At 62.5% G+C, this 54,955-nt stretch carries 60 protein-coding genes, 1 pseudogene and 1 riboswitch (2 of these 62 running past the window's edge); of the genes and pseudogenes, 17 read left to right on the top strand and 44 right to left on the bottom strand.

Annotated features, from left to right (window positions below; translation table 11 throughout):
• The 15 genes from THIX_RS16385 to THIX_RS16305 form a co-directional block, all read right to left on the bottom strand.
• A protein-coding gene (locus tag THIX_RS16385) for a relaxase/mobilization nuclease domain-containing protein (protein ID WP_112487029.1) crosses the window boundary here: on the bottom strand, positions 1–442 show its 5' end (the start). 593 nt of this gene lie to the left of the window's left edge; only the first 442 of its 1,035 coding nucleotides appear in the window; it begins with the start codon at positions 440–442; its stop codon lies beyond the left edge, outside the window.
• On the bottom strand, positions 432–737 hold the full coding sequence (locus tag THIX_RS16380) for a hypothetical protein (RefSeq protein WP_146748596.1): 306 nt from the start codon (positions 735–737) through the stop codon (positions 432–434). The genes THIX_RS16385 and THIX_RS16380 overlap by 11 nt, the downstream gene beginning before the upstream one ends.
• A 2-nt stretch (positions 738–739) precedes the next feature.
• Positions 740–1,375: a hypothetical protein gene (locus THIX_RS23155; RefSeq protein ID WP_146748595.1), complete on the bottom strand. Its 636-nt coding sequence runs from the start codon at positions 1,373–1,375 to the stop codon at positions 740–742.
• Between the two features lie 229 nt (positions 1,376–1,604).
• Positions 1,605–2,108, bottom strand: coding sequence for a hypothetical protein (locus THIX_RS16360; protein ID WP_146748594.1), 504 nt, complete (start codon positions 2,106–2,108; stop codon positions 1,605–1,607).
• 175 nt (positions 2,109–2,283) lie between these two features.
• Complete coding sequence (locus tag THIX_RS16355) at positions 2,284–3,756, bottom strand: DUF3987 domain-containing protein (protein WP_112487023.1); 1,473 nt, start codon at positions 3,754–3,756, stop codon at positions 2,284–2,286.
• Positions 3,753–4,163, bottom strand: coding sequence for a DNA primase (locus tag THIX_RS16350; RefSeq protein ID WP_112487022.1), 411 nt, complete (start codon positions 4,161–4,163; stop codon positions 3,753–3,755). The genes THIX_RS16355 and THIX_RS16350 overlap by 4 nt, the downstream gene beginning before the upstream one ends.
• Complete coding sequence (locus THIX_RS16345; RefSeq protein ID WP_146748593.1) at positions 4,160–4,510, bottom strand: hypothetical protein; 351 nt, start codon at positions 4,508–4,510, stop codon at positions 4,160–4,162. Before THIX_RS16345 ends, THIX_RS16350 begins: the two co-directional genes overlap by 4 nt.
• Before the next feature lie 96 nt (positions 4,511–4,606).
• Positions 4,607–5,071 (bottom strand): hypothetical protein, encoded by a 465-nt coding sequence (locus tag THIX_RS16340; RefSeq protein ID WP_112487020.1) that lies wholly within the window; start codon positions 5,069–5,071, stop codon positions 4,607–4,609.
• Positions 5,072–5,372: 301 nt separating this feature from the next.
• A complete protein-coding gene (locus THIX_RS16335; protein ID WP_199195322.1) occupies positions 5,373–5,717 on the bottom strand; it encodes a diacylglycerol kinase in 345 nt (114 codons plus the stop codon).
• 87 nt (positions 5,718–5,804) lie between these two features.
• Positions 5,805–6,836 (bottom strand): glycosyltransferase family 1 protein, encoded by a 1,032-nt coding sequence (locus THIX_RS16330; protein ID WP_112487018.1) that lies wholly within the window; start codon positions 6,834–6,836, stop codon positions 5,805–5,807.
• On the bottom strand, positions 6,824–7,765 hold the full coding sequence (locus THIX_RS16325) for a UDP-2,3-diacylglucosamine diphosphatase (RefSeq protein ID WP_112487017.1): 942 nt from the start codon (positions 7,763–7,765) through the stop codon (positions 6,824–6,826). Before THIX_RS16325 ends, THIX_RS16330 begins: the two co-directional genes overlap by 13 nt.
• 132 nt (positions 7,766–7,897) lie before the next feature.
• Positions 7,898–8,389 carry an RDD family protein gene (locus THIX_RS16320; protein WP_112487016.1) on the bottom strand — a complete coding sequence of 164 codons (492 nt, stop codon included), beginning with the start codon at positions 8,387–8,389 and terminating at the stop codon, positions 7,898–7,900.
• Between the two features lie 105 nt (positions 8,390–8,494).
• Positions 8,495–9,160: a DUF3106 domain-containing protein gene (locus THIX_RS16315; RefSeq protein WP_158540928.1), complete on the bottom strand. Its 666-nt coding sequence runs from the start codon at positions 9,158–9,160 to the stop codon at positions 8,495–8,497.
• Positions 9,161–9,171: 11 nt separating this feature from the next.
• Entirely contained in the window at positions 9,172–9,579 is a 408-nt protein-coding gene (locus tag THIX_RS16310) for a DUF3619 family protein (protein WP_158540927.1), read from the bottom strand.
• 13 nt (positions 9,580–9,592) lie between these two features.
• The gene (locus THIX_RS16305) at positions 9,593–10,168 is read right to left on the bottom strand and encodes an RNA polymerase sigma factor (RefSeq protein ID WP_112487013.1); all 576 of its coding nucleotides are present in this window, start codon (positions 10,166–10,168) and stop codon (positions 9,593–9,595) included.
• A 404-nt stretch (positions 10,169–10,572) separates the two neighbouring features.
• Between THIX_RS16305 and ctaD the strand changes: the two genes are divergently transcribed.
• Together ctaD and THIX_RS16295 are read left to right on the top strand one after the other, a co-directional pair.
• On the top strand, positions 10,573–12,204 hold the full coding sequence (gene ctaD / locus THIX_RS16300) for a cytochrome c oxidase subunit I (protein ID WP_112487012.1): 1,632 nt from the start codon (positions 10,573–10,575) through the stop codon (positions 12,202–12,204).
• Positions 12,205–12,434: 230 nt separating this feature from the next.
• Positions 12,435–13,169, top strand: a complete 735-nt coding sequence (locus THIX_RS16295; RefSeq protein ID WP_146748591.1) for a Crp/Fnr family transcriptional regulator — start codon at positions 12,435–12,437, stop codon at positions 13,167–13,169.
• Positions 13,170–13,241: 72 nt separating this feature from the next.
• On the opposite strand, the gene THIX_RS16290 is transcribed toward THIX_RS16295, so the two are convergent.
• The 5 genes from THIX_RS16290 to THIX_RS16270 form a co-directional block, all read right to left on the bottom strand.
• Positions 13,242–13,661, bottom strand: coding sequence for a metalloregulator ArsR/SmtB family transcription factor (locus THIX_RS16290; RefSeq protein WP_112487010.1), 420 nt, complete (start codon positions 13,659–13,661; stop codon positions 13,242–13,244).
• Positions 13,662–13,824: 163 nt separating this feature from the next.
• Complete coding sequence (locus tag THIX_RS16285; protein WP_112487009.1) at positions 13,825–14,625, bottom strand: helix-turn-helix domain-containing protein; 801 nt, start codon at positions 14,623–14,625, stop codon at positions 13,825–13,827.
• Positions 14,626–15,112: 487 nt separating this feature from the next.
• Positions 15,113–16,207 (bottom strand): 6-carboxytetrahydropterin synthase, encoded by a 1,095-nt coding sequence (locus tag THIX_RS16280; protein ID WP_112487008.1) that lies wholly within the window; start codon positions 16,205–16,207, stop codon positions 15,113–15,115.
• Between the two features lie 109 nt (positions 16,208–16,316).
• The gene (locus THIX_RS16275; RefSeq protein ID WP_112487007.1) at positions 16,317–17,462 is read right to left on the bottom strand and encodes an alpha-hydroxy acid oxidase; all 1,146 of its coding nucleotides are present in this window, start codon (positions 17,460–17,462) and stop codon (positions 16,317–16,319) included.
• 51 nt (positions 17,463–17,513) lie between these two features.
• Complete coding sequence (locus THIX_RS16270; RefSeq protein WP_112487006.1) at positions 17,514–19,163, bottom strand: L-lactate permease; 1,650 nt, start codon at positions 19,161–19,163, stop codon at positions 17,514–17,516.
• Positions 19,164–19,451: 288 nt separating this feature from the next.
• Here THIX_RS16270 and THIX_RS16265 point away from each other — a divergent pair, with 288 nt between their 5' ends.
• From THIX_RS16265 to THIX_RS16255, 3 genes are all read left to right on the top strand, one after another.
• Positions 19,452–20,228, top strand: coding sequence for an FCD domain-containing protein (locus THIX_RS16265; protein WP_112487005.1), 777 nt, complete (start codon positions 19,452–19,454; stop codon positions 20,226–20,228).
• 99 nt (positions 20,229–20,327) lie between these two features.
• Positions 20,328–21,587 (top strand): D-amino acid dehydrogenase, encoded by a 1,260-nt coding sequence (locus THIX_RS16260; protein ID WP_112487004.1) that lies wholly within the window; start codon positions 20,328–20,330, stop codon positions 21,585–21,587.
• A 114-nt stretch (positions 21,588–21,701) separates the two neighbouring features.
• Positions 21,702–21,804, top strand: a riboswitch (TPP riboswitch).
• A 356-nt stretch (positions 21,805–22,160) separates the two neighbouring features.
• Positions 22,161–22,988, top strand: coding sequence for a thiazole synthase (locus tag THIX_RS16255; RefSeq protein ID WP_112487003.1), 828 nt, complete (start codon positions 22,161–22,163; stop codon positions 22,986–22,988).
• A gap of 115 nt (positions 22,989–23,103) precedes the next feature.
• Here THIX_RS16255 and ipdC read toward each other — a convergent pair whose 3' ends face one another.
• From ipdC to THIX_RS16180, 13 genes are all read right to left on the bottom strand, one after another.
• Positions 23,104–24,741 (bottom strand): indolepyruvate/phenylpyruvate decarboxylase, encoded by a 1,638-nt coding sequence (gene ipdC / locus THIX_RS16250; RefSeq protein ID WP_112487002.1) that lies wholly within the window; start codon positions 24,739–24,741, stop codon positions 23,104–23,106.
• 115 nt (positions 24,742–24,856) lie between these two features.
• Positions 24,857–25,264, bottom strand: coding sequence for an SCP2 domain-containing protein (locus tag THIX_RS16245; protein WP_233224601.1), 408 nt, complete (start codon positions 25,262–25,264; stop codon positions 24,857–24,859).
• A gap of 138 nt (positions 25,265–25,402) precedes the next feature.
• Positions 25,403–26,371 carry a U32 family peptidase gene (locus tag THIX_RS16240; protein ID WP_112487001.1) on the bottom strand — a complete coding sequence of 323 codons (969 nt, stop codon included), beginning with the start codon at positions 26,369–26,371 and terminating at the stop codon, positions 25,403–25,405.
• A gap of 34 nt (positions 26,372–26,405) precedes the next feature.
• Positions 26,406–27,431 carry a peptidase U32 family protein gene (locus THIX_RS16235; RefSeq protein WP_233224600.1) on the bottom strand — a complete coding sequence of 342 codons (1,026 nt, stop codon included), beginning with the start codon at positions 27,429–27,431 and terminating at the stop codon, positions 26,406–26,408.
• Between the two features lie 8 nt (positions 27,432–27,439).
• A complete protein-coding gene (locus tag THIX_RS16230) occupies positions 27,440–28,171 on the bottom strand; it encodes an anaerobic ribonucleoside-triphosphate reductase activating protein (RefSeq protein WP_112487000.1) in 732 nt (243 codons plus the stop codon).
• Between the two features lie 13 nt (positions 28,172–28,184).
• Entirely contained in the window at positions 28,185–28,346 is a 162-nt protein-coding gene (gene nrdD / locus THIX_RS16225; protein WP_112486999.1) for an anaerobic ribonucleoside-triphosphate reductase, read from the bottom strand.
• A 71-nt stretch (positions 28,347–28,417) separates the two neighbouring features.
• On the bottom strand, positions 28,418–30,448 hold the full coding sequence (locus tag THIX_RS16220; RefSeq protein WP_112486998.1) for a ribonucleoside triphosphate reductase: 2,031 nt from the start codon (positions 30,446–30,448) through the stop codon (positions 28,418–28,420).
• A 410-nt stretch (positions 30,449–30,858) separates the two neighbouring features.
• Complete coding sequence (locus THIX_RS16210; protein WP_112486996.1) at positions 30,859–31,104, bottom strand: DUF3079 domain-containing protein; 246 nt, start codon at positions 31,102–31,104, stop codon at positions 30,859–30,861.
• Positions 31,105–31,186: 82 nt separating this feature from the next.
• Positions 31,187–31,345: a DUF2249 domain-containing protein gene (locus THIX_RS16205; RefSeq protein ID WP_256360012.1), complete on the bottom strand. Its 159-nt coding sequence runs from the start codon at positions 31,343–31,345 to the stop codon at positions 31,187–31,189.
• A gap of 81 nt (positions 31,346–31,426) precedes the next feature.
• Entirely contained in the window at positions 31,427–31,831 is a 405-nt protein-coding gene (locus THIX_RS16200) for a hemerythrin domain-containing protein (protein WP_112488422.1), read from the bottom strand.
• 1,073 nt (positions 31,832–32,904) lie between these two features.
• Positions 32,905–33,246 (bottom strand): EAL domain-containing protein, encoded by a 342-nt coding sequence (locus THIX_RS24960; RefSeq protein ID WP_112486993.1) that lies wholly within the window; start codon positions 33,244–33,246, stop codon positions 32,905–32,907.
• A gap of 613 nt (positions 33,247–33,859) precedes the next feature.
• Positions 33,860–34,306, bottom strand: coding sequence for a hypothetical protein (locus THIX_RS16185; RefSeq protein WP_146748590.1), 447 nt, complete (start codon positions 34,304–34,306; stop codon positions 33,860–33,862).
• 340 nt (positions 34,307–34,646) lie between these two features.
• On the bottom strand, positions 34,647–35,516 hold the full coding sequence (locus THIX_RS16180; protein ID WP_199195319.1) for a hypothetical protein: 870 nt from the start codon (positions 35,514–35,516) through the stop codon (positions 34,647–34,649).
• A 292-nt stretch (positions 35,517–35,808) separates the two neighbouring features.
• Here THIX_RS16180 and THIX_RS16175 point away from each other — a divergent pair, with 292 nt between their 5' ends.
• The gene (locus THIX_RS16175; protein ID WP_146748589.1) at positions 35,809–36,174 is read left to right on the top strand and encodes an AlpA family transcriptional regulator; all 366 of its coding nucleotides are present in this window, start codon (positions 35,809–35,811) and stop codon (positions 36,172–36,174) included.
• 121 nt (positions 36,175–36,295) lie between these two features.
• Here THIX_RS16175 and xerC read toward each other — a convergent pair whose 3' ends face one another.
• On the bottom strand, positions 36,296–37,666 hold the full coding sequence (gene xerC / locus THIX_RS16170) for a tyrosine recombinase XerC (protein WP_112486990.1): 1,371 nt from the start codon (positions 37,664–37,666) through the stop codon (positions 36,296–36,298).
• Positions 37,667–38,422: 756 nt separating this feature from the next.
• Between xerC and THIX_RS23150 the strand changes: the two genes are divergently transcribed.
• Together THIX_RS23150 and THIX_RS23145 are read left to right on the top strand one after the other, a co-directional pair.
• Positions 38,423–39,061, top strand: coding sequence for a hypothetical protein (locus THIX_RS23150; RefSeq protein ID WP_146748588.1), 639 nt, complete (start codon positions 38,423–38,425; stop codon positions 39,059–39,061).
• 88 nt (positions 39,062–39,149) lie between these two features.
• Complete coding sequence (locus tag THIX_RS23145) at positions 39,150–39,605, top strand: hypothetical protein (RefSeq protein WP_146748587.1); 456 nt, start codon at positions 39,150–39,152, stop codon at positions 39,603–39,605.
• 225 nt (positions 39,606–39,830) lie between these two features.
• Here the strand turns inward: THIX_RS23145 and THIX_RS23140 are convergent, their stop codons facing one another.
• On the bottom strand, positions 39,831–40,124 hold the full coding sequence (locus THIX_RS23140) for a hypothetical protein (RefSeq protein WP_146748586.1): 294 nt from the start codon (positions 40,122–40,124) through the stop codon (positions 39,831–39,833).
• Between the two features lie 60 nt (positions 40,125–40,184).
• Between THIX_RS23140 and THIX_RS16165 the strand changes: the two genes are divergently transcribed.
• From THIX_RS16165 to THIX_RS23135, 5 genes are all read left to right on the top strand, one after another.
• On the top strand, positions 40,185–42,239 hold the full coding sequence (locus THIX_RS16165) for a hypothetical protein (RefSeq protein ID WP_146748585.1): 2,055 nt from the start codon (positions 40,185–40,187) through the stop codon (positions 42,237–42,239).
• The gene (locus tag THIX_RS16160; protein ID WP_112486988.1) at positions 42,236–43,174 is read left to right on the top strand and encodes a hypothetical protein; all 939 of its coding nucleotides are present in this window, start codon (positions 42,236–42,238) and stop codon (positions 43,172–43,174) included. The genes THIX_RS16165 and THIX_RS16160 overlap by 4 nt, the downstream gene beginning before the upstream one ends.
• Before the next feature lie 56 nt (positions 43,175–43,230).
• On the top strand, positions 43,231–43,458 hold the full coding sequence (locus THIX_RS16155; protein ID WP_112488421.1) for a hypothetical protein: 228 nt from the start codon (positions 43,231–43,233) through the stop codon (positions 43,456–43,458).
• Between the two features lie 190 nt (positions 43,459–43,648).
• Entirely contained in the window at positions 43,649–44,269 is a 621-nt protein-coding gene (locus tag THIX_RS16150) for a Panacea domain-containing protein (RefSeq protein ID WP_112486987.1), read from the top strand.
• Complete coding sequence (locus THIX_RS23135; protein WP_146748584.1) at positions 44,266–44,673, top strand: hypothetical protein; 408 nt, start codon at positions 44,266–44,268, stop codon at positions 44,671–44,673. Before THIX_RS16150 ends, THIX_RS23135 begins: the two co-directional genes overlap by 4 nt.
• A 96-nt stretch (positions 44,674–44,769) precedes the next feature.
• Here THIX_RS23135 and THIX_RS16145 read toward each other — a convergent pair whose 3' ends face one another.
• Positions 44,770–46,056 (bottom strand): hypothetical protein, encoded by a 1,287-nt coding sequence (locus THIX_RS16145; protein ID WP_158540926.1) that lies wholly within the window; start codon positions 46,054–46,056, stop codon positions 44,770–44,772.
• A gap of 103 nt (positions 46,057–46,159) precedes the next feature.
• On the opposite strand from THIX_RS16145, the gene THIX_RS16140 reads away from it, so the two are divergent.
• From THIX_RS16140 to THIX_RS16130, 4 genes and pseudogenes are all read left to right on the top strand, one after another.
• Complete coding sequence (locus THIX_RS16140; RefSeq protein ID WP_112486985.1) at positions 46,160–46,414, top strand: type II toxin-antitoxin system HicA family toxin; 255 nt, start codon at positions 46,160–46,162, stop codon at positions 46,412–46,414.
• A complete protein-coding gene (locus THIX_RS16135) occupies positions 46,411–46,749 on the top strand; it encodes a type II toxin-antitoxin system HicB family antitoxin (RefSeq protein ID WP_112486984.1) in 339 nt (112 codons plus the stop codon). The genes THIX_RS16140 and THIX_RS16135 overlap by 4 nt, the downstream gene beginning before the upstream one ends.
• 42 nt (positions 46,750–46,791) lie before the next feature.
• Positions 46,792–46,938: pseudogene (locus THIX_RS23845) on the top strand (transcriptional regulator); the annotation flags it as partial.
• Between the two features lie 46 nt (positions 46,939–46,984).
• The gene (locus tag THIX_RS16130) at positions 46,985–47,314 is read left to right on the top strand and encodes a hypothetical protein (protein WP_112486983.1); all 330 of its coding nucleotides are present in this window, start codon (positions 46,985–46,987) and stop codon (positions 47,312–47,314) included.
• A gap of 11 nt (positions 47,315–47,325) precedes the next feature.
• Here THIX_RS16130 and THIX_RS16125 read toward each other — a convergent pair whose 3' ends face one another.
• From THIX_RS16125 to THIX_RS16080, 8 genes are all read right to left on the bottom strand, one after another.
• The gene (locus THIX_RS16125; protein ID WP_112486982.1) at positions 47,326–47,943 is read right to left on the bottom strand and encodes a hypothetical protein; all 618 of its coding nucleotides are present in this window, start codon (positions 47,941–47,943) and stop codon (positions 47,326–47,328) included.
• The gene (locus THIX_RS16120; protein ID WP_112486981.1) at positions 47,940–48,782 is read right to left on the bottom strand and encodes a hypothetical protein; all 843 of its coding nucleotides are present in this window, start codon (positions 48,780–48,782) and stop codon (positions 47,940–47,942) included. Before THIX_RS16120 ends, THIX_RS16125 begins: the two co-directional genes overlap by 4 nt.
• Before the next feature lie 44 nt (positions 48,783–48,826).
• Complete coding sequence (locus THIX_RS16115) at positions 48,827–49,834, bottom strand: hypothetical protein (RefSeq protein ID WP_146748582.1); 1,008 nt, start codon at positions 49,832–49,834, stop codon at positions 48,827–48,829.
• A gap of 774 nt (positions 49,835–50,608) precedes the next feature.
• A complete protein-coding gene (locus THIX_RS23130; protein ID WP_146748523.1) occupies positions 50,609–51,334 on the bottom strand; it encodes a hypothetical protein in 726 nt (241 codons plus the stop codon).
• Positions 51,335–51,803: 469 nt separating this feature from the next.
• Positions 51,804–52,016: an ATP-dependent Clp protease adaptor ClpS gene (locus THIX_RS16095; RefSeq protein WP_112486320.1), complete on the bottom strand. Its 213-nt coding sequence runs from the start codon at positions 52,014–52,016 to the stop codon at positions 51,804–51,806.
• Between the two features lie 160 nt (positions 52,017–52,176).
• Positions 52,177–53,373: a DUF4352 domain-containing protein gene (locus tag THIX_RS23525; protein ID WP_158540865.1), complete on the bottom strand. Its 1,197-nt coding sequence runs from the start codon at positions 53,371–53,373 to the stop codon at positions 52,177–52,179.
• A gap of 305 nt (positions 53,374–53,678) precedes the next feature.
• The gene (locus THIX_RS16085) at positions 53,679–54,689 is read right to left on the bottom strand and encodes a YafY family protein (protein WP_112486319.1); all 1,011 of its coding nucleotides are present in this window, start codon (positions 54,687–54,689) and stop codon (positions 53,679–53,681) included.
• Between the two features lie 86 nt (positions 54,690–54,775).
• Positions 54,776–54,955, bottom strand: partial view of an SNF2-related protein gene (locus THIX_RS16080; protein ID WP_112486318.1) — the 3' end only. 1,911 nt of this gene lie beyond the right edge of the window; the window shows 180 of its 2,091 coding nt (coding positions 1,912–2,091); its start codon lies beyond the right edge, outside the window; it ends in the stop codon at positions 54,776–54,778.

Below are 54,955 nucleotides of genomic sequence, written 5' to 3'. Positions count from 1 at the left end.
TCTTCTGCATCCTGAGGGTGTCGGGATGCACGCGGTTGATGACCAGGTGCACATGGTCGTTGTCGGTGTCCTTGTGAATGGCCCACAGCGCCTGATGACCCTGCATGCCCACCGCCGTCATCAGATGGTCGGTGGCCTGCTCCACTTGCTGGCGGCTTGGATGCTCCCCGTCTTTCCAGGAGAACTCGATGTGATAGGCCGGGTGCCCGGTCTTCCTACTGGAGCGGACAGCCTCAGCGGTCAGATCGAGGATGGCGATGGCCTCGCGTCGATCCTCCAGGGTGTCCAGCGAACAGTCGAGGTGGAACGCGCCCATCTCGGGGGTGCCGAACTGCCCGCGCAGCTCGGCCTGGTCGTCGCGGTCGCGGGCAATGTAGCGCACCACGTCCGCGAAGCCTTTGCTTCCACCTTCAGCCTTTTTGGGGATGACCTTACCGAGCATGGACCGCCTCCTGCACGAGCTTGGCCGTGTCGATCAGCGTCTGGCGCACGCAATCGAACTGTCGCCGCTGCTCCGGCGTCCAGTCGTGCAGCGTGGCGAGGTGTTTTTGCAGGCCACCCAGCTTGCGCAGCTCGGCCTGCAGCGCGGTCATGCGCCGCAGGCGAACATCCTCACTCAGCGCCACGCTGCGCAGATAGCCGCTGGTGGTGGTCATGGCGGCGTCGGCCAAGTGGCGGATCCGCGCAAGCTCCTGCTCCGTCACCTTGCAGTTCACGATGCGGGTGCGCTTGGCCATGGCTAGCGCATGATCGCGTGAACCGACGACGGATAGGCCGGCACCTCGGGGCCATTGAAGGCCCGCCATTGTTGGAACAGGGCTTCGGTTTTGGCGACGCCGTGCTTTTCGACCCAGCCCCGCACCCGGGCCCGATCACTCGGGGTCGGCGGGGCGCCGGGCTGGCCAAAGTCCAGCAAGGCGAGAATCGGGCGCAAGTCGGCATCCGTGATGGGCTGGGGTTGGGCCGGCTGGGTTGAAGACGGCAGGCCGGACGGCGCGGCCGACTGGGGCGCCGGTTGCGCCGGGGGCGGGGTCTTCGGTGCCGATTTGTTTGCCGCTTGCGAGGCGCCAGGGGCTTTGGCTTGTAGCGACACGAACCCGGCCTTGGTCAAGGCGGCCTGCAGGGTCGAGGGTTTCATGTCCAGCTTGGGGGCCAGCAAGGCGGCGTAGCGGGCCACGGACAAGCCGCCGTCGAGCAGCTTCTGAATGTCCTGCCGACGGGCCTCGATAAAGCATTCGGCGATGGAGGTTTTCTTCTTGCCGAGCAGGGCGTCGGTGACGGCGTCGGCGCCGTCCAGTTTGCGCAGGGCCTCGTCGGCCGATGGGCGGGATGTCTTGGGGGAATGGGTGGCGGATGCTGGGATGGATGCAGACATGGTTGAACTCCGGAAGAGGATCAAAGACGGCACGCAAAGGGTGCGACAAACCAACGGTGCGGAGAAGCGAAATCGGTGTGCTGTACGTGCCGAAGGGGGTGAGCATGCGGGTGTCGGGCGGAGCCTGACCAGGTGCCTCGGGGCTTGCTTCGGCGTGCCGAAGTAAACCCGTGGCCTACCCTGTACCGATCCAACAGCCTCACCTTCCTGCATTGGGTTCGACGTTGCATCAGGGATCCTTGTCGGGACATGCACGCATGTCGAATCGGGTGGGCGCTGTGCGCACGCCTCCCGGGCCGATACGCCGCCACACGAGCGGGTGGCCACGCTTGCACTGCGGCAGTTTGTTGCCCGGCTCGTCGTTGAGGGTGCGCAGGTGTTGGCAGTCCCAGCAGTCGCGCTGGGCGGCCTTGGTGATGACCTCGGTTGCCGTGTGTTGCGCACGCAGTGCGGCGAGTAGTTCTGCATGGCGCGCGGCCAGCGAGACGGCACAGGCATCCTGCGTCACGGGGTCGCCCTGTTCCAGCCCTCGCGCCACAATCTGTCCATGCTCCAGCGCCAGTACCACACCATGTGTGCGCAGATGGCTCAGACACGCAAGGAGGGTGTCGGCAGGGTCATGCGCATGACAGGTCTGGCGGGCTGTGCAACACGGTGGATGGACCGACGCGTGCGCGTTTCCCCCACAGGCTGGCTGCGGAACCTGCGGATGCTGCGGATCGCCAGCATCCATGCGGGTTTCGGAGCTTGCGGAGGGTTGCGGAACCTTGCGGACAGATCCATCATTTGTGAGATATCCGCAGCCATCCGCAGGGTTCCGCAAACCCATCGAGCGAGTCTGCATGCGGGTGTCCGCAGCATCCGCAACATCCGCAGGAGTCACGGGGCGGAATGCGGATTTGACGATGTCAGTTGCGCGCATGGTCCACCCCCAAAGCACCGATGTCGCCTTCATCCATGGCCACCAACCCGCAAGCCTTCAGGCGGTCGATGGCCGCATCCCTGCGGCTGCGCGGGCGCACGCTGGCGGGGGCTAATTTGGTCAGATCCCGGATCGCGACCGGATCGCCACGGGTGGCCAGCCAGCGATACAAGGTCGAAGCCCAGCCTGGTACGGGGTCGGCCTTGCCCGCGAGTGCGGCTTGCCAGTTGTCCAGCGCATGCGCAGCCAGCACGGCGCCACATTCGGCCAGGCCCACGTCGATGGTTTGAATCCCGGCGAATGCAGCCAGTACGCCCGCAATCCGACAGGCCAGTTCCGTGGCACGCAAGGTGAACGGGCGCACGTCGCGCAGATCACCCTTGCGGCCTTCATACTCCATGCCCTCGAAAAACCGGGCCATGTGCCGCGTCGCGCCGCTGTCCAGTTCGATCACCGGCAAGGCGTCACAATCCACCGGCATGGGGCGCGCCAGCAGGCGCTCACAGTCGCCCCAGTACCGGCGCAAGGCCTCGCTGCTTTCAGGCTTCCAAGGCTTGTACTTGCGCGGCTCCAGGGGTGCAGGCCAGGCGAGCAAGAATCGCGGCCAGAATCCGACGCCTGCCAGGCTTTCATCGTTCAGCACGTCTCCCAGTGCTGCGGGCTGGATCAGCAGGTGCGCGCTCAGGCGCACGCCGTAACGCTCGGTCCGGCCCGCGCCACCGCGAATCGCGCTCAGATGTCCACGATCCCAAATTCCGCAAAGATTGGCAGCGGTATTTGTGCGGTGCTCCGCTTGCATGGCATGCCCGGCCAGCACGATGGCGGCTTCTGTGCTGAAAATGCCCTGCGCGGCGACACCCTCGACAAAACTGCGTCGCAGCCCTTCGATGGTCAGATCAGCAGCCAACCGGTACGGTGCGGGTCCCATCGGCTCAGGCGTTGCGTCGCCCCTGTTGCGGCTTGCCTTCGCGTCCTCATACGCGGCTCGATCCGCTTCCCACTGCGGGCCTGCTTGGCGCTGAAATGCGTGAACAGGGCGCAGGGCTGGGCGGTCTGCCGTGTCCTTGCCATCGCCTGAGTTGGCGATGGTCAGGCAATACAGGCTCAGGGGCTTGGTCGATCCATCCAGGGTCTGCACGTTCGCGGTGGACTGCACGAGCAGCGCCGCAGCAGCGAGTAAGGATTGCCCGGCCATTGCAGGTGCAAGCTGTGCGCCGGCGGCCAGATCGCGGGCGGCCTCGGCCAGCGGCCCCAGGGCCTCCAGTGGATAGTCGCCACTGCCTCCATTTGTCGGCGGTGCGAGCAGACCTTGCGCGCGCTCCAGGGCTTGCGCCAAGGGCAGCGGTGGTAGCGCTGACACTGCTGGACGCCGAGCGCTTGCGGCAGCGACATCGTCCAGGATGGATGCGCCGCGCCGCGCGGCTTCGAGTGCGTGGTCGGCTTCAGCGATCGCGCTCATCGTCCACCCCCTGCCAGACACAGCCCGGCCAGAATGCGTGCATGAGCAAGGCTCACGCGCTGACGGTCGTCCTCGCTGGGGGCGGAGCCCATGCCAACGGTGGCGGCGACGCTGGCCACGATCAGGGCTTCCTGTTCCAACGCGCGCAGCACGTCCAGCGCATGAAACGTGCGGTGCGCAGTAGGCTCCGCTGGCAGCACATCGGGCCATGAGAGGCCTGCGCCCTGCAGCACGGCTTCGGCTTCGCAGCCGGCGAAGCAATGGAACAGGACAAGGCCGTCCTCCAGCTCCCGGATGCTCAGGGATGCGTTGCGATCCTCGTGTGCCGGGCAGCGGGCGATCCAGCGCCTGTTGCCTGTGCGTCGTGTGCCCTGGAGTCGGGATAGCAGCACGTTGATCGCGCTCATTTGAGGCCCCCAAGGCCCAGGGTGGCCGACAGTCGCGGACGACCAGGCCGCCGCCGGGCAGGGGCCTCCGTGAGCGCCGGGGCCAAAGGTGAAACTGGCGTCGATGCCCGTCCTGGTGCCGTGGAGCTGTCATCACCGCCGTCGAGCCAGAGGGCCAGATCACGCAGGGTGACGATGTAGCGTCGGCCCACGCGGCGATAGCGCAGGCCGAACTGCCCCCGAGCAATTTGGGCACGCGCTGCACCCGCAGTGGGTAAGCCGACGGCTTGAAGCAAACGGTCGTCGTCGAGGTGCAGGGAAAGCGGATAGCCCTGCTCGAGGAGCAAGGTGTAGGTGTCGATTGCCATGTGGCGCTCCAGGTGGAGCGGCCCAACCCCCATAACGGATGGGATGCGCGACGCGGACAGCCGGGGAACGGCCGCGAAGGAATGGGGAGCCCGCGATTACGCGCGGGCGATGGCAGGGATGGGGAGGATGCGGGGGGTGATGCAGACGTGCGCAACGACGCGCTGCCTGATGTGCACTGGCCGGGTTTCCACCTGGCTGCGGAGGGTGGTGATGAACCACGCGTGCGCCGCACGGGCCGCCCTCAAAAGGCGAGTGATGACACGTTCCAGGACCGCTATTTGCCGTGCGGCGCCAATGGCGCGCTGCGCTTTGGACCGAAAGTGCGCGGACAGGCTGCGCAGGATTGGGACGGCCGAAACGAGGATCCCGGCTACGAGCAGCGCCATGATGAGCGAGGCGACTGCGGCATCAAGATGCAAAACGAGGAGTAGGCCAATTCCGGCGCCGAAGACGCCACGCTCCATGTGGCGCTTGTGGGCACGCGAGACACCGCCCAGCACCTTGTCCGAGGGGTGTATGGCGTATTGCAGCAGTCTCAGTATCGTTGTGCTGGCGCTCATGGAGAGGATCGGTCGTTGCTGGAGGAATCCAGAATGATCTTGGCGACTATTGTGACGCAATGGATGTTGTTGTGTTGTCGGTGACGGGCTGATCGACGTTCATATGTGGCATGGCGGCAACGCAGTCGCTGCGATCCGAGGGCCGGTCGCGGCGTCGTCCGATGGGGGAAATCTGGGGGAAGCGCGACGTCGCGCAGCGTCACATGGCGTCGTGCGTGGGGGAATTGTGGGGGAATCGTTCCCCCAAAAAGCCCCCAAAAAGACCACTATATTATTATGGTTAATATTTATAAGCTATTGATTAAAAATGACTTAATAGAATTGTGCACCACACAACAAACGCGAGCACTAAGGTTAGCAACACCGCCGCACTGCCCATGTCCTTGGCGGTCTTGCTCAGTTCGTGGCGCTCCAGCGAAACCCGGTCCACGGTGTATTCCACGGCCGTGTTGAGCAACTCCACCACGGGAATCAACAGCACAGTTCCTGCCAGCAACGCACGTTCGACGCCGCCGTGGCCGAGCCAGAAGGCCAGTGGCAGCATGACGAGGGTGAGCATGCCTTCCTGGCGGAAGGCCGATTCGGTGCGCCATGCGGTGCGCAGGCCACTGGCCGAATTGTGCAAGGCATGCACGATGCGGGCCACGCCCGTCCTGCTTTTGTAGGGATGGGGGGACAAGGTGCGTACGCTGGCTTGGCAGAAGTTCGACAGGATCTGAAGCTCTGCCCAAGCTTAGCTGGCCTCTGCGGGGTGTCGGGGTGGCTGCTCGGCGGCTTCGCGCAGGTGCTGCAGGAACTGGCTGGTGGCGCGTTGCCAGGTGAACTGGCGGGCATGGGCCACGGCGTTTTGCCGCGGAATGCGCAAGGCGGCGAGGCAGGCGGCGCGCAGGTCTTCGTCCAGCACGCCGGCGGGAGCATCGCCGATCACGTCCACCGGGCCGGTGACGGGATAGGCCGCCACCGGACAGCCGCAGGCCAGGGCCTCGATCAGCACCAGGCCGAAGGTGTCGGTGCGGCTGGGGAAGACGAACACGTCGGCGCCGGAATACACCTCGGCGAGACGGTCTTGTGTGAGCACGCCGAGAAAGCGCACGCCGGGATGTTCGCGCTGGATGCGGTGGAGTTCGGGGCCTTCGCCGACGACCCATTTGGTGCCGGGAAGGTCGAGATTGAGGAAGGCGTCGATGTTCTTCTCCACTGCGACCCGGCCGACATAGAGGAAGATGGGCGGAACGCCGTCCAGCCGTTGAACATGGCGTGGGAAGAACATGCGCCCGTCTACCCCGCGCGACCACAGCGCCAGACGGGTCAGGCCCCGCGCCGTGAGGTCGCTGCGCACCACCTGGGTCGGCACCAGGGTGATGCGTGCGGCGTTGTGAAACCAGCGCAGGTAGGCGTAGGTCCAGGCCAAGGGAATGCCGAAGCGGGCTTTGACATACTCGGGAAAGCGGGTGTGGTAGGCCGTTGTCAAGGGAATGTGAAGTTGCAGCGCGGCGCGCCTCGCGGCCAGGCCCAGCGGCCCTTCGGTGGCGATGTGCACCACGTCCGGGCTGAAGGCGGCGATGCGCTGCATCACCAATGTTTTGGGCCGCCAGCTCAAGCGGATTTCGGGGTAGCTCGGGCAGGGGAGCGTGCGGAACTGGCCCGGCTCGATGACTTCGATCACCTCGCCCTGGGCGCGCAAATGCTCGATGGTGGTCTTCAAGGTGCGAACCACCCCATTGACCTGGGGACTCCAGGCGTCGCTCACGATCAGGATGCGCATGGGACGTGGCTCGCTTGGGGTTGGGTCGGGGCTTCGGCCTGTCCGGTGCTTGCGCTGCCCGGCGGTAACTCGGCCAGGACGACAGGTGCCGAGGCGGAAGGCTTCCACATCAGCAATTGCAGGGTGCCGTCCTGCAGCTCGACCAGGGCGGTGAGGCTTTCGACCCAGTCGCCGCAGTTGGCGTAGATGCTGCCATCGATCTTGCGCAATTCGGCGCGGTGGATGTGGCCGCACACCACCCCCTCGCATTGCCGCCGAGCGGCCTCTTCGGCCAGCAACTGCTCGAAGCTGGAGATATAGCTCACGGCGTTTTTGACCTTGCCTTTGAGGTATTGGGACAGCGACCAATACGAAAACCCCAGGCGGTGGCGCGCCTGATTGAGCCAGCGGTTGAGCGTGAGGGTGAAGATGTAGAGCGCGTCGCCGAGATGGGCGAGCCACTTGGCGTGCATCACCACGCCGTCGAACCAGTCGCCATGCACGATCCAGAGCCGCGCGCCGTCGGCGGTCACATGCACCGCGTCGGACAGCACCTCGATGCCGCCGAAGTGCAGGCCGTGAAAGTCGCGTGCGAATTCATCGTGATTGCCGGGGATGAACACCACGCGGCAGCCCTTGCGGGCCTTGCGCAGCATCTTCTGCGCCACGTCGTTGTGCGCCTGCGGCCAATACCAGCCCTTGCGCAACTGCCAGCCGTCGATGATGTCGCCCACCAGATAGATGGTGCCGGCATGGCAGTGGCGCAACAGGTCGAGCAGGGCTTCGGCCTTGCAGTCGCGCGTGCCGAGGTGAATGTCGGACAGCCAGAGCGTGCGGAACTGGTAAGTGGCCTGTGCGTCTTCGGTGCCGTCAGGCGCAGCGCCAACAGCCAAGGCCTGTGTGAAGCGGTGCGCGTCGGTGGATGTCGGACTGAAATGGCTGGGCTGCATGGCCGTATTGCAGCCAGGTCTTGTGACAGGCGGATGACAAGGGTGACATGTCATCCATCACGCGGGGCAAACACCGCTGCGCAGCGGAAGTCTTGCGCGCATCGTGTGGACGCGCGGAATATGACAACCCACTCAGCGCGGAATGTCGATCAGTCTCGTACCGGCCCAGGCGTCATGCCAGAACTGGCGGTCAGCCCGCAAGTAGCTTGCCAGCGCCCACAAGGCCATCCATCCGAACAGCATGCCCAGCCCGGCCACATGGTCCAGCCCGGTCAACCAAGCCAAGGCCAGTGCAGGCAACACCCACAGCCAGCCCAAAACGAAACGCAAGCCGGCGCGGCCAAGACGCAGCGGACGGCCGTTCGCATCCACCACGCGCAAACGCCAGGCGCGCATCGCCACAGTCTGCCCGGGGCCGAGCCAGAAGCCGATGAAGTAAATCGCCAGTGTCAAGAAGACCACCGCCTGCAAGCCATGCCTGTCCATCACGCCGCTGCGCTGGCCCACCGCCAGACCGTAGAGCAGTGCGGCAAGCCAGGCCACGCCAAACAGCACGATGGATTCATACAGCAGCGCAGCAAGCCGGCGATACAGCGAGGGTGCTTGCAAAGGCTTGGGTGGCATGCGGGAGGCTGTGCGTGTGTTCAGGTGGAGATCGGGTGGCGCCGGACCTGCATCGACTTCGGCGCTTGAACCGCACTCCAACCCGATGCGAGTCCCAATCCGTACTCAGGGCTTGGGGCTGGGCGGCGGTGGTTGAGGCGCCATGGGCTTGGATGCCGTCGTGGGGGCAGGCGTCGGCGGCGCCACTGAAACGGCCGCTGGCGTGCTGGCGGGACGGGGAGGATTGCCCACCGTTCGGCTCACGGTTTTGGTCTTCTTGAGGCGCTGCTCGGCTTCGTAGCGTCCGACATGGCCGGGCGTGTGCGGAGGGCGTTTGGCTTCCCGGGCCAATGCGCGTTTTTCAGCTTCGGGCAGCTTCTTGTAGCGCTCCCAGGCCTGTTTGCGGCTGTCCAGCGGCGCCTTACCCGTGGCGAGGAAGTTTTCGCGGGCTTGCCGGCGCTGCTGGGGGCTCATGTGCACCCACTCGACCATGCGCTGGTGCAGCGTGGTGCGCTGCTCGGGGCTCATGGCCGAATAGCGCGCAGCAATATTCAGCCATTTGCGTTTGCGATCAGCATCGAAATGCGGCCACTCGGCCTGCAATGGCCCCAGAGCAGCCTGTTGCATGGGCGTGAGTTGTTGCCAGGTCGGCTGCCCGATTGTTGCCGTGTTTGCCGCCTGTGCAGCAAGCCAGCAGCCACTCGCCAGCAGCAGTGCCAGGCCCAACAGGAGCAAGCGTTGGATGGCCATGAGGCGCAGGGCGAGTAATCCAGCCCATAGACGGCGGCGCATCAACAGCCCGCTCATCCGTCGTTCTGCCGCAGATAGCTGGTGAAGCCCGGATCAACGTAGGCCTGCGGCGGCAGGTTATCGAGCAGCAAAGCCGTATCGATATCGGCAATTTTGCGAACGAAACGCTCCTGCTGGTAATGCTGCAGCGCATACAGGCCAAACAGCAAGGTGGGAATCGCCAGCAACAGGCCCAGCCGCAGGCGCCAGGATGAAGATTCTCCCGGCCCGCCCAGGGTTGCCGTGGCATTGTGGGCCGACACCATGACATGGGCATGCCGCGCTCGCTGCAGGCGGTGCTGATCAACCACCATATGGCGTATGCCTTTGAGCCGTTCTGCGATGTCCGCAGGCAGTTGCTCGTTGCCTTCTGTCAGACGCGCCGCGACCTGATAGCCTAAACGCGCCTCCGCCGCCGTCAAACTCAGTTTTTTGTTATGTGTGTCCATGATCGAAACCTTGCGCTTTGAGTGCCTTGGCCAAGGTATGTGTGGCCCTGGAACAGTGCGTTTTGACGCTGCCCTCGGAACAACCCATGGCCGCCGCCGTTTCAGCGACATCCAACCCTTCCCAATAACGCAGCAGGAAAGACTCCCGTTGACGGTCCGGCAGTTTTTGAATTTCGCCATCCAAAATCGCCAGAGTTTGGCTCCGTTCGAGCTGACGGTCGGCTCCCTCGAGTTGCTCTGAGCAGGCTTCAATCTCCAAAGTTTCCAGCAAGTCGAATTCTTCGCCGTCGCCAGCGCCTTGGAAATCGGACAAATTGCTCATCCAGGCCGATCGCACCTTCTGCCGCCGGTGCCAGTCGAGTATGGCATTGGTCAGGATACGCTGGAACAGCATCGGCCATTCAGCGGGATCATGGTCGCCATACTTGTCGGCCAGGCGGATCATCGAGTCCTGCACCACGTCCAGGGCGGCGTCAGGGTTTTGCGTGGCAAACTGCGCGCGCTTGAAGGCACGCTTGTCGACGCTGCGAAGAAATGCGGAAAGTTCTTGTTCTGTGGGCATGGCCCAGGGGGCGCTTGGCTGGCGGAGTCGGCGAAGCGCTGATTATGCAGGCCGCAGCCATGGAAAAGCCCGTATGGAAGCGGGCTTCAAACGTGGCTCCCCGACGCGAACGATGCTGCCTGCGGCGAAGTTGTGGCGTTTTTGCCTCAAGCTTGCGCTGCGGACCAAGCCGCCATGGCTCACCGTCCATGGATGCGTGTCAACGCACCCTGGGAATTTTGCAACTCCTTGATCTGGATCACCCGAATGCGGCCTAACCCTGAAGGGCAGGTCTGCAAACGCCACTACAAAATCAGAAAACAGCGCATGAGCCCTGTTGGGCGCCAGCAGGCGAGCAATGGCACGTTTCCGCCATGCCGTGCGAATCCATTGCATACAACCACGTTTCCTGAAAGGAGTACCCCATGAGCGCCGTGCTCGATCCCGTCCACGCGCCCGCACACGGCGCCGACCATGCCCATGACCATCCACACGGCTGGCGGCGCTGGGTGTTTTCCACCAACCACAAGGACATCGGCACGATGTACCTGGTGTTCGCCCTCACGATGCTGTTCGTCGGGGGAGTGCTGGCGCTAGGCATGCGCGCCGAGCTGTTCGAGCCGGGGATCCAGTTTCTCAATCCTCAGGTTTATCTCGCGTTTTCCACCATGCACGGCATCATCATGATTTTTCTTGCCGTGATGCCAGCCCTCACCGGGCTGGCCAATTGGATGATCCCGCTGCAGATCGGGGCGCCCGACATGGCCTTCCCGCGCATGAACAACCTCAGTTTTTGGCTGCTCATCCCTGCCGCACTCCTCGGGGTGGTGGCCTTTTTCGTTCCTGGCGGCGCCCCTGATGTGGGCTGGACGCTGTATGCGCCCCTGACCATTCAGCAGGGAATGGGCATGGACCTGGTGATCTTTGCGGTCCACATTCTTGGCGCCTCGTCCATCATGGGGTCGATCAACATCATTGTCACCATCCTGAACATGCGCGCGCCCGGCATGACGCTGATGAAGATGCCCATGTTCGCCTGGACCTGGCTGATCACCGCCTACCTGCTCATCGCCATCATGCCGGTGCTGGCCGGTGCGGTGACGATGACCCTGACCGACCGACATTTCGGCACCAGCTTCTTCAACGCCGCCGGAGGTGGGGACCCGGTGCTCTACCAGCACCTCCTTTGGTTCTTTGGTCACCCCGAGGTCTATGTGCTGATCCTGCCGTGCTTCGGCATCATGAGCACGGTTGTGCCCACCTTCTCGCGCAAGCCCTTGTTCGGCTACGGCTCGATGGTGTATGCCACCGCGGCCATCGCCATCCTGTCCTTCATCGTCTGGGCGCACCACATGTTCACGGCCGGTATGCCCGTCACCGGTCAGTTGTTCTTCATGTACGCCACCATGCTCATCGCCGTTCCGACCGGTGTGAAGATCTTCAACTGGGTGGCCACGATGTGGCGCGGCTCATTGACCTTCGAGACGCCCATGCTCTGGGCCGTTGGCTTCATCGTCCTGTTCCTCATCGGCGGCTTCACCGGCCTGGTGCTGGCTCTGGCGCCGATCGACATCCAGGTGCACAACACCTATTACGTGGTCTCCCATTTCCACTACACGATGGCCATCAGCGTGCTGTTCGCGCTTTTCATGGCCTTCTACTATTGGTCGCCGAAGTGGACCGGCACGATGTACAACGAGCGTGCCGGGCAGATCCATTTCTGGTTTTCGCTCATTGGCGCGAACCTGACCTTCTTCCCGCAGTTCTTCCTCGGCCTCGGAGGCATGGTGCGCCGCTACGCCGACTATCCGGTGCAGTTCACCGACTTCAACATGATTTCGTCGATCGGCGCGTTCATGTTCGGACTGGCGCAGGCCTATTTCCTGTTTGCCGTGGTGCTTCCTGTCGTGCGCGGGCATGGTGCCAAGGCTCCGCAGCGTCCCTGGGAAGGGGCGCACGGCTTGGAATGGGAGGTTCCATCACCCGCGCCGTTCCACACCCACGCCACACCGCCCAAGCTGGATCAGACGGCAACACGTGTGTTGCCCAGCGGCTGATCCGTTGATGCGCAGGCAAGCGAGTGTGCTGAGTTAGGTTTCGTTGATGACATTGGCCGAGAAACGCCGACATGCCGCGTTGCGGTGCTCGCCAGGCATCCAACCTGGCTGCGCGCCACGCCTTGCCTGTCAGCGTTTTCGGCGAATCTCCTTGATGTGCCGACTTGTTCAACGAACCCCCAACTCAGGACACTGGAGTTTCCGTGAACACGCAGTGCGATGGTTTTCCCATGAGCACCCAACGCGTCGATCCTCGTTTGTCTGCCGAGGCCGTTCCATGCCAGCTTTGTCCGAGTCGCAGTCGGTGTGGTTTGCTCGGCTTGTTAGGGGATGCGCGCGGCAAAGCGCAAACAAGAATTCAGGTGGAGACGTTCCGTGCCGGTGCGCCCATCCTGATTCAGCCGAGTCATCTGTATGCGGTCAGGTCGGGCGCGGTCAAATCCGTCTGGAACGATGCCGTGCACCAAAGTTCGATCATCGATTTGTGTTTCCCCGGGCAATTGTTTGCGCTTGAATCGCTGATTGAATTTGAGCCCCTGCACAGGGAGTTCAAGGCATCCATGTCGATGACATCCGTGTGCAGCGTGGCTTGCAATATCAAGGGCAAGAGTCGGGCTTCAAAAGAGCTTTGCGGTCGAGTCAGCGCGGCGCTGGCGACACGGCTCCTGCCAACCTACCAATTGACGCACGTCATTCAATCCGGCTCGCAAGTCCGCGTGGCCTACTACATGATGAAAGTCATGCATGCCGATGCGACGTGCAACAGCCCCGGCCATCGGATTCTTCCCAATATTCCGCGAGCTGACATCGCGGACTATTTGCGCTTGCGCGTGGAGACGGTCAGCAGGGTTTTCTCCGCATTCAGAAAACAGGGATGGATCCGCGGCCAGGTTCACCGCATCGATGTGGTCGATCCCGAGGCCATCAAGGCAGTGGCGGGCCAACTTGGGGAGGCGGGGCCTTGATGGGTTGTCGATCGCCACGCCGGGGCATGCCGTTGCCATTCCATTGCATCGACGCCTGGAACGCTGCGCTCGTCAAAATGGGCGTGTGGCCCCGAGGTGTTTTGCGGTTTGCATTGTCTTTCCCTTGCTCCATGGCTCCTGAGGATCGAGCTCGGAGGCGATTCTGGTGCAAACCAGATCGCACAACTGAAGGACCTCCTCGCTTTGCACGCGGTAAACCATCTGATTGCCGATGCGACGTTTTGCCACGATCCCTGCCAGATACAGCATTTTGAGATGCTGCGAGACATTGGGTTGTGTGGACTCAACCGCCTCGACGATGGCATTCACGCTTTTGCCTTGTGCGCAGATGGCGCCCAAAATGCGTAAACGAATGGGTGTCGCCAGGGCGCTGAACAGTTCAGCCGCCAGGACGAACACACGCTCGCTGAGGTCATCCTCAACGGCAATTCGAGTGGGCAGAAGCGGTGTGGGAATCAGTTGCGCTGACATGGATGGCGTTTCCAGGCAAGGTGTGAAAGTGGTGCGGCACGAGGCCGCCGGGACTTGAAGCCATGCGTGATGGGGCGTTTGCTTGGCGCTCCGCACAACAGCCGTCGGTTGGGCCATGCGTCGGACCCCATCAAGCCGCTGCGCTCGCAATGGGGGCGAGACATCAATCCCCCGACGGGGAGGACAGCAGGGCCGCGAGGCCGGCGCGATCGCTGATCTGAACCCGGTGCCGTCTCGTCATCTGGATCAGCCCGGCACGCTCAAGCCGCGCGAAGAGTCGGCTGACGGTCTCCGAATACAAGCCCAGATAGCTGCCTATGTCCTTGCGGGTCATCCGCAGCGCAAATTCGCGAGACGAAAGTCCGAGCGCCTGGTAGCGCTCCGACAAGTCCAATAAAAAATGCGCCAAACGCTCTGCACCCTGCATGCTGCCAAGAACGAGAAGGTTTTGCTGCGCACGCATCATGCTCTGGGCAATCAGCGATTGGATCCGTCGTCGCAGGATGGAGTGGTCCCGTGCTGCTGACTCCAGGGCCCGCGCATCGATTTCGCAGGCTTCGCTGGCCTCCATGGCCACGGCATCGCAAAGGTAGAGCTGAGCGGCGAAGCCATCGAGGCCCATCATGTCCCCAGAGACGTGAAATCCGAGAACCTGTTGCCTTCCGTCAGCACATCGCAGCACCGACTTGAACGACCCGGCACGGATTGCATAGACGCGATCCAAGGTCCGGCCGGTTGCAAAAAGTCGCTGGCCCTTGCTGAGTCGAATGGCGGCTCCTGGCACACCGCGACGATCCATCGATCCATCACGCAGCAAGGCAGCCTGCAGGCAGGATCGGCTTTGAAAGCATTGATCACAGGGATCGACATGGTTCACACGATGGATCGTGGCGTCAGGAACGGACCTCAACTCGCTGACGACGCCGATGCCGGCACTCAGGCTTTTCACTTCCGTGTCGCGCATGCCGCGCCCTTGGAGTTCTTGACGGGCAGGTGTTCGCGTGTTCATTGCACATCCTGGCAGTGCATCTGTAGGGTTTGGGCCGGGGCGCTGAACAGGATCGAGCCCAATAACGACGGCGCGGTGACGGCGAGGGATCGCGGCTTGCAGCGCCAACGGCTGAGCCCGCAACGAGCTGGTGTATGCGTGCAAACGTGCGCGGACATCCGCATGATGAAGTCCTCTTCAAGGCGTGTGCGAAAGGCACTGGGGGTATTCTCCAGGCCCCATTTCCGAGCAAATTTGACACGCATCAAACAAAGGCAGGTCTCATGGTGCGTAGCAGCACCAAAGATTTGTCGAAATGTTGCCAGCGATCGGGCTGTCAGGCCGCATCTGCTGCGACGGCAACCCCACAGGCTGGTCTCGGCCGCTGTCCTGTCGTGCGGTCGTTGCAACTGCACTGGCGTCGCGGACGCCAGGCCGCAGATCGGGCCGAGTCGGTCATCGTCTACACCGGCAGAGCCGGAATCATGAGGTTTTCGGTGACGACCGAGCCGCATCCTTGGGTTTCGAAGAGTTCCACGCGAACCAGTTGGGGCAAACTCACCTTGGTCGTTCTGTAAATCCACTCGGCGATGCTCGCCGTATCAGCATCATGTAGTTCGGCCATCTCATGCAGGGGCTGATGATCAAGGCGCCTGAACACGGGCTCGAAGATCGTCTTCACGTCTCCGAAATCGACGGTCCAACCCATCACGGTGTCGATGGGTGCACACAGGTGTAGCCGCAACCTGAAGGTGTGGCCATGGATCGCGCTCTCGCGGCTCCCGACAGGTGCGCGTTGAAGTTGCACCGCACTATCGAGTGTGAAGTCCTTCCAAATGCCGTAGTCACGGCCGTCAAAGTTGGCACCGCTCGAGGCTGTCTCGAACACGTCGATCCTGGACAGTTCAGGCAACGTCGGCTTGAGACGCGCCCACAGCCACGATGAGATGAGCTCGCTGGTGGGGTTGCTCAAACCATCCATGTCGTTGAGGCAGGTGTGGTTCAGGGTGTTGTGCAAAGGCTCCCAAACCTCGTCGAGCTGGTCGTAGTCGATGCCGAGAGGCCGTGATCCGGGGGTTTGGTTCGCGTGCACGATGGCCTGGAAACCATGGCCGTGCATGCGGCCACATTTGTGCCCCATCGGTACGTTCGGCAATCGGTGGGCGGCTTGAAAGGGGTACCGCCGCCATACCTGCACCATCCCGTCGCGGTCGAGGTCTACGCCCTGGTTTGCCGTACTTTGGACCGCGAGGCGATGGATGCCCGGCAACGCCAGGTGCTTGCGAACCCAGCGGGCAATATTCTCATCGGTGGGCTGGTCGATGACCTGGTTCAGGAGTGCGTAGTTCAGCGGTTCGAGAACCTGCTGCATGTGCCCCTGCAGGGCAGGCACCTCGCCCCCGGGGAAAGGCGCCCAACCGTCTGGCAGTTCCGCGAATACCGAAGCCCGAAAGCCATGGCCATGCAGATTGCGACGACGGTCACCGTCAGGGAGCAGAGCCATGTGACGGGCGGACTCGAAGCCGCCTGTCGCGACGGTCAAGAGGAGGGGGGCCATGCATGCTCCGGATTGCTGTGGGCGCCGTCTTCATCGATCTGCATGAGGCGCATGTCTCGATGACCAGGATGCCGTTCAAGCCGAGACGCAGCCACCCATGGCCAGGCAATTACCAAGGGGAGTGCTGTAAAACGCCGCGATCGATCTGATGGATATCCGTTTTCCCACAAAATGCCATGGTTATGTCCAATTCATTCCGAATGATATTGAGACAGTGCTCGACGCCAGCTTGGCCCTGAGCGCCCAGGCCGTACAGAAAGGCTCGACCGATCAAGGTGCCCTTTGCGCCCAGCGCGACGGCCTTGAGCACGTCCTGGCCCGAGCGGATTCCGCCATCGATCCAAACCTCGATGCGCGAACCGACGGCATCGACGATGGCCGGCAGCGCCGAGATCGAGCTCGGCGCGCCATCAAGCTGGCGTCCGCCGTGGTTGGAGACAATGAGGGCATCCGCGCCCGAGTCTGCGGCACGCTGCGCATCCTCGGCGTCCATGACGCCCTTGAGAATCAGCTTGCCACCCCAGCACTTCTTGATCCACGCCACGTCTTCCCATGTCAGGCGTGGGTCAAATTGCTGGCTGGTCCAGGCCGATAGCGACCCCATGTCCTCGACCCCCTTGACATGCCCGACGATGTTGCCGAAGCCATGCCTGCGGGTTCCCAGCATGCCCAAGCCCCATCTTGGCTTTGTCGCCAGATTGAGCAGATTGGCCAGGGTCGGTTTCGGTGGTGCCGACAGGCCATTCTTCAAATCCTTGTGGCGTTGCCCCAGGATCTGCAAATCCAAGGTGAGCATCAAGGCCGAGCAACGGGCGGCCTTGGCGCGGTCGATCAAACGCTCGATGAAGTCGCGGTCGCGCATCACGTAGAGCTGGAACCAGAATGGCGCCTTGGTATGTGCCGCGACGTCTTCGATGGAGCAGATGCTCATGGTCGAGAGGGTGAAGGGCACGCCACATTTCTCCGCCGCGCGCGCAGCCAGAATCTCGCCGTCAGCATGTTGCATCCCGGTCAGGCCCGTTGGCGCGAGCGCCACCGGCATGGCGACATCCTGCCCGATCATCCGCGATCGCAACGAGCGCTGATCGACGTCGACGGCCACTCGCTGCCGGAGCTTGATGCGCTGGAAATCATCTTGATTGGAACGATAGGTCGTCTCGGTCCAGGAGCCTGAATCGGCATAGTCGTAAAACATCCGCGGAACCCTTCGCTTGGCGAGAACGCGCAGATCTTCAATGCAGGTCATGGTTGCCATGATGTCACCTTGTGTGGACTGCAGAGGGCCCCCAGGGGGAGGCCCTGAGGGTCAGGGATGGACGATCTTGATCGCCGGGATCATCCAGGATAGCCAGTGTTGTTGGGCGAAGACGAGCAAGCCCAGCAGCAGGGTGAGCAGCACACTGTGCCAGAAGGTGCGGGCGAACACCGCGCCCTCGTGGCCCTTGAGAGCCGTCGTGGACACGCCCGTGGCGATGTTTTGCGGCGAGATCATTTTGCCCATCACCCCGCCCGAGGAGTTGGTGGCGGCCATCAGCACCGGGTTCAGGTTCAGCTGATGCGCCGCCACCACCTGCAGGTTGCCGAACAGGGCGTTGCCCGAGGTGTCGCTGCCGGAGAGAAACACCGCAATCCAGCCCAGGAACGCCGACACCAGCGGGAAGAGCGCGCCGGTGGAGGCCACGCCCATGCCCAGCGTGTAGCTCATGCCCGAGTAATTGAGCAAGAAGGCCAGGCCCACGATCATCATCACCGTGGCGATGGCGATGCGCGTCTGCACCCAGGTGCGCTTCACACACCCGAAGAACGCCCCCGCGCCGGTGCGCGTCCAAGCCGCCGCGATGATGGCCGACAGCAGGATCGCCGTGCCCGTGCCCATGGGCTGAAAGTCCCACAGCGCCACATAGGGCTTGTGGTACAGGGTGATGAACACCGCCTGGTTCAAGCCGGGCCACAGCACCTGGGTGTCGCCGATCAGGAACAGCTTGAGGTTGACCCAGACGATGACCACCACCGAGACCACGACCCACGGCATCCAGCCGCCATAGCCCACGCGCGCCGCGCCCCGGGCCGGCGCCTGCGTGCGCATCACGGCAAAGGCCGGGTCGGGTTCGGGCTTCCAGGTCTTGAGAAAGGCCACGGTGACGAGGAGCGACACCAGCGAGGCCAGCACGTCGGTGAGCTGGTAGCTGATGAAGTTGGAGGTGGCGAACTGCGTGAGCGCAAAGCTGCCGCCCGAGACCAGCAGCGCCGGCCACAGCTTGGCGATCGATTTCAGCCCCCCGTACAGGCCGACGACATAAAACGGCAGCAGGAAGGCAAAAAACGGCAGTTGCCGCCCCACCATCGCCCCCAGGGTGTCCGGGTGCATGCTGGTGACGGCCCCCAGCACCGTGATGGGCACGCCCAGGGCGCCGAAGGCCACCGGGGCGGTGTTGAAGATCAGGGTGTAGGTGAGGGCCTCCAGGGCGGGAAAGCCCAGGCCGATGAGCAGGGCGCTGGTGATGGCCACCGGGGTGCCGAAGCCGGCGATGCCTTCGAGCAGGCAGCCGAAGGAAAACGCCACCACCAGCAGCACCAGGCGGCGGTCGTCGGGCAGGTGGTCCAGCATCCATTGGCGAAACTGCTCGAAGCGCCCGGACTGGACCGCCACGTTGTACAGCAGCAAGGCGTTGAAGACGATCCACATCACCGGCGCCAGCGCCAGCGCCATGCCCGCGGCAACGGCGTTCAAGGCCAGGCCCACGGGCATGCCCCACACCGCCACGGCCACGAGAAGGCCCACGATCAGCCCGGCCAGCGAGGCCTGCCAGGCGGGGCGGCGCAGCACCCCGAGCAGGATGAGCGCCACCGCAATGGGTATGGCCGCCACCAGAAACGACAGCAGCAGCGAGCCCGCTACAGGCGTCAGCGGCTGCGCAAAAAGAATGCCCGCAGGCAGGGCGGTCGACAGAGTCATGGAGTCTCCTTCCAGGAAGTTGAATGGATTGGGAATGGCTTGCGCTCTTCGGTGACGTCAACTCGCACGCTTGATGTGCGGGCGACTCTCGGCGCGACCCCTGGTTGGAGTCTCTGTAGCCTCACGCTTTCAAAAAGTATTGGTCATTTGGTAAGACCTATGTCTATTAGAAAGGTGTTCCTTCATATCGTCAAGAAATCAGCAAAGAAGACTGAATCTGTCGGAATTTGAAAAGCTTCCTCGATTTAAAATAAAATTGGTCATACCGGAATGGACGAGGCAATACACATGGATATCATCAAACTGTCGGATACGATCGCAAGCGACCTTGAACGGCGCATCCTCGAGGGCTCCTTGAGGGCCGGGGATCGTCTGCCGCCTGAGCGTGAGCTGGCCGAGCAGCTTGGTGTGTCACGGCCATCCCTGCGTGAAGGGCTGCAAAAATTGGTCTCCAAAGGCCTGATACGCACGCGCCAGGGCGGGGGCACGGTCGTGACCGACAGGCTGCAGGCAAGCTTCGTCGATCCGTGGAGAGATATGCTCAGCGGACATCCGACCCTGCAGCACGACCTGTTGGAATTCCGGCACATGCTGGAAAGCCAGGCCGCGCTATTGGCGTCGGAACGTGCCAATGATTTCGACCTGAAACGCATCGGTGTGGCGTTCGATGCGTTGGAGTTGGCCTATGAGCAAGACGACCTTCAGGCTTGCATCAAAAATGATGTTGAATTTCACCAAGCGATCGCCGAAGCATCCCATAACGTCCTGATCGCGCATCTCAGTGCAAGCCTGCATCGACTGATTCAGGATCATGTGGAAAAAAATCTGCGCTACCTGCATGCCCACCCCGAGAAGTGGCAGCAGTTGCGCGAGCAACACCGGGACATCTGGGAGAAAATGCGCGCCCGCAGTTCGCAAGCCGCAGCGCTGGCCGCAAGGCAGCATATTGCTTTTGTGCAGAAAAACATGTCCGAAACTGCGCTGGAAGAATTGCGCATTGAAAGCGCCAAGCGTCGCATTCAAACGGGGTCTCTTTCGCCGTCGGACCATGGAGCCGGCTCGTAGCATCCGAGCGGGCTGGCCTTCGCTCCGGTCAGCGCAGTGGCTTGGACCTGGCTCGCCGGGGCGCGTTTCCTCGCAAGCAGATTTTCCTAGGGACATCCGATGAAAGTGATCGTTCTCGGCGCCGGTCTGATCGGCATCGCATCGGCGTACTTCCTGCGTCAGCAGGGTCACGAGGTCACGGTGGTCGACCGCCAGGCCAAACCAGCCGCGGAAACCAGCTTTGCCAACGGGGGCCAGATTTCCGTGAGCAACGCCGAGCCATGGGCCAACCCGAGTGCGCCATTACAACTGTTGAAGTGGCTCGGAAGGGCGGATGCTCCGCTGCGGTTCCGCTTGCGCATGGACCCGAGGCAGTGGCGCTGGGGCATGCAGTTCCTGGCGGAATGTCGACCGGGGCGTACGAGTCGCAATACGGCGCAGCTGATTCGCCTCGGCACCTACAGCCGTGAGGTGCTGCGGCAACTCCGCCAGGAGCGCGGTATCGCCTATGACCACCGCGCACAGGGCATTCTCCATTTCTACACAAGCCGCAAGGCATTTGAAAACGTGGCGATTGCTGCAGCCCGGATGCGTGCCTTGGGCTGTGATCGACGCGTCATTTCCGCCGACGAGGCCGTGCGCATCGAGCCCGCGCTGGGGCATACCGGCGCCAAGCTCGTCGGAGCCACGTTCACCGCCGAGGACGAGTCGGGAGATGCGAACTGTTTTGCCCGCGAGCTCGCCGGGCGCTGCGAAGACGACGGCGTGCAGTTCTTGATGAGCCACACCGTCACTGCGCTGCATGAAGCGGGAGGGCAGATCGACCACGTTGAGGCGACCGACGAGGATGGCCGCTTTCAATGCATACGCGGCGATGCCTACGTGCTCGCGATGGGAAGTACGAGCGCCTTGCTCGCCAAGCCGCTGGGCATCGAGCTTCCCATCTATCCGCTCAAGGGCTACTCGGTGACCATGCCGGTGAAGGACCCCGCGATGGCGCACCAGGTTTCGTTGAGCGACGATGCCTGCAAACTCGTGTTTTCGCGCCTTGGCAATCGCTTGCGCATCGCAGGTACGGCCGAGTTGAATGGCTATGAGCGAAACCTTGACCGTAAGCGCTGCGAGGCCATCCTCGAACGGGTCGAGGAACTCTTTCCGGGCGCGGGAGACGGCGCGCAAGCGCGGTTCTGGACCGGCCTGCGCCCGGCGACACCGGGCAACGTCCCCATCATCGGGCGCAGTCGCCTGCGCAATCTCTTTCTCAATACCGGCCACGGCAGCCTGGGCTGGACCCTGTCTTGCGGCTCAGGCAAGAGCATCGCGCGCATCATCAGCGGGCTCGAGCCAGAAGCCGATTTCTCGTTCGTCGGCGGCGCATAGCGCATTCGAGCAAACGACCTGGGGCCCCACTTGGTTGGGCGAATCTTGTGCGGTCTTCGACACGCGCATCGACGGCTGGTCGCATTGACGGCCATGCCGTCTTGTGCCAGAATTTCCACTGCTCCGGGGTGCACGAATCGACGCGCTGAGATGGTCAAACCAAACCCGCGAACTTGAACCGGTTAGTCCCGGCGGAAGGAGAGCTTGGATTCCAGGCTGGCGGCGCCCCGAAAGCGCCAGTCGCCTGGGGCACCCTCCGAACACTCAGTTGCATCACGATCGAAGGGGGCTTGACATGCATGCGGATGGCAGTTTGCTCACACACAGCTTGCCGACGTACAGCCCGACTCCCGCACAGCCCCAAACCTATCTTGCAAGCTCGCGCTCCGAGACGGCCGAGCGTGCATGCGCGGGCGAATGCTTGGCCCATGCCGCACGCCAGCGATGTCCGGGCGTTGGCACGACGCCACCACAGGCACGGCAGCCCGGCACCCCTGCGCAGGGTCGCTGTAGGCGACCTCATTCTCTTTTTTAGACCCACCGTCAGACTTGAACTGACAAAGGACTCAAGCCATGTATCGAGAATCAACGACTGGCGCTGACGCTGGTTGGAGTGTCGCGGGCGTCAAGCTCGAGAGCCGATTCCTGTTGGGCAGCGCCAGCTACCCATCGCCGCAGGCCCTGAGCGATTCGATTCGCGCCTCCGGCGCGCAGGTCGTGACCGTCGGTCTCAAACGGGTTCTTGCTGCGCAGGAAAGCGATGGCTTCGTCGCCGCCCTGCGCGAGACCCTGGAGACATGTGGCGCACGTTTGCTGCCCAATACCGCCGGGTGTTACAGCGCGCGCGATGCGATCGAAATGGCGCACATGGCACGCGAGCTCTATCAGACCCATTGGGTCAAGCTCGAAGTGATCGGCGAGGAGCACACCCTGCAGCCCGATCCCGTCGAACTCGTGGAAGCCGCGCGCGTGCTGGTGCGTGAGGGTTTTGTCGTCTGGCCCTACTGCACGGATGACCTGTTGACCTGTCGGCGCCTGCTTGACGCGGGCTGCGAGGTGCTGATGCCCTGGGGCGCGCCCATCGGTTCAGGACAGGGCTTGCTCAACCCGTTCGCACTGCGCACGCTGCGCGAACGTCTGCCGGATGCCACCCTGATCGTGGACGCCGGCCTCGGTACGCCTTCGCATGCCGCACAAGCCATGGAGATGGGGTTCGATGCCGTGCTGCTGTGCTCGGCGGTGTCGCGCTCGCGCGATCCGGTCGAGATGGCGCGAGCCTTCGCGCTGGCGATTGAGGCAGGACGCCGGGCTTGGCGAGCTGGCGCCATCGCCAAGCACGATCGCGCAATCCCGAGCACACCGACCGGCGCGAGATCCCAGAATCCTCGACCCTGCGTTTAGGCCTACGCTGAACAAGCCTCTCGTGCGCATCGCGGAGGTTTGTTCAGCATCGTCCAAGGCCAGGCCACCCGCGGCGCAGTGGTTCGGCAGCATGGCTTTGGCCGGTTGATGAGTTCTACCCAGCCGGTGCCGACAACCGCCGCACAGCGTGCACATACCGCTCCAGCGTTGGTGACAGCGCCCCCGGTGCCAGTCGAATGTCCAGCAACTGAAAACGTCCTCGCGTGGCATGGGCATGCTCGAGCGCATTTTTGAGTTCCAGGCGCGTGCGCACCACAACGCCGTCACCCCCCATGCCAGTCGCCATCGACGCAAAGTCCCACGTCGGCAATGCGGTGAAGCGAGCGCCAGGCTCGAACACCTGGAGCATTTCCCATGCCGAGTTATTGAAGACTAGAACGATGGGATCCCATCCATAGTGGCAGGCATTGCCCAATTCCCACCCTGTCATTTGAAAGGCACCGTCACCGACCAGAATGATGGGGCGCTGCCCCGTGGACGCCTGCAGGCCCAGCCCTGCCGGCACGCCATAGCCCATGGTCGCGTAGTAGCCTGGGGCGATGAGTTCGGTCGGCCCGATGTCCATGGCCGTGAACAGGCAATCCCCGACATCGCTGGCAAGCGGCATCGCGCCATGCCGTTGCATCAACGAGTTGACGGCAGCAGCAATGTCGAGCGGGTTGACTGGCGCGTCTTCAGCGTCTTCTGCGGGGAGTGAAAAAACCTCCGAGCGCTGTTCGGCCCGCTGGACCTGCGCGGCCGGTACCCGCTCCAGCAGGGCATCGATCAGCGCCGCGAGCGGTACGTCAGGGTAGACATGATGCCCCATCACCACACGACCCTCAAGCGCCTGGATGGCGTGCCGAAGATCGATGCGTTGGGCCGACACGGCAAAATTGGTGTCCGACACGATCACGCCGAGCAGCAGCAGCGCATCGGAGTTTTCAACCTCGGTGGCGATGGCCGGGTCTCCAGCCAGACCCAGATAGGTGCCGCGCAGAGGAACCTCGGCTCCGGTCAACAAACCGCGCCCCATGAAACTGGTCACCACGGGAATCCCCAGTCTGCGCGTGAGTTCGGCCACGCGGGATTCCAGCGCGTAGCGCCGCACTTCCACGCCAACCATCAGGACGGGGTGTTGTGCGCCTTGCAGGCGCGATAGCAGTTCATCGGCGCAGGTGGCCAGAGCCTCCGCATCATGCTTGGGCCAGGGGAGGGTGGGTACTGCCTCGCAGATCCGTCCAGGCATGTCCCGCGGTATCTCGATGTAGACGGGACGTGATGCGCGCAGTGCTGTGTCGAGCACCCGTGCAATGTGTTGCGGCGCGGTGGACGGATCATCCAACCTGGCACGATCGACGGTTATTTCCTGATAAATCTTCCACTGCGAATCCAGGGTCTTGACCTGATGGTGCAGCAGATAGCCGCTGGCGGCCTCGTGCGTGGCGGGTGCTCCGGAGATCACGACCACGGGGACACGTTCGGCGTAGGCGCCAGCCACGGCGTTGACCATGTTCAGTGCGCCGGCTCCATAGGTGACGGCCGCCACTCCCAAACCGCCGCGCAGGCGTGCGGCAGCATCCGCCGCGAAACCGACTCCTGGTTCGTGGGAAAGCGTGTAGAGGGGCAGGGCGGCGCAGCGCTCGAATTCGCGAAAAAGCGGTAGGGCAAAGTCGCCGGGAATCCCGAAAATTTCGGTAGCCCCTCGCTGTTTCAGGGCCTGCAGCAAGCGTGCGGTCAGTGTGGTCGTCATTTCCAGGCTCGTCGGGTTTGAAAGCGTTGCATGCACATGGCTGCCGTACCGATCGGTCGATACGCCAAGCCGGGTTCGACGGTTCGCGCAGGTTTCAGTCATCGCTTGCCGGTACTCAGCGCCATAAGGGGCCGATGGCATCGAGCGTGTTTTTCAACATCAACCCGAATTCGGTATCGCCTTCCATCACCAGTGCGCGCTCAAAAAACAGCCGGTCGGCATCGTCGATGCCTCGCACCAGGCGCCATAGGGACGCGCTCGTGCTGCGGATGGTGACCGCAGCGGGGTCATCGAGTGGCGCGACCCTGAACCCCTGAGCGTTCAGCCGCAAGCGAAGTCGCAGCCCAAGGTCTTCGAGATCCAGGCAAACCGCCCGCCCAGACCACGCCGAATGCGTCTCGGAATCCAGGTGCGGGAGCAAAACGCGATCAAGCAGGCGTGCCAGCGCAAACGATGGAGGTTGCATCGGCAACGCGCGAACGACTTGGCGCAACGGTTCGGGAATGGATGCGGCAATGTGCACGGCGGCACTCCCCAGGGCGTTCAGCCAACGGGCAGAAGCGCCCTGGGGAACGTCGCTCGAAATCGCGAAGTCATGCTTCGACATGGGCATGTTCAACATTCCTTGATGGAGTTCTGCCAGAGCAACGCCGCTTCGGCGTCAGGCACTGTTCAGAACAAATTGCATGCCGGGCTGGCGGTGGGCGTAACCATTGACCAAGGCGCCCGGCAAGCGCATCGCACGCAGGGTCGCCAGTGCGTCATCGGCCGATGCCCCCTGGTTGTAAACGGCGTCGAACTGCGCGAGCACTTCCATGAAGCCCTGGCTGCAAGGCGATAGCCGAAGGCGCGAGACGCCCGCCTGTTGCAGGGCCTGGGCCTCCCCGATCAGGGCTTGCACGCCGGCTGACTGAACCTGGGTTCCGTTCAAACAAAGGAAGGGTTGGCCCTCGCTGCTGCTGAGCAAGAGTCCGTCCGCATCATCAAGGCAGCGGAACGCACAGGAGTCCTTGTGCAAGTGATGATGCCGCGCGGTGAAGCATCGCGCCGAGAATGAAAGTGGCAGGCGCCCAAAAGCCCAAATCTCGGTGGGGATCTCGTCTCCACTGACCGCGCGCACCGGATTGCCCCTTGGGTTCACGCAGGCAATGGCATCCAGCGATTGCTCCGCTGGGGCAACCCATCGCCCTGCGCCCCAGGCGGCATGTTCCAAAAGCGCCTCCCGGCTGTAGATGTTGAGATGGGGGCCGAGAACAAAGGGCTGGAGATCACGCGGCCCACGCCGCGCCTGCACAAGGGCCTGGATGGCCGACACGTCACCGGCTTCGACCGCGAATTCATCCTGATTCACCAGATCGCGCACGGAGCGCAACTCGCTCTCGCTCATCACCAGGGCCTGAGAAGCCAGGATCACCTCTTTGCCCGCAGCCTGCAATTCACGCCCCAACGCCAGCCAGTCGGCGAGCTTCATCTCGTGCCGGCGCGAGCAGACGATCTCTCCCAGCACGACGGTATCCGCAGCGCTGTCAGCGACATGCTCGTAGAACTGCATCAACGCAGGTCTTGGCCACCAATACTGAACAGGGCCTACTGTCAATGCGAATCTTGGGGTGGTGACGAGGTCGGTCATGGCGTGTATCCATTGAGGGGGGCTGCGCGAGTTGCTAGCGCCAGGGCCGGTCATAGGCGCCAAGCGTGTGCTGCTGCCCTTCAGCCCACCGCGCAAGTTGCGCCGACCATGCCGGAAGCACCGCATAGCGATTGGGCGATACGGCCAGATCGATGGCGGCACGCCAAACCCGCGTGACCTCGGCGACATAGCTGGGGCTTCGCTGGCGGCCTTCGATCTTGATCGCCTTGACGCCGGCGTCGATCAATTGGGGCAGCAGCTCGAGCGTGTTCAAGCTGGTGGGCTCTTCAAGTGCGTAGTCGCGCACCCCGCCGACATCGAACCGGCCCTTGCACAGGGTTGGATAAGCCCGTGGCTCATCGGGCGCGTAGCGGTCGATCAGGACATCGTTCAGACGCGCTTCGACGGTGTCGCGGCGATCGACCCAGCGCACGGCTGAAGGTGGCGAACACACACCGGCATTGTTGGGCGACTGGCCGGTTGCGTAGGACGACAGCGCGCAGCGGCCCTCCACCATCACGCAAAGACTTCCAAATCCGAACACCTCGATGTCGACGCTGGTGTGCCGGATGACATGCGCCACTTGCGACAAGGTCAGGACGCGGGGTAGAACCGCGCGTTGAATGGCGTAGTGCTCACGGTAGAACTCGATCGCTGCGTAGGACGTCGCCGAGGCCTGCACGGATAGATGCAGGCGCATGTCCGGATGATGACGCCGCGCATGGGCCAGCACGGCAATATCGGCCACGATCAGAGCGTCGGCCCCGAGTTCGACTGCGCGATCAACCGCCCGAAACCAGGGCTTCGGATCTTGCCCTGCGGCGAAGGTGTTGAGTGCCATCAGGACCTGAGCGCCATGCCTGTGGGCATAGGCAACGCCGGCATGAATCTGTGCATCATCGAAGTTCAAACCTGCGAAGTTGCGCGCATTGGTGGCGCCGCGCAAACCCAGATAGACAGCATCTGCGCCTGCGTCCACTGCCATTTCCAGGGCTCGCAGGGAACCCGCTGGACAGACGAGTTCTGGTTGCCGCTTGGTCATCGAAATGGGGGATTCCATGAAGGATCTCAACGTTGATTCAGGAGGGGTGAAGGGAGGCGAAAGGCGTTGGCGTCATCCCCGCGTAGCTTGAAACCGGGCATCTGCAGGCCCTGGATTTGCTTGCTCAAACCGCCTCGATCCAGGCTTGATGGATGCGCCAGCGTTTGCCCAGGCAAGCGGCAGTCTTGCACCACCCATTGGCGCACGCCCCGATCGGCGAGCATCTTGCCCAGGGTCAACAGTTCTGCTTCGCTGAAGAGGCCCGCACGCCAGGTTGTGCGGCATTCGAAGGGTACGCCCGAAGCCAAAAGATGATCCAGGGATGTCCTTGCGCGGCGGCCGCTGCCTGGAGTGCCCGTGATCGTGTCGTAGCGGCTCCAGGGCGCCTTCACATCGAACCCCACCCAGTCGACCAGAGGGAGCAGCGTTGCGAGGCGCTGGGGATACATGCCGGCCGTGTGCAGCGCAATCTCGAAACCCAGGTCGCGCACTTGTTGCATGGCCTCGGCCAGCGCGGCTTGCAGCGTGGGTTCCCCTCCGGAAAAAACCACGCCGTTCAGCAACCCACGTCTGCGCTCCAGGAAGTTCAGCACGGACTCCCAGGGCGTGCCTACTGGAGCAGCAGCCTCAAGCAAGTGCGGGTTGTGGCAGTAACCGCAACGCCAAGGGCACCCCTGGCAGAAGATCACGGCGGCGAGCTTGCCGGGAAAATCAATACTGGTCAGGGCGGTGATCCCGCCCACACGCAACGCATCCATCCGTATTGGCGATTCAGATGTTCGGCATGCTCGGTTGCTCGGCGAAGAATCGTCGCTCCAGGTGTTCGCCCTGCTTGCCGATGTTGAAGCTCGACACCGGCCTGTGGTAGCCCATGACGCGAGTCCAGACCTCGCATGGCTGGCGCTCGTCATCGAGCAGTCGCGGCTGCATCATGTTGGGTTCAGTGGGTTGATAGGCATGTGACAAGGCAGTTCTCCAGAGTGGTTGTTGTGGCCGTGAAGGCCCTAGGCGGCAAGCAGGCCCTGTTTGCGCGCGAGGATTTCCTCATCGCACTTGGGGCAGAAAGGGTGTTCGCCCGACAGATACCCGTGCTTGGGGCAAATGGAAAAAGTGGGCGTGACGGTGATGTAGGGCAGGCGAAAGCGCGTCAGCGCGCGGCGTATCAACTCTTTGCATGCCGCGCCGCTGGACAGTTGCTCGCGCATGTAGAGATGGAGCACGGTGCCTCCGGTGTACCTGGACTGCAAGGGTTCCTGCCGCTCAAGGGCCTCGAACGGATCATCCGTGAAGCCCACTGGCAATTGCGACGAGTTCGTGTAATAGTGGTGCGCCGCCGTGCCAGCCTGAAGAATGTCCGGAAAGCGTTTGCGATCTTCTTTGGCGAAGCGGTAGGTGGTGCCTTCAGCGGGCGTAGCCTCCAAGTTGTAGAGATGTCCGGTCTCTTCCTGAAAGGCCACGATCCGGTTTCGGACATGGTCAAGAAGGCGCACGGCAAAGGCATGGCCCCAGGGCGTGGTGATGTCCTGCGTGTCGGCGGTGAAGTTGCGGATCAACTCGTTGATGCCGTTGACCCCCAGCGTCGAAAAATGGTTGCGCAGGGTGCCGAGATAGCGCTTGGTATACGGGAACAAGCCCTGGTCCATGAGGCGCTGGATGACCTTGCGTTTGATCTCCAGGCTTTGCTTGCCCATCTCCAGCAGGGCATCCAGTCGGCTGAGCAAACCCGACTCGTCGTCGCGGTGCTGATAACCGAGTCGAGCGCAATTGATCGTGACCACGCCGACGGAACCGGTCTGCTCCGCCGAGCCAAAGAGGCCATTGCCGCGCTTGAGGAGTTCGCGGAGATCGAGTTGCAAGCGGCAACACATGGACCGCACCATGTTGGGAGTGAGGTCGGAGTTGATGAAGTTCTGGAAGTAGGGCAGCCCGTACTTGGCAGTCATTTCGAACAGCCGCTGGGCATTCTCGGATTCCCACGGAAAATCTGCCGTGATGTTGTAGGTCGGGATCGGAAAGGTGAACACGCGCCCTTTGGCGTCACCGGCCGTCATGACATCGATATAGGCGCGGTTGATCAGATCCATCTCGACCTGCAACTCGCCGTAGGTGAAGGGCATCTCCTCGCCTCCGATCAGCGGAGTTTGGCCGCGCAAATCCTCGGGGCAAGTCCAATCGAAAGTGAGATTCGTGAATGGAGTCTGCGTTCCCCAACGGGAGGGAACGTTGAGGTTGTAGATCAGCTCCTGTATGCACTGCCGCACGGCGGGATAAGACATCCGATCCCGGCGCACAAAGGGCGCCATATAGGTATCGAAAGATGAGAAGGCCTGAGCGCCAGCCCATTCGTTCTGCAGGGTTCCCAGAAAATTGACGATTTGCCCAACGGCAGACGTCATGTGTCGTGGGGGTCCCGCCTCGACCTTGCCGGGGACACCATTGAGTCCCTCGTTCAGCAACGTGCGCAGTGACCATCCGGCGCAATAACCGGACAACATGTCGAGGTCGTGGATGTGGAGATCGGCGTTGCGGTGCGCCTCGCCGATCTCGGCGGGATAGACGTGCGAAAGCCAATAGTTGGCAGTCACCTTGCCCGCCACGTTCAGGATGAGCCCCCCCAAAGAATATCCCTGGTTGGCGTTCGCATTGACGCGCCAGTCGGCTCGACTGAGGTATTCATTCACCGAGCTTTCCACATCGACCAGAGCTTTGTAGTCTTGCCGCAGCTTGGCATGCTGCTCGCGATAAACGATGTAGGCGCGAGCACTCTTGAAGTAATTGGCTGCGATGAGCGCGTGCTCAACGACATCCTGGATCTGCTCGACGGCTGGCGCCTGATTGCCAAAGCGATGGATGAGGACTTTGACGGCATCGTCGCCAAGTGCCTGGGCTTCATCGGATCCGAACTCGCCAGTGGCTTCTCCGGCCCGGCGTAAGGCCGAAAAAATCTTCTGTGCGTTGAAGCTCACGCGAACGCCATTGCGCTTGATGACCTCGCGGGGAAGGCTCAGGTGGTGCTCTGCTGCTCGGTGGTTCATCTCTTTCTCCTGGCGACGCAAACACTATATCTAGCGTTTTATGGTCTTGTTAACTACTAGATGTAGTCATGACCTAGGTCAAGGAAGATCAAGATTTCGATGGCGGGTGCTGGAGCGCGGCGCAGCCATTCGCCCTTCCAACACTTGTCGGGAGTCGAGATGCATTGGGATGACGCGATGGGCACGGGCGGCGACAACATGCGCGGAGGCAGCTGTGCGCACGAGGGCAAACGCCTGGGGTTGGACGGCAAGACCACCGGCTGCCAGAAAACACCGGCATCGACGACAGGCAGATGGCAACCGTTTTTGCCGCTTCGACCCAAGGATTGGGCCATCAGCCCACGTGCCAGGCACACAGCACGGCTGGGCGATACAACGGCACAGCTTGATGCCGTCCTGGTTGGGCAGCCTCAAACAATGCCGCCAGAACGAGCTGCTGATGCATCCCGAACAGCAGGTTGTTCTGGTGATCCAGCATCACAGGCTGTCGCGGCGTCGAGGCCAAAATCGAGCCAGTCTTCCCCCAAAAGCTCGACGGGATGTTGCGTACGTTCCGAACCGTTCCCGCACCTCATGGAGTCCGCAGCACAGTACCTGTCGCATCCCCAGCAGATCCGCTCGGGGTGAATCGGATGGATCGGAAATTTTTTGGCCATGTCAGATCCCCTTCCCAAAAGCGAATGAAGCCATCGATGGTGCTCGGGATTTCTATTCGACCATAACAGTTCGTCCGGAGATTCAGGACTTCACGATCGAGAAGTTGATCAACACCCCGTCCGGTGACCGCGACTGATACGCAATGTGCAGCCGTTCGCCATGGCGCTGCTGGATTTGTGCAAGCAGCGGAAGCGGGTCATGGTCGTTGAAGAACTCCATGGTTTCACCGGGTTGCCGAATGCATCAATCCAGCGCTGCGTAGATTCGTGGATAGCGCGCCGCCCCCGTGGCTTGACCGGCCGTTGCGTCGGCGCGTTCGACTCAAGCCTGTGTTTCGACGAAAAGCCCTTTTTCTTCGCGTTCAAAATGATGTTCAAGCAGATGCTGGAACGGCAGGGTGGCGTCGAGCAGGGCCAAGCGTTCCTTGCCGTCGCTGACCTGGGCAGGCAAGGTAGAGAGTGCATTGCGCCATTCGGCGAGCATCGTTGAAAGCTTGCCGTGCTCGGCCAGGTAGACCTTCGCCGCCCATCGCGCGGAGGTCGGAAGTCTCGGAATCAAAGCGCGCTCCTCATGTGCGATATGGGTTTGCTGCTGTTCGTGCAAAGCCGCGAGCGCTTCGCGCGCTTGGGCAATGTCGCCGCCCAGCAGTGCCAATCGCGCCCGCTGCAGGACGCCGAGCATCTGCTCATGCTCCGCAACCAGATCATCATGCAGGGTCGTCGACATCTCGCTCTCCAATCGATGGCAGCGCAACATGGTATTTGGCGACATGACGCTGCTCAATATTTGATGACGACGTCACGCCGACCGTTCAAATATGCATTGATCTCGAATGTTTTGTGATCTGCGCTTTCACCGCATGGTTCGAGGTGATCACGAGCATCGTGCCCTTCCAACGCCTGAAGCCCTGGCTCGGTACCGTTTCGCTCCGCGCGCAATGGTTCATGGTCATCGCATCGACCTGCCTGAATTTTTCAAAGACGAGACTCCATCATGCAGCTCGATCATCTTGCGGGCTCGGCCTCTGTCGCCGGCTTCGAGGTGCCCCTGGAAATGCTTTCCGCTTGTCATGGGCGCGGTTGAGGCGCAGTGTGCAACCCGCAGTGTGCAACCCGCAGTGTGCAACCCGCAGTGTGCAACCCGCAGTGTGCAACCCGCAGTGTGCAACCCGCAGTGTGCAACCCGCAGTGTGCAACCTTTACGCCGCCTGCTCCCTCACGTGGTCACGTACGGAGCGGACCAAGACGCCCAATGGGCAGCTTCCAATTGGTTTGATTGTGCGACATCACGCGACGCTCGGCGCTGGACGTCACTGACACCGCCCGAAATCGGACCCGAAAAAGCATCAAGGCCCGACAGCTAGCGCTGTAAGGCCTTGATTTTCCTCTGTGTTTGGTGGCTCCCCGACCTGGGCTCGAACCAGGGACCTGCGGATTAACAGAGGACGTATCAGGCCTAACCCGGGGTGTCGCGCACCGACAGTCCCCAACAAAATCAATCACTTGGCCGACCCTAAACGTTACAGAACGTCACGGAGCGACCACCTCCGACAAGCTTTTCACTGACAAAATCACTGACAAGCCTGTCTTGCGGACTCCATGCTAGATGCGGTTGCGCCGTCCAGCAAGACTGACGCATCGGGGCCACGTCTGGCGTCGTCGGCACGACGCGGTCTGACCGGTTTAGCGGGCCCCTGCGGAATGCGTCGGCGCGGCAGACAACCTCGGCCCAGGAGCGCGCCAAAGAGCGCCGCGATTGCATCGGGCGTCCAAAGGTTCCGGAACCGAAAGCCCTCGGCTTTACCGCATCCGCGTTCCCCGAGCATGGCCAGAACGGCGGGAGCGCAAGGTCCTCGGCGAGGACCCGCAAGTCCAGGCCAAGGGCCATCCGAGGATGCGATGCATGATGGCACGGGCGGTGTCTCCATGCGGCACGAATGAACGGTCGATTTTCACCTGCGTGGCCCGAAAGTGCTTCAGGTACGTCAGGTTGGAATCGCCTGTGCCGACGTCGTCACTGGCGACGCGCACGCCCAGGGTCCGGACGGGCCGACAAGTGCGCCGCCGTTGGTGCGTGCGGGGCGGCCCAGCAGGCGTCGTGTGGCAAGGTCCCAGGCGTGACAAGGGGGCCGCGCACGGCATGGTCGAGGCGGATGTCGGGCGCAAGGGCGAAGACAGGACGCGTCGACCCGACCATGCGTGTTGGTCGCATGGCCATCAGGCCTATCCACACGGGACCGGGTCGCGGTGCCGATGTTCGAAACGGACCCTGGCTCACGGGTTGGGGTGTGGATGGCCATTGTCGGCAATCGCGGCGAAGACGGATTGTCCGAGCGCTCGCGCGGCTGGTCAGCCCACGAGATGTGCTGGGTGGGGCCAAGGGCGGGCGAATAAAAGCTGCATCCCCGTGACGAAGTAGGCATTCCGCGGTTTTTCTGCGTTGAGGCCTCGTGGCAAAAGGGTCGGGCTCGCCTAGGATGGACACCCTGAGAAGTATCCGATTGTTAACGTGTAGAGGCGGCTTGACACAGCAATGAGGCACTTGACCCCTTCCCCACGTGTGCTTGATAGGGTCGGGCTGCTCGCAGCCGGGGGGGCCATGGTCATTGCCGCGAGCGTCGTGCTGGGGTGGCTGACGCCGATGACGTTTCTGCTGTTGCACGTCACCTCCGGTCCTCCGACCGTGCTGTGGGTTGCCGCGACCAACCTCCTGGCCGCTGCTGTGGTGTTGACGCATGGGCGTTTGCCAAAGCCGTTACGCACCAAGGTTGTGGCCGCAGCTGGGGCCGCGATTGTCATGCTCAGCTTGCTTTCCCTGGTTGAGCTCCTCACGGGTTGGGATGTTGGCCTCGATTTCGTCTCCTTGCATGCCGCTGTGGAGTGGGCCAACGAACACCCGGGCCGCGCGTCCCCTTATGCGAGCGCGGCCATGCTGATGCTCGGTGTCGCCATGTTGAGCCTGGGCGTGCCAAAGCGGGTGTACGCACGGCTGGTGGCGCTCGTGGCCATTGTCGCGCTCGGTGGGGTCGGCCTTGGCGGGCTCGTGGTCTATGTTTTGCACATTGAGTTCCTGAACGTCCTGCCCCATCAAACGGGACTTGCCGCCACGACGGCCCTGGTGTTTGTGCTGCTCGGAATCGCGCTCCTCGTGGCGTGGACGCAAGCGGACCGGCCCGCTACGTTCGCCTTGTCCGACTTCCAAAAAATCAATCTCCTGGCCCTTGCCGCACTGACTCTCGTGGCGCTGGTCATTGGAATTGGCGCGCTGGCCATCATGCAGCGGCAGATGGTGTCACGTGAGCAAAGCTTCATGCTGAATCTGGTTCAGGCGCAAAGGCAGGCCATGGATGCGGCGATGACGGGTGCTATCACGCAAGCACAAAAGGCAACCCGGTCCGTGCTGGGCGCGGATGCTGGAGACCCCGAATCACCCTCCGAGGCCGTGGTTGCCAATCTCCGTGATAGTTTTGCCTATGGTGCGCACGCGTGGTTGGAGCAGGGCTACTCCAGCGTGCGATGGATGTCGCCGTCAGGCGCGCTGGTCATGGGCTTCGGACGCCGTCTGTGGGCGAATGCTCGGGTTCTTCCTGTGCATGCGGTGGTGCCTGCGAGCCTGAATTGGGACCAAGCGACGTATAGCCTTGTTCGGCGAGTTTGCGCGCCAAGGACTTTCCTGCCGTATCGGGGAGCAAACTCAGCGGATGTTCGGGGCCGGGCGGCTCCAGGGTTTGGCACAGCGCTTGATAGGGGCAGGGGTAGGGGATGTGGCATTGCTTGCCCGTGCGGACCTCGGGCATCGCGCCATCGAGCACGTTCTGTGCCGCCTGCAGCCATCGAGGCACGTCGTTCATGCGCGGGCGGACTTCGTCGGTCACATCCAGTTGGCGAAACAAGCCCCGGTAGTCGCCAGCGCCTGGGTACTGCCAGTGGTTGTCCAGCAGATTGAGTTCAGCACGCGCCAGCGCAAGGCCGGCACCTTCCAGCACCCAGGCCTGTGTGGCGACGTCGTCGAGGTGGTGCGCCTCGGGTGCGGCGGGCGTGACCTTGTCCGCTTTCAGGGGAAAGGTCGAGGCCTTGGTCTCGCGCAGGACATAACCCGGTCCCTCGGGCAGCAAGACGTCGGCACGGGCATATAGGGTGTCGCGCACCATGGGCATTTCCACGGCCGGCAGCACGACGGTGGCGACCAGTTCGGCCAAGGCTGCTGCGGCATCGCGCACCGGGTCCCCGGAGGTGTTCGGCCAGATGTACTCCCCGATATCCCGACGCGCATACTCGCCCACGAGATGGCCGTCGAGGGTGCGGCGGTCGACGGGGACAGACGCAGAAGTTTGCGGCTCCGGAGGATGGTGATGCAGCCACAGCATCCGTGGACATTGGCGCCAGGCCATCAGGTCGGACTTGGTGAGCATGTCATATCCTCCGTCAACGGCGCCAGTACGGTCCGTACCGCTAGTGATTTTGCATCAAGGCCGTGCTCGCGCATGGCTGCCCCGGCACGGCCCATCAGGGGCGCCTCAAGTTTGGGGGAAGGAAACCCGGCCTTGCAGCTGACCGGCCGGCCCTCAAATCGAAGGGCGCTCCGGGTCGGAGCCAACATATTGCGCAAAAGCGTCCATGGTTCACGCTCCCGTGGCCGTGCGTGGCATGGGCATAAACCCACGCGCTACACGCTGCTCCAACCACTCTGCTGTGAGCAGCATCATGACGAACGCCGACCCTCTTCTGACCAAAGCCACCGTGGCGCAGCTGCTCTGCTGCAGCGAACGTACCCTGGAGCGCATGGTGCGTGCCGATGCCTTTCCTCCCGCCTTGCGGCATGGCAAGGAAGCCCTGTGGTTCGCGTCCGTGGTCCAGCAATGGCTGCAGCGCCAGCGACAAGCCCAGTTGGCCTGGGCGCCGGCGGGGCAGACGCAGGCGCCGCTGCTGCAAGGTGGGGTCTCGACGGTCCTGGCGGTCGCCGATGTCGCGGACATGGAGCCGCCAGCCCCTGCAAGCAAGCGGGGGCCTGCACCATCGGTGCCCGCCGCCCTCACCACCAAGCGCCCTGGGCGTCCCAACACACGCTGACCGACCTGGCCTGCCGAGGCCACTGCAATCGACCTCCGCCGCGCAGTTCCAGCATCCTCAACCCTCGCTTCAAACGGCCCCGGGAAGACCAAGCGTCCCGGGGCCGCTGTCGCTGGCTGCATCAGGCCACGCGCTTCGGGAGGAGGCTGAGATAAACCACATTGTTGGCCGTGGAGGGGGCCGCATTCGCGGGTTCTTCCGGCGCCTGCTGCTTGCAGGCATCGGCATGCGCATCGTGGGTGGGCTCGACACCCTCCTTGCGCAGGCCCCCTTGGGCTTGACGTGCGCGCGGATGCTTCTTGCGACCATCGGGGTCGTGGACCGGTGGCAGGGCTGCCGTGCTGGGTCCCACATCGCCGTCCAGACGGTCGAGCTCATGGACGACATCGTCGGCCGCCATATCGATGTACACCTCGGCCATGCGGGTCGTGGTGTGGCCGAGTAACTGCTTGATGGCCGTGACCGTGGCCCCCTTGCGCGCGTAATACGTCGGTGCGCGGTGGCGCAGGTCGCGGAACTGCAGCGTGGGCACTCCGGCTCGCTGGCGCACGCCGTCCCAGGCCATGTCGACGACGTTCGTACTCATCGTGAAGACACGGCTTGCATCGGTGCGCGGCACGCGTCCAAGAATGTCCACCGAGCGGCGGCTCAGCGGAATCTGCGCCCAGCGGCCTTTGGCCCAGATTTTGGCCTGCCGGCCCTCCAGGTCGAGGTGGTCCCAGCGCAGCGTCAGCAGACTGCCTTTGCGCATGGCCGAGCTCATGGCCAGTTCCACCAGAGGCCAGAACTGCGGGTTATCGCACCGCGCCAGCGCCGCAATCAGGGCGTCCATCTGTGCGGCGCTGATGCTGACAAAACGCTTTTCGGACTTGCCCAGTTTGACGCCGACGCAGGGGTTTTCGAAGTGCTTCCACTTCCAGGTGGAGATGGCGACGTTGAAGCAGGCCTTGAGCAGCGCGATTTCCTTTTGCGCCGTGCTCTCGGAGAGCTGGTCGGCTTTCATGGTGGTTTGCAGCAACGCGATGTCCGCGCTGGTGATGGCGCTGCACAGCTTGGCGCCCAGTTGGGCGATGAGGGCGTAGGTGCGCGCGGACTGCGCGCGTCGCTTCTCCAGGTAATGGGCCCAGCCCTTCGGCACGGCCGCCTCCGTGGTCTGGGTGCGCAGGTAGCGCCGGCCAGCGGCGTCGACTTCGACAAGCAGGGGCGGCAGCCCGGCCGCGATGACATAGTGGTTGATGCGGGTGAGTTCGGCCCGATAGCCGCCTTTGACCAGCGTTTTGAGCTTGGCGTATTCCACCAGCAAGGCGCCCAGGGTCAGCTTGCCAGGCCCACCGAACGATGGGGCCTGCGCGGCATCGGCCTTGGCCTGTTCCTGGGTCATCCAGGTCTGCGCCTCGTGTTTGAGCTTGAATTTTTTGCGCGCCGTGCGTCCGTCAGCGAGGAGGACCTCGGCGTGCCAACCCTGGCGGCCGGAGATTTGGAAGGGCTTCATCGGGCACCTCCGCGCAGGACGGTGCTGTGCGCTAGATGGCGTGCGGGGAACGATAGGGGTGATGCGGCGGGTTGCGTCATGACAAGTCCTAAGGAGTTGAGGGGACTTGTGGTGAAGCAACCGCGTTTAGATTGGACGCCGGCCTTGCAGCGGAGGTGTCGGATGACACCCCTCGCGTTGTAGCCTGCGCGCGACATCACGCGACGCTCGGCGACCTGACGTCACTGACAACGTCACTGACATCCGCCCGGAATCGGACCCAAAATGCATCAAGGCCCGACAGCTTGCGCTGTAAGGCCTTGATTTTCCTCTGTGTTTGGTGGCTCCCCGACCTGGGCTCGAACCAGGGACCTGCGGATTAACAGTCCAAAAATATGCATCGTCTAAGCCCTTGTTCTCTCTGTGTGCCATCGATAAATCATCAATTTTTACAATGACTTGCAGCAATTGTTTGTGATTGATGACCTATTTCTTTATGGTTGTTGTTTGGTTCATTGAGTGAACCAGAATTGAACCAGGAATGCGGTTGTTTGTTGGCACAATCGTTTTCGCGTTTGTGAAGGTTCTGATCCTGAACGAGAAATTCATGGCGGGTTGATGTGGAAAGAGCATGAGTAAGCGACAAAGCCAAAAAAAAATGGTTCACTGGAGATTTTTAGTGGTATGCTTACCCCATCAGTCATTCGCCCCCGAAATTTGTTGACTAATTTCTATGGTCTTTGTTGCGGACAACATTTTGTGTGATAGCGTGAATTTATGATTAATATAGACATTCAGTTTGCGTCGCCACTTGACGAGGCGCTGCGGTCTAATCCGGACGGCGGAGAATCGATTGGTGAACTGTTTATCTTGGAAGACGTGGCGCATGCAGAGGATGGGTTCCCAGTTGGCACAAGAGACGAGGCCATTGCGATCCACGAGGCTCAAGTGGAGCGCGCAGATCTGAGCCGCGCTGAGGAAGAGAAAAGGAAAAAATACTATGCCAGGCGCAAGCAGACTGGTTTGCGATGGTTTGCTTGGGCAGAAAAAGTCTTGGGCTCGACAGCCTACCGCTTGGAACTTGCCAAGCGTGATGCTGCCTGTGGTCCATGCGAGGGCATGTCTCAATCCTCTGTTTCTAAGTCTAGGGTTCTGGCTGCAGCCCTTTCAGCCTTGTTAGCTCGCCAGGCGGCGCAGATGGATGCGCGGGCGATTGCGGCTGAGCGAGATCCTGAGGAAAAAGATGATCTGGCCCCAGCGACGGCAGCGACGGCCGGCGCAAGGGCGCGCGACTTCACGAGCGGTTGCCTCGATGGCCCACCAGATGTTTTGGGCGAAAGACCCATTGCATCAATTTCACTGACCCCCCGCATCCTTTCCCAACGCCCTCAATTCACCCGCGTCCCGCGCGGGTGAATTAGTTCAAAAGACAGCCCGCCCTCTCCTCGCGCGGCCGACGAAGCATCCCACCCCCTGGCAGGGCTGCACCCAAAAAGGTGCAGAGATGCAAACTCAAACTCAAACCCAACCCAAAACAAAACTCAGTAAAGCCGGCCATCCCAAAGGCGGGCGGCCGATTGGCAGCAAAGCCAAAATCCCCGCCGGGTTCGTCGGTCCGGGAGAACTGTCAAAGTTGCTGCCATTCCTCGGCACAGAAGCCGCAATCAGAGGTGCGTGCTCGCAAAACCCAACCTCGCTCCCGCCTCGCGTTTTGAGACCAGGAAAGAAAAAACAGCCTCTGCTTTGGCACGTTGCAACTGCGCTCGCGTGGGCTGAAGTGGTGTTTGGTAAACACGTTGTGGCTGGCCTCGCATACCCAGCGGCCACCGAGCCGGCAGTCGCAGCGCCCGCGAGTTCCGTTTGGAACTTCGCCGATCAAATTTCGACGTCGAGCCCAGGCGACACCGCCGACAAGGCCAAGCGCAAGCCTGGCCGCCCGCGTAACAAAGCCAAAGCCTGAGGTCCGACCATGCCCACCACCGCCACCTTGGCGGCGGGCCTGGCCGTTGCCTCGCCTGCCGAACACCCTCGCCCTCGCCCCCGCCCCGTCGCAACTCGTGAAGAAGAGCTTGCGCCCGCGCGCGCTGCCATGGCGTCGGCCATGGAAAATTACTTTGATCAACACAAGTCAAGAAGTGAGGCTGTTGAATCAATTCGCGCGGCCAATGCTGCGCGCGCCCGGGGCTCACCCAAACGGCCCATGCCACCGCCGCTGGCACCCATGGGCGTCGCGGCGACCGTTGGGCTGGGCAAAAGCCGACAAGTCGATGCGCAGGTGCTGATGGCCAAAGCTGCCGGCCTGCCCATCCTGATCCTGACCCCAACCCACGAGCTGGCGGACGAATACTGCCATCGGAATCCAGGCGCCGTTCACTATTTCGGCCGGAAAGCGCCACAGGACGGCCTGAATAGCACGGAACAGGGCGACCACACCTGCTACAAGATCGATCCCGTCTCCAGGGCCGGAGACAACAACCATCGGCCGGCGCAATCGTTGTGCAAGACCTGCCCGAACGGGGCATCCGGCGTGCTGCACTTTGTGCGCGACGCGGCGCGGGTCGAGAAGTGCAGGGAATTTTTCAAGGTGAACGGCCTCGATCCAGCGAAGACGCCGCCGTGCCACTTCCTGCACCTTGGTTTGCCCAAACAGCTTTCGGCGCAGATCCTGGTGGCGCCCGCGGCGGGCTTCAGCGAGGCGATGGCCATTTGGCAAGAGCATGATGGGCACGTCATCACGCGCCAAGCCCAGCGGTTGGTGATCGTGGACGAGCGCACCGCGATGGCCCGCGAGATCGATGTCGGCCCCGGCCATGTCTCGACATGGCGCGATCGGTTGCCAAGCCTGCGCGAGCGCACCGCCAAGACCATTGCGCGGCTGAGCAGGCGTGAAAACCTTGATGAACACGACCAGGATGAGTTGGGTAAAGCCCGTGCTCTCCTGGATCTGCTGCCCAAGATCGAGGCCTTGTTCCAAGACCTCGGCGCCTGGATCGGCAGCGACCAGGCGCTGGACGCCGAACGCGTCATCAATCTGCACAAGCAAATCCAGCGCGCCGGTGCGAGCATGACCGGCACGGCAGACTGGGAGGGGATCAGCTACGACGCTGACGATGATGAGTTCTTCATCCCCTTGCGCGCCTTGTCCACGCTGGCGCAGAACTGCAAAGATGGCACACTGCGGCAAGAGGCTGGACACCTGTTCCTCTACGAAGTCTCGCCCGTCATCGAGTGGGCCATCCGAAGCGGCAGCATCATTTTTCTGGACGCCACCATGTCGATCCCGATGCGCCAGTTGATCACAGCGGTCGATGGGGCTATCCATGAAGCCCAGGCCGAACAGAACATGGTTGTGACCCGGCACATGGGGCACTTGTATGCCCGGGGCCAGGTGAAGTCCAAGGAGTACCCGCGAGCCGCGAAGACCTACATGTCGGACTTGGAGAAGATCGCTGCACAACTGCCACGGCCCGCCGCCGTCATCACCCACAAGTCCTATCTCCGTTACGCACAAGAGGCCCACCAGGCGCCGTTGGCCGCGTTGAATGCGGCAGGTGAGTTCAAGAGCAAGAGGGGTGTTGCTGTGGGCTGGTACGGCAAGCATGAACGCGGCCAAAACGACTGGAAGAAGCATCACCTCGCGCTGGTCGGTATGCCGCTGCTCTCGCCCGAGCGCATCGCGGGGTTGTATGCAGCGATCCGCGCTGCCCTGGCCCTGGCTGGGTTGTATCGGCCGGAGTGGGATCGCATCATGGACGACGGCAAGGCCAACCATGGCGTGCGTCTGCCGACGCAGCCAGAGGTCAGGGGGTGGCTACTGGATGAGTATGCCCAGACGGTCGCCCAGGCTATCGGGCGCAATCGGGCGGTGAACCACGATGGCCCACCGCTGACCGTTCAGCTTTGGGGTGGGCTGCAGTCGGCCGAGTTCGACGCGGCGCTGGGTCGGTATGGTGTGACGATCCATGATCGTGTCCAGAACACGGTGCACCGGACGGCCGAGGACTACTACAACCGTGGGGGCGGGGTGGATGCCATCGATGAGGCCGTCAATGCCTTGCTTGAGTCCGGTGCGACGGTGAGCCGCTCTGCGGTGCGGCAATCTATCCAGGCAGCAAACAGGGCCGCGCCTCGTGACACCACGATTTCAGCGCGTCTGACCGAGCTTCGCGCCCAAGGCAAACTGCCTCCCGCCAGCGCTGGCGGACGCCCCAGGAAAAACCTGTTCCCATGCATACAAGATCTTGAGGACATGGGAACAGGTTTCCAAGGCGAAGACAAAGACAACGGCAGGGGCAAAGAAAATCCTGAACTGCAAACCCCAACCAGCGCACGGCGGGATGGGTCCAGTGGGCAACATAGCGCCGATCCGAAGCCCGCGGATGCTACGGGATCTCCATTACTCGACATCGTGGCGCCCGGGGGCCAGGAGCAGAGCGACGCACTGGACGGCCGTGAATGCACAGACCTCGATCATGAGTGGGCCGCCGATGCGGTTGCCGAGCTTGAGCGGATTTGCGCCGAGATCGACTATGAGGTTGAGCTTGAACACCAAGGACACCACGACCAGACAAACCATCCAGGAGATTCATCATGAACCCATCGCAAAACTCTGTTCTTGCCCCTGTCGTTGCCTTGAAGCAGTATCGCCAGTGGCGGCAGACAGCCATCAAGAAGTATGGCCTGCAACTGATGGACCACGACGAAGCGATCCAGTTCGAGGCTTACATCCGCGACCCGATCGACAACGATCCCAAGGTGTTGGCCGTGGTCTGGCTCGGGGTCGCGAAGAAGGCCGAACTGTTTGCGGGTTACAAGACCCGCGAGGGCGCGCTGGCGGCCATCGCGGGCATGAAGCAGATCCAGGTGCGCCGCAAGCAGGCCAAGGTCGATGCGCGGGCCGCCTCGCAGGCTGACCGGCAGGCACGTCAGGCTGCGCTCGCAGAGGGCGCGCGCATCTACGCCGCGAATGCCGCGCTACCCAGCCCGCTCCGGGTCGGCGACATTCTGGTGGCCGAACTGGGGCCCCAGCGACGCGACATCAATGGGAAACCCTACAGCAAGCGCGATTTGTTTCCAGTCTGGTATTTCCAGGTCGAGGCAATCGGTGGGAATCTGGGCAGGGAAACGACCATGCGGCGCATTGCCGACAGGCGCGAACCCCTGCCAGACGGCAGCGCCGACGTGTTTTCCTTTCATGACGATCTGCCGTTTCCACGTGTTGGCGTTTCCTGGCCTGTGCCTGGAGCATTCATCCAGCAAGCCGTCGTTGCCCAGTCCGATCATGCCGGCCATGTCAGTTTTTGCCTGGGCGACGCGCCACCCGTTCGCACCGCCAAGCCTTTGCCCTTCATCAGGATCGGCCCGACGCGGATTGACGAGGGCACCCCTTACTGCGACGGATACCCGACTCGGCGTGAGATGCAACACAACCCCGACTGGCGCAAAACCGGCATCGTCAATCAGCCGCCACCACTGGAGCCTGACCCATCGATTGACCCGTGGGGCTACCTCGATGCCTACGGGCTTTAACCAGACCGGAGTTTTATTGAGCCGCAAACCCCCGCCCCGATGCGATAATGGCCACCATGCAACACCGCCACCTCAACCACCAGGACTACACCCTGGCCGCCATCGACGACGTGATCTCCCGCGGCAAGCGGGACGATTGGGAAGACCTGCGCGCCGCCATCCTGAACGACTCGCGCCTGGCGGACAAGGTGCTGCGGGTGTGCCGTCCTCACGCTGCCGAGCGCTACGCCCAGCGGCATCACTTCTGGGCGCAGTATGTCCGGCGACACGGTTTCGCTGCCTGAGTGGGTATTTCCATGGCAGTTCGACCGGCAAGAACGACCCCGAAGACGCCTATCTGTGGCAAAATTCGACAATAGACATGCAGTTCGATCCGTTGCAAATCCCTACTCCCCTACTCCAGATCTTCGACCGTCCTTCATCGATCCTCCGATCCAGGGGCGCCGTTTCCCCCAGCGCTCCAGTGCCAACGCCATGAAGAAGTACAAGAGGTCGCCCCTCTTCAATGAAAAGAAGGCTGCTGAAGTTGCTGCTTTCTTCCTCTTGAAAGCTGCAAATCGCAACGCAAGCATGACGGTACTGAAGCTGATGAAGCTCATGTACCTTGCCGAGCGGGAATCCTATCGCTTGTATGGTGACCCGATCATTGGCGATGCACTGGTGTCGATGCCCAACGGGCCCGTTCTATCAGCTTCGCTCAACCTCATCAATGCGACACCCGATGAACGCGACGACGGCAGTTATTGGGACAAGCTGATCGCCGAGCGCGAAGATCGGTACATGGCCTTGCGGCCAGATACCGGCGTCACGTCCACCGAAGATCTGATGGAACTCAGCCAGGCCGACGCTGAAATCCTGGAAACCATCTGGGCCAGGTTCGGTACCAAATCCGCCTTGCAGTTGAGAGACTACACCCACGATCCGAAGAACTGCCCTGAGTGGGAAGACCCCGACGGGTCGAGTATTCCCATCGAAACAGAAACGCTACTGCGTGGACTCGGGTTCTCGGATACCCAGGTCGAGGCGACTGTGGCGAACATTGAGCAACGAGCCTGGGCGGCGGGAAACCTCGCGCTGCTTAAAACGCCCGCATGACCGGCTGGCAACCCATTGAGGGCGGTACGCTGTTCATGGCCAGCGGCCCACAAGGGGATCATCTATTCGTCGTTGTGCTCGGGCCTCGCCAAATTGCGAACTACGGGCCACAGGCGCAATTTGTCCTGGTGCCTTTTTGCACCGCTATCCCTGGCGGACGTCACGAGACCACATGCCTGATCTCGCCAGGCGAACATCCATTCGTGAAGCAACCAACCTACGTGGATTACGGATTTGCGCAGGTCCGCAACGAATCCGAGTTGCGCGCCGGGGTGACACGGTTGATATTCCGACCGGCAGATAGTGTCACTCTTGCCATGCTCCAACGCATTCAGACCGGATTCGCCATATCAAAAAGAGTGGCACGGCACATCCGTCGCGACTTTCTTTCCTCGGGCACTTGACGGGGAAACGGCCCCACCGGGAAAGTGAACTGCGGTTGGTAGATCGACAATCGCTGCTCAGAGGCTGAATCACTTGGACTACCCGTCAGGCGGGGTTCAACGCTCCGCCCGGTTCACCGCCGTCACCACCGCCGCACCCATGAGCCTGGCCCACATCTGGGTTGTTGCAGCCTCGACACGGGGCGCCACGGCTCCCGCAGGCTCATACCAGGTGTTCGACACCCGCAGCACCACCGCAGGCCGCTGCACGAGCGCCTGCAGCCACGGCCAGGTGATGCCCTGGTCATAGCAGATGGAAGCCCAGGTGCGCACACCAGCAATGGTCTGCACCGGCTCCCACCAGTGCGCCGCCGTGTAGGACTTCTCACCATCCCACGGCTTCCACATTCCGCCGGGCACAGGCACCGGCGAGACGAACAGCACAGCATCGCCGCGCTGGCCAAGGCCCACCACGGCATTCAGATAACTCCCATCCCAATGCCTAGACGACAGCACCGACGCGCCGACCAGCCACACATCCCCAGGCCGCATCGCCGCCCGCACCTGCGCCGCCGTCCCTGGCCCCCAGGTTCCCGCCACATCCTCGGGCAAGACAATCACCAAACACCTTCTCTTTGCCCCTGCCTTTGACTTTGCTTCAGCGCGAACCACTCCAGCGGCTTGATTGATCCATCGCTGGTTGCGCCCAACCTCAGCCATCACGTCATCGGTTTCATGACCGACACGGGTGCTCACCCCGACCCAGCCAGCGGGCGCGACGGGCGGCGTGTAGGCAGCATTCGCCCACACCGACACCCCCGACAGCGCTGCCGACGCCACCATGGACAGCGTGATCGCGGACGTTGAGGATTTGGCTTGGACCAGCACCGCCAGTGTCCACAGGATCGCAAGCCCAAGCGCGAAGCCCAGCAGTCCCAACCCCGGATAGAACACGCCAGCCACCGCCAGCGGTGACAGCCAGCCGAACAGTCCCAAGGGCGGCACCGCCTCGATGAGCAGCACAACCACCACATGCCAGCCGCGTGAGGCCCAGGCCCAGGGCAGGGCGAGCAGCACACTCGACAGCGCCCACAGGCCGACGCCGAGGATCCAGCCGGTGCCGAAGAATCGCTGCACTTCGGCTGGCAGCGCCGCGCCACCGATCCCAAAGTAGGCCAGCGCCGCCAGGACGCGCCCACGGGGGTTGTCCGCCAGCATGACGCCGATGATGAGTAACGGAGACAGGATCACGCCATACGGTTTGTCCGAGAGCGTCCAGGCCAACCCTGCTACGGCGGGCAGCAGGACGACCAGCAGGCGGCGTAGCGCCACCAGCGGGCGCAAGGACGAGGCGGGGGCAAGACAGGATGGGGACGACGATGGGGGTTGCGTTGTGGACAGCACGGCGATCTCCGATGTGTGTGGACACATGGATATGCCGCGTGGCAGCAAAGCAAATGATAGCAAACAGACTTGAAATCGCCATCACTTGTGCTATCATTAGTTGATGAACAGCAAGCAACGTAAAACGCTGGAGGCGATCTTCACCAGTCCGGTCAACGGTAATCTGGAGTGGGCGCGCATCGAGGCGTTGTTCGTGGCTGTTGGATGTCGCGTGATTGAGGGGCACGGCTCGTCCGTGGCCTTTGAGAAAGATGGCCTGCGCGCTTACTTCCATCGTCCGCATCCGCAGAAGGAAGCCTTGAAATACCGCGTCAGACTGGCGCGGGAGCATCTGGAGAAACTTGGAGTGACCCCATGAACAACGTGATGACCTACAAGGGCTATGCCGCCAGCATGACCTACGACCCGGACGACAAAATCCTGGTTGGGCGCGTGCTGGACATCGCCGACATCATTGGCTTTCACGGTGAATCCGTGGCCGAGTTCGAGGCGGCATTCCGTGAATCCATTGACGACTACATCGAGATTTGCGCGAAGCTCGAACAACCGCCAGAAAAACCGGCATCAGGCAAATTGATGCTGCGAATCGACCCGAGCATTCACGCTGCGGCGGTCAAGGCAGCAGCGCGCGAAGGCCAGAGCATGAACAAGTGGGTGGCGAAAGTGCTCTCAGAGGCCACCACACATCGCTAGCAGCGAAAGAAATCAGCAACGGGGATCTCCAGGAGATTTGCCATGACGACCAAACCGACCTTCAAGAGTGACGCCTTCGAGGCCATCCACAGCGCGGCCCAGGGGCTTTACCGAGTCGGTGCCATCGACAAGGCGACGATGCGTGAGTTCGACGCATCCTGCCTGACACCAGCGGCGGCGCTCAAACCCATGCAGAACTTGGACGTGCTGGCGTAACCCGCCACCGGAGATCATCATGTGGACAACCCTCAAGCGCACCTGGCACGCCGCCCGGCTGACGCTGCACATCGCCATCCTGCTGTCACCCTTCGCGCTGGCCGCCTGGGTGTTCCATGCCGCCGTCAGCAACAACCTGGGTGTGCCGCTGGGCGTGTTCGGCGCGCTGGCCGTGCTGCTCTTTTTCCGCCGCTGGTGGAGGCAGTGGGCCGTTCTGATCTCGGAGGCGTGGCGGCTCGGTGTGCGCCTCGCGCCTGATCTGGCAGCATTCGTCAAGGTCAAGCTGCAACGGGCGCAGCGCCAGGTGCAAGGCGACTGGCGGGACTTGCGGCGCTGGGCGCGGCGATAAACGACCATCCTTCAACGCCGCCGATGGGGCACAACAGGCTCGGCACGCATCTGCTGGATCTGACTCTGCATCTGCGCGATCACCGGCTGATCCTGCCATTCCACTTGCTTGCCACCCCACCAGTAGGCCGCAATCACCAGCAGCAGCGCGGCACCGACACCGGCCGCCACCTGCCACGAAAACAGCGTGTCGGACACCGCGCCGCGCAGCGCTTCGTGAGCGGCTGCAGCATCCAGCTTGAGCACCCGGTTTTGCAACTCGGTTTCAATGGCCGCGCAGAGATCCGGCACGGCCGCCCTGGCCACCGCCTTGGCGATCTTCGCCGGATCGATCTCCGGCGCCGGAACCTCGATCTCGGTGGCATCGATATGCCGGGCCACCGCCTTGCCCAGCCGGTCGGCATCCACCCCGCCCGTGCTCACGTTCTGGATCGCCCGCAACAGGGCTTCCTGATCGACGCGGGCCTGCTCGCGGCGGTTGGAGAGGAAGTAGATCGGCAGCACGACACCCCAAAGCGTGTCGTCGTCGTCAAACCGGGTCGCCAACCGGATGGCATCGATCTCGGCCTGCTGCGCCGACGACAGCCCGTCTTCCGTGAAGCGCTCGATGAGTTCGGCATAGATGCTCATGCGAATGCTCCATTGGGGTTTGTGGAAACGTCTGCGGACAGTTCAGCCGACATTTTCGGCGTGAAGCGCTCCAGTGCCGCCAGCCGGTCGCCCGCGATACCGCGGAAGGTCTTCACCGACACCTGCGAACCCAGCCCCAGCTTCTTGCCGTTGGTCGACGCCTTGTCGCGCTCGGCGATGTGCAATGGCGTGCGCGCCAGGTCGGACGCCACCGACGGGGTGAGCACCGGCAGGTCGATTTCCTGCCAGCCCCAATCTTTCACAGCCGCGCGGGTGGCGCTCTTGTTCCAGTGGGTGAAGTCGTCGGCGACGCCGTGGCGCAGGTTGCGGATGACGAAGCCCTGCTGGTAGAACGCCGGGAAGGCATCGATGCGTTGCTGCAATTGCTCCACCGAGCCCGCGTCGGTGCCGATCACCCAGACATGCACGGCGTTGAGCGCTTCCATGACGGCGGTGACTTCAGCGGCCTTGGCAATGGCGAGCCCGGCCCCGGCAGGCAGGGAGAACACCACGCGGCCCTCGTCGTCGCCCCATTGCGGGATGGCGTCGAACACCCGGTCGCCCGCCTGCACCCACTGCTGGGGCGTGGAGATCGGCGCAAACATGCCGCGCACGTTGCAGCCGTTCACGGTTTCGATCTCCGGGAAGCCGCCATCTCCGCATACATCCTGGTTGGACTCGTCGGCATCGACAACTAAAAGCTGGCGGATGGGCTTCGGCAGTTTGAACCTGGCCGACTGCATCAGCATGTCGGCGATGGCCCGCGCGGCGAAGCTCTTGCCCACGCCGCCCTTGTCGCCGTCCACAAAATAGGTCTTGATCATGATGTCCTCGCTCACGCGGACAACCCGCGCAAGGGGTTATCGCCGAGCGCCGCAAACCATCACGAGGATCTGAGCGGGAATCTGGGGTGCATGCCGGTCAGGATGCCGTTGACGTTCTCCTTCGGGAACGGCACGCTCTTGCCGCCGTGCGGGTAGACCGCGCGTAGCTCGTCAGGGTATTGGGGGTGTTGCTCCAGCCCCATCCCCTTTCTTTGACAGATTTTCCACAGAGCGGGGTCAAGGCCCTCGACAAACAAGTCGTCCACCATGACCCCGCCGCCCGGGGCTACCGGCCTGTCATCGATCGGACGGCCCGCCGGGGTGAATGCGCGGATGCGGTAGGGGTCACCCGTTTTCGGGTCGACGGGCGCGGTCAAGTCCCACAGCTTTTCCAGCCAGGCCAGTTCATCGGCGGTGAGTTCGGCGGGCGACACCTGGGACGCATTGCGCCCACCGAAGCGATCACGGGCGAAGAACGCAAGGGAGACCTTCTCGCGCTCGGTGTGCGTCAGGTCGCCGCGCGGAATGTCCGGCAAGGGCTCGGTGTCGGCAACAGCCGCTTTCTTTGCCCCTGCCGTTGGGTTGGCTTGTGGTGGCGCGACGGGTGTGGACACGGGCGCGGGATGCGTGGCGGGCGGCGACACGACCGCAGATGTGGACCCAGACACTTTCGGCTTCGCCGCGCTCAAGTCCTCGCCCAGCGCCGTCTTCTTCGGGCGGTGGCCGCGAGGAAGTTTGAACTCGACGCCTGATTCCGTCAGGCAGAGACGGATGGCATGGACCGCGATGTGCTTGCTGATGCTCAGGCGGTTCATGACCGATTTGAGGATCAGTGTCGGAGCAACCCCCGCTACGAGTAGATCGGCAATCTCGCTTGCGAGGGGTTCCAGATCCTGTGCGGCAGCCATCATCCCGTCGTTGGCGCGCAATTGCGCAAAATCCAACCGCAGAAGATAGGCCGCACGCGACTGGCGCTTGGGTTTTTCTTCAGCTTGCTGTGCATTCAGCGATTGGGCCGAGCCCTTCCTTTCGCCCCTTTGGGGTTGATTTTCAGATTCCTCGCCCATGATCATGCTCCGAAGCCACACTGAGTGCTTATGGCGTGTGGTCGCAAACCATTCAGCGAACCTGTTTGCGCACCCTTTTACGAACCCGTTGCCACACCATTTCACAAACCTGTTTGCGAACCCCTTCACGCACCCTTTTGCGAACCTGTTTGCGAACCCCTTTTTTCAATTCCGCCATGCCGAACGCTCCAGAAAGAAGTGCAGGGTAGGGGGCCGTGGTCACAATCCTCGAAACCGCCCGCGCTTCGCTTGCCGGTTTCTGCGTTTGTGCCCCCGTCCCCACCTGCTCAGGCTCCGCCCGAGACCCGAAAAGCATCGTTCTCGGCTGCGCCTTGAACGCCAAAAACACCAGCACCCTCGCGGGGTGCCGGTACAAATCAAAGGCGGGGACAAGGGATAACGGGTTCCCGGATCTACAACTCGGAGCAGGTGCTTGGCGGCGTCAATAAGCAGCACCCAGTAGCCTCAAGCATCCCGCACTGAGAACATCNTCAACCAGCATGGAGCCGAATTGGTCGCAGGTCTCATAGCCGCCTTCGCCACAGAAGTCGGGGTTGGTCTTGTCGGCATCCGCCACCATGAGTTGGCACTTGGGCAAGCCAAGCTCCTCGCCCCGCAGGTAGGTTTCCGCGAGCAGGCGCGACACCATGGTCTTGCCGACCCCGCCCTTGTCGCCATCGACGACGAATGTTTTGAGTGACATCGTGGTTCTCCATCAGGTTCATGACCGGAACGACCAGCCCTGAGTGGATATGCACTGGGGCCGCAAACCGGTCACAAGCCCTCGGCCCGACGCAGGCCGCGCCGCTGTTCCTCGGGCGAAGGAAAATTGCCGCGCACGATGCCCGCCGGGATGAGGTTGAGTTTTCCTGTGACGGGGTCGATGGTTGTCTTCGGCGGGTGGTACTGATCCGTCTGCGGATGATGAAACCAGTCTGGCGGAATGGGCTTGCCGCTTGTCTTGTCAACATGTCCAGGCCCAACCGGACCGACCGAGCCAGGCGGTGGCGCAACACCGGGCATCGGCGTCCATGGTGCAGCCCCATCGTTCTTTGCCCCTGCCATTGAGGTTGATTGTGGTGGCGCGGCGGGTGTGGACATGGGCGCGGGATGCGAGGCGGGCGGCGGTGCGACCGCAGGTGTGGTCACAGACACGACCGGCCTCGCCGCGCTCAGATCCTCGCCAAGCGCGGTCTTTTTCGGGCGATGGCCGCGAGGAAGTTTGAACTCGACGCCGATGCCGGCAAGAGTTTGTCGAAGCCCCTCAATGGCTGCGCGTCGGTCTACACCGCAGCGCCGAACCACCGATTCGACAATCAATTCCATCGGTACGCCGGCGTGGATCGTCGCGGCGATGTCATCGCGCAATCCAATGGTTTCGGCATGCACCCGAGCAATCGGGCCACCATCACGGAATCGTTTGAGGTCGCCAAGGATGAGAGCCTGGCGTGCGCTCATTCTTTCACCCTTTTGGGGTTGATTTTCAGGCTCGTCGGCCATGGCATCGCACTCTGTATTCATGATGAGTGCTTATCGAGGGGGGCCGCAAACCGCCGTCAAGGCTTCGTCGAGGCCACGTCGAGGTCGCGTCATGCCTCAGTCAGTGCCACGGGATGGCCTCGTCGAGGCTTCGTCAGCCCCTTGTCACTGCTCCGTCACTGCCTCGTTTTCAATCCCGCCATGCCGAACACTCAAGAAAGAAGTGCAGGGTAGGGGGCCGTGGTCACAATCCTCGAAACCGCCCGCGCTTCGCTTGCCGGTTTCTGCGTTTGTGCCCCCGTCCCCACCTGCTCAGGCTCCGCCCGAGACCCGAAAAGCATCGTTCTCGGCTGCGCCTTGAACGCCAAAAACACCAGCACCCTCGCGGGGTGCCGGTACAAATCAAAGGCGGGGACAAGGGATAACGGGTTCCCGGATCTACAACTCGGAGCAGGTGCTTGGCGGCGTCAATAAGCAGCACCCAGTAGCCTCAAGCATCCCGCACTGAGAACATCAACTGCGGACATCCCTCGGTCTCGGCCACCCGATCACACACGTTGCTCTTGGCCTCGATGACCTCCCTGCTGGCTGTGAACACGTCAGCCGTGCCCTCCCGATGCGCCTGCAGGGCAATCTGGCGGATGATCTGGATGGGAAAGTTGAATGTCCGCCCCAACACCGCCCAGACTTGCTGAAAGCTCACATCGCGGTGTTGTGGATCACCAGTGTTTTCATGGCAGGTCGTTGCACGCCAGCGACGGCCCGGCTCGTTCCAAAAATTTCCATGCTCCGCTCCTGTTGAATCAGCCCGTCAAGGCTATGGTTGCAGCGCCAAGTCTGGCGAAAACTGGCCGTCCTGCCCCCTACGGCTGAGACTGTGCTGAAACGCTGGCCGGGGCCGTTGGTGATGCCGTAGTCTGTGAAGCGGATGCAACTGGCGCAGCGGGCAATGCAGGTTCAGATGCTGTGCTCGCCGCACCCATGGGGGCCGAAGACACCGCCGGTTGGATCGAAGCACGCGCTACCGCCTGCACACTCGGTTTGACAGGGGCGCTTGCCTGCGTCGACGACAACGCTGGGAAGCGCACGATCACGTCCTGCCCATCCACACGCACCTGAATCGTCCAGGTGGCGGGGTTGAACTGTGTCGAGCTGACTTCGAACACGTCACCATCGGTCAGCGTGATGCCGGGATTCACGTCGCTGAGCGCCTTGGCGCTGGCATGGATTTGCGCGGCATAGAAGCTGGACGCCTCCAGGTCGGCGTCGTAGCGATGGCCTTGCGCATCGAGCAGATGCACACTGGGCACGGCGAACGCGGAGACCGGCGCCTGGGAGCGATTCGTGTAGCGCCAGGCGACCGCCACATACTCGGCGCCAGCGGGGGCCTTGCTGGTGAGCAGGTCGCCCACGCTGTGCACCACGGAGGCTGAAGTGATGGTGACGTGGAAGGTCTGGGTGGCGAATGTCTCCCCCACCTGAAACGCCTGGGGCGACGAAGCCGCTGCGGCAGGTGAGGACGTTGACTGTGCCGGTACTGGTGACCGCGCTGGTGCCGATGCTGGCGTCAGCGAACCATGCCCGCCGCCACCCCGCTTGCTCTCGATGCCGATGGCCATTAGGGCGACGATGGCCACGGCAACGACGGCAGCCACAGCGCCCAGCACTTTCCCCAGTTTGCCGCGTCGCCGCGTGGGGATGGCCGAGGGCGCGAGGGTGGTTCCGGCAGGCTCCGGTTTGGTGCCGAGCGTGGCGAGCACACCGCCCACCAGCGCCAACACCATGCAGATGGCCACCATGGTGCCGCCGAGGATGGCACCGCCCAGCGCGCTCAGCGTCAACAGCACGCCGACCGTGCGGGACCGTGCTCCCAGGCTCACCGCCCCGAAGATGATGCTCAGGAACGAGAACGCCAACCCGCCCCAGCCCAGACCGATGATGGTACCCGCCCCGCTCGCCTGGAACGCACCGCCCACCCCGCCAATGAACAAGGTGACCAGCGCGGCGAACACGCCAAACACGCCACCGATGATGCCCAGAATTCCCCCTGCTTTCTTCATCCCCAACTCCTGTGGTTGCGACAACGAACCGCGGGGTGCGTGCTGGATTCACCGGCCATCGATCAATGCGTCGCCCGGCCTTTCGCAACGCCACATCAGGCGCGAAAGTGGTCAGACAAGCTTCGATACAGACCGGCGGTGCAAACAGCCCTCCGCGATGGATGACTGCATTCTGCGCAGGGTGTGCGACAACATACGTCGCGCAAAGGGAGGGGGTTGCGCTGCGTCACAACGCCGCACAACAAGGGGAAACACAGGGGCAATGAACGAGACGCCGAAACCGGACAACGGCCCGGCGGGCGCACTCAAACCCCGTACAACGCCGCCGCCTCGGCGATGCGCAACGTCAGATCGGCGCGCAGTGCAGCGGGGCTGAGCACCACGGCCTGATTGGCATGGCTCAGCAGCCACCAGCGCAGTTGCCAGGTGTCCTGCACGGTGGCGTTCAGGGCACAAAAGCCGTTCCAAACTTGACCCAGGCTTTGGTCTTCCGACAACGGCGTTTCGCGCAGGATTTGCGCCAGGGCCACATCGACACGTGCTTTGAGGCGAATGGTTTGGCCAGCACCGAACTGCAAGGCGCCGGAGGCGATGTAAGCGTCCAGATCAAACCCGGCAGGCGCTTGCGCGATCTTCTCCAGCACCTCGGCGCTGCGCATGCGGTGCACGGCGTAGGTGCGGATATCGGGGTAGTCGAATGCCGTGGCCACCAGATAGCTCACCGGCCCGCGCTGCACCAGGGCCAGCGGATGCAGGGTGTAGAGGGTGGCATCGGTTTCGCCCGCGCGCTGGTAATGCACCTGCACTTGCCTGTCTCCCAGCAAGGCCTCCTGCACGGCGTCGAGCACGCCGGGCATGACTTGCGGCGGCAGCAAGGGCAGACTGGCAGGAACCGTCCGCACCTTGCGCGCCCAGCGCGCCTGCGCATTGCTCGGCGCCAGTTCCGCCAGTTTGTCGCGCGCTTGTTGCAAGCGTGGCTCCAAGGCACGAAGCAAGGCGGAAGGCAGCAGCGGGCGCAACTGGTCTTCCACCAGGCGCAGCGACAAGGCGTCCCCCAGACTGACGCCGGGCAGGTTGAGCGACGCCCCTTCCATCCAATGCCAGCCATAGGGCATGCGTTCGTCGTTGCAGGTGAAGCCGAACAAGCGCGAAAGCTCGTTCAGATCACGCTCCACCGTGCGCTTGGTCACGTCGTAGCCCAGATCGCCGAGTTTGCCCGTCAACTCGGCGGCGGTGATCCCCGGCGGGCGCGGCGGCAGCAGCTTGAGCATCTCCCATTGGCGGGCCAGAGTGTGATTGGCTTCAGCGCGCGGCATGGTGCTGTCCGCGTGCTGCCAGATTCATGTAGTGCACAACGTCAGGACTAGAGGGATGGAAAAATGTCATCTGAATAAGTCGGAGGTTACTTGCCTGCTACACAGAGCTTTTTATTGTTCGAACAGAGTCTGCTGTCCGCCTCTTTCAAAACGGAATCCGCAAAGCTTTGTTTGGCACTGCTCGTGTCGCTGTCGAGAGTCGGCACGCCGCCAAGCAGTATTCCAAAAGCATCAATGCGTCTACGCATGATTTCCGTAGCTTTTTC

The organism is Thiomonas sp. X19 (assembly GCF_900089495.1).
Classification (GTDB): domain Bacteria; phylum Pseudomonadota; class Gammaproteobacteria; order Burkholderiales; family Burkholderiaceae_C; genus Thiomonas_A.
This window is presented reverse-complemented; position numbering and strand designations above follow the sequence as displayed.

What these genes read in the sequence shown, in the direction of transcription:
- THIX_RS16380 (WP_146748596.1), bottom strand. Translation starts at nt 737, where the DNA reads ATGGCCAAGCGCACCCGCATCGTGAACTGCAAGGTGACGGAGCAGGAG.
- THIX_RS23155 (WP_146748595.1), bottom strand. Translation starts at nt 1,375, where the DNA reads ATGTCTGCATCCATCCCAGCATCCGCCACCCATTCCCCCAAGACATCC.
- THIX_RS16360 (WP_146748594.1), bottom strand. Translation starts at nt 2,108, where the DNA reads ATGGATGCTGGCGATCCGCAGCATCCGCAGGTTCCGCAGCCAGCCTGT.
- THIX_RS16355 (WP_112487023.1), bottom strand. Translation starts at nt 3,756, where the DNA reads ATGAGCGCGATCGCTGAAGCCGACCACGCACTCGAAGCCGCGCGGCGC.
- THIX_RS16350 (WP_112487022.1), bottom strand. Translation starts at nt 4,163, where the DNA reads ATGAGCGCGATCAACGTGCTGCTATCCCGACTCCAGGGCACACGACGC.
- THIX_RS16345 (WP_146748593.1), bottom strand. Translation starts at nt 4,510, where the DNA reads ATGGCAATCGACACCTACACCTTGCTCCTCGAGCAGGGCTATCCGCTT.
- THIX_RS16340 (WP_112487020.1), bottom strand. Translation starts at nt 5,071, where the DNA reads ATGAGCGCCAGCACAACGATACTGAGACTGCTGCAATACGCCATACAC.
- THIX_RS16330 (WP_112487018.1), bottom strand. Translation starts at nt 6,836, where the DNA reads ATGCGCATCCTGATCGTGAGCGACGCCTGGAGTCCCCAGGTCAATGGG.
- THIX_RS16325 (WP_112487017.1), bottom strand. Translation starts at nt 7,765, where the DNA reads ATGCAGCCCAGCCATTTCAGTCCGACATCCACCGACGCGCACCGCTTC.
- THIX_RS16320 (WP_112487016.1), bottom strand. Translation starts at nt 8,389, where the DNA reads ATGCCACCCAAGCCTTTGCAAGCACCCTCGCTGTATCGCCGGCTTGCT.
- THIX_RS16315 (WP_158540928.1), bottom strand. Translation starts at nt 9,160, where the DNA reads ATGCGCCGCCGTCTATGGGCTGGATTACTCGCCCTGCGCCTCATGGCC.
- THIX_RS16305 (WP_112487013.1), bottom strand. Translation starts at nt 10,168, where the DNA reads ATGCCCACAGAACAAGAACTTTCCGCATTTCTTCGCAGCGTCGACAAG.
- ctaD (WP_112487012.1), top strand. Translation starts at nt 10,573, where the DNA reads ATGAGCGCCGTGCTCGATCCCGTCCACGCGCCCGCACACGGCGCCGAC.
- THIX_RS16295 (WP_146748591.1), top strand. Translation starts at nt 12,435, where the DNA reads ATGAGCACCCAACGCGTCGATCCTCGTTTGTCTGCCGAGGCCGTTCCA.
- THIX_RS16290 (WP_112487010.1), bottom strand. Translation starts at nt 13,661, where the DNA reads ATGTCAGCGCAACTGATTCCCACACCGCTTCTGCCCACTCGAATTGCC.
- THIX_RS16285 (WP_112487009.1), bottom strand. Translation starts at nt 14,625, where the DNA reads ATGCGCGACACGGAAGTGAAAAGCCTGAGTGCCGGCATCGGCGTCGTC.
- THIX_RS16280 (WP_112487008.1), bottom strand. Translation starts at nt 16,207, where the DNA reads ATGGCCCCCCTCCTCTTGACCGTCGCGACAGGCGGCTTCGAGTCCGCC.
- THIX_RS16275 (WP_112487007.1), bottom strand. Translation starts at nt 17,462, where the DNA reads ATGGCAACCATGACCTGCATTGAAGATCTGCGCGTTCTCGCCAAGCGA.
- THIX_RS16270 (WP_112487006.1), bottom strand. Translation starts at nt 19,163, where the DNA reads ATGACTCTGTCGACCGCCCTGCCTGCGGGCATTCTTTTTGCGCAGCCG.
- THIX_RS16265 (WP_112487005.1), top strand. Translation starts at nt 19,452, where the DNA reads ATGGATATCATCAAACTGTCGGATACGATCGCAAGCGACCTTGAACGG.
- THIX_RS16260 (WP_112487004.1), top strand. Translation starts at nt 20,328, where the DNA reads ATGAAAGTGATCGTTCTCGGCGCCGGTCTGATCGGCATCGCATCGGCG.
- THIX_RS16255 (WP_112487003.1), top strand. Translation starts at nt 22,161, where the DNA reads ATGTATCGAGAATCAACGACTGGCGCTGACGCTGGTTGGAGTGTCGCG.
- ipdC (WP_112487002.1), bottom strand. Translation starts at nt 24,741, where the DNA reads ATGACGACCACACTGACCGCACGCTTGCTGCAGGCCCTGAAACAGCGA.
- THIX_RS16240 (WP_112487001.1), bottom strand. Translation starts at nt 26,371, where the DNA reads ATGACCGACCTCGTCACCACCCCAAGATTCGCATTGACAGTAGGCCCT.
- THIX_RS16235 (WP_233224600.1), bottom strand. Translation starts at nt 27,431, where the DNA reads ATGGAATCCCCCATTTCGATGACCAAGCGGCAACCAGAACTCGTCTGT.
- THIX_RS16230 (WP_112487000.1), bottom strand. Translation starts at nt 28,171, where the DNA reads ATGGATGCGTTGCGTGTGGGCGGGATCACCGCCCTGACCAGTATTGAT.
- nrdD (WP_112486999.1), bottom strand. Translation starts at nt 28,346, where the DNA reads ATGATGCAGCCGCGACTGCTCGATGACGAGCGCCAGCCATGCGAGGTC.
- THIX_RS16220 (WP_112486998.1), bottom strand. Translation starts at nt 30,448, where the DNA reads ATGAACCACCGAGCAGCAGAGCACCACCTGAGCCTTCCCCGCGAGGTC.
- THIX_RS16210 (WP_112486996.1), bottom strand. Translation starts at nt 31,104, where the DNA reads ATGGCCAAAAAATTTCCGATCCATCCGATTCACCCCGAGCGGATCTGC.
- THIX_RS16200 (WP_112488422.1), bottom strand. Translation starts at nt 31,831, where the DNA reads ATGTCGACGACCCTGCATGATGATCTGGTTGCGGAGCATGAGCAGATG.
- THIX_RS24960 (WP_112486993.1), bottom strand. Translation starts at nt 33,246, where the DNA reads ATGCCGTGCGCGGCCCCCTTGTCACGCCTGGGACCTTGCCACACGACG.
- THIX_RS16180 (WP_199195319.1), bottom strand. Translation starts at nt 35,516, where the DNA reads ATGCTCACCAAGTCCGACCTGATGGCCTGGCGCCAATGTCCACGGATG.
- THIX_RS16175 (WP_146748589.1), top strand. Translation starts at nt 35,809, where the DNA reads ATGACGAACGCCGACCCTCTTCTGACCAAAGCCACCGTGGCGCAGCTG.
- xerC (WP_112486990.1), bottom strand. Translation starts at nt 37,666, where the DNA reads ATGAAGCCCTTCCAAATCTCCGGCCGCCAGGGTTGGCACGCCGAGGTC.
- THIX_RS23150 (WP_146748588.1), top strand. Translation starts at nt 38,423, where the DNA reads ATGATTAATATAGACATTCAGTTTGCGTCGCCACTTGACGAGGCGCTG.
- THIX_RS23145 (WP_146748587.1), top strand. Translation starts at nt 39,150, where the DNA reads ATGCAAACTCAAACTCAAACCCAACCCAAAACAAAACTCAGTAAAGCC.
- THIX_RS23140 (WP_146748586.1), bottom strand. Translation starts at nt 40,124, where the DNA reads ATGGTTGTTGTCTCCGGCCCTGGAGACGGGATCGATCTTGTAGCAGGT.
- THIX_RS16160 (WP_112486988.1), top strand. Translation starts at nt 42,236, where the DNA reads ATGAACCCATCGCAAAACTCTGTTCTTGCCCCTGTCGTTGCCTTGAAG.
- THIX_RS16155 (WP_112488421.1), top strand. Translation starts at nt 43,231, where the DNA reads ATGCAACACCGCCACCTCAACCACCAGGACTACACCCTGGCCGCCATC.
- THIX_RS16150 (WP_112486987.1), top strand. Translation starts at nt 43,649, where the DNA reads ATGAAGAAGTACAAGAGGTCGCCCCTCTTCAATGAAAAGAAGGCTGCT.
- THIX_RS23135 (WP_146748584.1), top strand. Translation starts at nt 44,266, where the DNA reads ATGACCGGCTGGCAACCCATTGAGGGCGGTACGCTGTTCATGGCCAGC.
- THIX_RS16140 (WP_112486985.1), top strand. Translation starts at nt 46,160, where the DNA reads ATGAACAGCAAGCAACGTAAAACGCTGGAGGCGATCTTCACCAGTCCG.
- THIX_RS16135 (WP_112486984.1), top strand. Translation starts at nt 46,411, where the DNA reads ATGAACAACGTGATGACCTACAAGGGCTATGCCGCCAGCATGACCTAC.
- THIX_RS16130 (WP_112486983.1), top strand. Translation starts at nt 46,985, where the DNA reads ATGTGGACAACCCTCAAGCGCACCTGGCACGCCGCCCGGCTGACGCTG.
- THIX_RS16125 (WP_112486982.1), bottom strand. Translation starts at nt 47,943, where the DNA reads ATGAGCATCTATGCCGAACTCATCGAGCGCTTCACGGAAGACGGGCTG.
- THIX_RS16115 (WP_146748582.1), bottom strand. Translation starts at nt 49,834, where the DNA reads ATGGGCGAGGAATCTGAAAATCAACCCCAAAGGGGCGAAAGGAAGGGC.
- THIX_RS23130 (WP_146748523.1), bottom strand. Translation starts at nt 51,334, where the DNA reads ATGGCCGACGAGCCTGAAAATCAACCCCAAAAGGGTGAAAGAATGAGC.
- THIX_RS23525 (WP_158540865.1), bottom strand. Translation starts at nt 53,373, where the DNA reads ATGAAGAAAGCAGGGGGAATTCTGGGCATCATCGGTGGCGTGTTTGGC.
- THIX_RS16085 (WP_112486319.1), bottom strand. Translation starts at nt 54,689, where the DNA reads ATGCCGCGCGCTGAAGCCAATCACACTCTGGCCCGCCAATGGGAGATG.